39 protein-coding genes and 1 pseudogene are annotated in these 48,639 nt (G+C 63.2%); 14 read left to right on the top strand and 26 right to left on the bottom strand.

The genetic code is table 11. The features are described from left to right. Nucleotides 1-220: 220 nt before the first annotated feature. From ACFTR6_RS18160 to ACFTR6_RS18150, 3 genes are read right to left on the bottom strand one after another with little or no spacing between them, the layout of a single operon-like run. A complete protein-coding gene (locus tag ACFTR6_RS18160; protein WP_377958897.1) occupies nt 221-631 on the bottom strand; it encodes an arsenate reductase ArsC in 411 nt (136 codons plus the stop codon). After that, entirely contained in the window at nt 628-1,329 is a 702-nt protein-coding gene (locus tag ACFTR6_RS18155; protein ID WP_377958896.1) for an aquaporin, read from the bottom strand. Before ACFTR6_RS18155 ends, ACFTR6_RS18160 begins: the two co-directional genes overlap by 4 nt. Next, nucleotides 1,326-1,676, bottom strand: coding sequence for a metalloregulator ArsR/SmtB family transcription factor (locus tag ACFTR6_RS18150; protein WP_087872367.1), 351 nt, complete (start codon nt 1,674-1,676; stop codon nt 1,326-1,328). The genes ACFTR6_RS18155 and ACFTR6_RS18150 overlap by 4 nt, the downstream gene beginning before the upstream one ends. 96 nt (nt 1,677-1,772) lie before the next feature. Between ACFTR6_RS18150 and ACFTR6_RS18145 the strand changes: the two genes are divergently transcribed. Continuing rightward, a complete protein-coding gene (locus ACFTR6_RS18145; protein ID WP_377958895.1) occupies nt 1,773-2,192 on the top strand; it encodes a hypothetical protein in 420 nt (139 codons plus the stop codon). On the opposite strand, the gene ACFTR6_RS18140 is transcribed toward ACFTR6_RS18145, so the two are convergent. Together ACFTR6_RS18140 and ACFTR6_RS18135 are read right to left on the bottom strand one after the other, a co-directional pair. Continuing rightward, the gene (locus ACFTR6_RS18140; protein WP_377958894.1) at nt 2,189-2,470 is read right to left on the bottom strand and encodes a helix-turn-helix domain-containing protein; all 282 of its coding nucleotides are present in this window, start codon (nt 2,468-2,470) and stop codon (nt 2,189-2,191) included. The genes ACFTR6_RS18145 and ACFTR6_RS18140 overlap by 4 nt on opposite strands. Further along, nucleotides 2,470-2,967, bottom strand: a complete 498-nt coding sequence (locus ACFTR6_RS18135; RefSeq protein WP_377958893.1) for a DUF2975 domain-containing protein — start codon at nt 2,965-2,967, stop codon at nt 2,470-2,472. Before ACFTR6_RS18135 ends, ACFTR6_RS18140 begins: the two co-directional genes overlap by 1 nt. Nucleotides 2,968-3,123: 156 nt before the next feature. Between ACFTR6_RS18135 and rox the strand changes: the two genes are divergently transcribed. Then, on the top strand, nt 3,124-4,569 hold the full coding sequence (rox, locus tag ACFTR6_RS18130; protein ID WP_377958892.1) for a rifampin monooxygenase: 1,446 nt from the start codon (nt 3,124-3,126) through the stop codon (nt 4,567-4,569). Between the two features lie 107 nt (nt 4,570-4,676). Here rox and ACFTR6_RS18125 read toward each other — a convergent pair whose 3' ends face one another. The 3 genes from ACFTR6_RS18125 to ACFTR6_RS18115 form a co-directional block, all read right to left on the bottom strand. Beyond that, nucleotides 4,677-5,099 (bottom strand): Hsp20/alpha crystallin family protein, encoded by a 423-nt coding sequence (locus tag ACFTR6_RS18125; protein WP_076803757.1) that lies wholly within the window; start codon nt 5,097-5,099, stop codon nt 4,677-4,679. Between the two features lie 107 nt (nt 5,100-5,206). Further along, entirely contained in the window at nt 5,207-6,256 is a 1,050-nt protein-coding gene (locus tag ACFTR6_RS18120) for a zinc-binding dehydrogenase (RefSeq protein WP_377958891.1), read from the bottom strand. A gap of 78 nt (nt 6,257-6,334) precedes the next feature. After that, complete coding sequence (locus ACFTR6_RS18115; RefSeq protein ID WP_377958890.1) at nt 6,335-7,612, bottom strand: MFS transporter; 1,278 nt, start codon at nt 7,610-7,612, stop codon at nt 6,335-6,337. Between the two features lie 136 nt (nt 7,613-7,748). Here ACFTR6_RS18115 and ACFTR6_RS18110 point away from each other — a divergent pair, with 136 nt between their 5' ends. Next, entirely contained in the window at nt 7,749-8,636 is an 888-nt protein-coding gene (locus ACFTR6_RS18110) for a helix-turn-helix transcriptional regulator (protein ID WP_377958889.1), read from the top strand. 10 nt (nt 8,637-8,646) lie between these two features. Here ACFTR6_RS18110 and ACFTR6_RS18105 read toward each other — a convergent pair whose 3' ends face one another. Then, a complete protein-coding gene (locus tag ACFTR6_RS18105) occupies nt 8,647-9,288 on the bottom strand; it encodes a LysE family translocator (RefSeq protein WP_377958888.1) in 642 nt (213 codons plus the stop codon). A gap of 280 nt (nt 9,289-9,568) precedes the next feature. Between ACFTR6_RS18105 and ACFTR6_RS18100 the strand changes: the two genes are divergently transcribed. Next, a complete protein-coding gene (locus ACFTR6_RS18100) occupies nt 9,569-11,044 on the top strand; it encodes an FG-GAP repeat domain-containing protein (RefSeq protein ID WP_377958887.1) in 1,476 nt (491 codons plus the stop codon). 89 nt (nt 11,045-11,133) lie between these two features. Here the strand turns inward: ACFTR6_RS18100 and ACFTR6_RS18095 are convergent, their stop codons facing one another. After that, on the bottom strand, nt 11,134-12,399 hold the full coding sequence (locus tag ACFTR6_RS18095) for a S1C family serine protease (protein ID WP_377958886.1): 1,266 nt from the start codon (nt 12,397-12,399) through the stop codon (nt 11,134-11,136). Between the two features lie 359 nt (nt 12,400-12,758). Here ACFTR6_RS18095 and ACFTR6_RS18090 point away from each other — a divergent pair, with 359 nt between their 5' ends. Continuing rightward, nucleotides 12,759-13,460 carry a hypothetical protein gene (locus tag ACFTR6_RS18090; RefSeq protein WP_377958885.1) on the top strand — a complete coding sequence of 234 codons (702 nt, stop codon included), beginning with the start codon at nt 12,759-12,761 and terminating at the stop codon, nt 13,458-13,460. Between the two features lie 838 nt (nt 13,461-14,298). Here ACFTR6_RS18090 and ACFTR6_RS18085 read toward each other — a convergent pair. From ACFTR6_RS18085 to ACFTR6_RS18065, 5 genes are all read right to left on the bottom strand, one after another. Then, nucleotides 14,299-18,123, bottom strand: a complete 3,825-nt coding sequence (locus tag ACFTR6_RS18085; RefSeq protein WP_377958884.1) for a Pls/PosA family non-ribosomal peptide synthetase — start codon at nt 18,121-18,123, stop codon at nt 14,299-14,301. Nucleotides 18,124-18,634: 511 nt separating this feature from the next. After that, on the bottom strand, nt 18,635-19,561 hold the full coding sequence (dapA, locus tag ACFTR6_RS18080; protein ID WP_377958883.1) for a 4-hydroxy-tetrahydrodipicolinate synthase: 927 nt from the start codon (nt 19,559-19,561) through the stop codon (nt 18,635-18,637). Between the two features lie 830 nt (nt 19,562-20,391). Further along, complete coding sequence (locus tag ACFTR6_RS18075) at nt 20,392-21,861, bottom strand: NCS1 family nucleobase:cation symporter-1 (RefSeq protein WP_377958882.1); 1,470 nt, start codon at nt 21,859-21,861, stop codon at nt 20,392-20,394. 165 nt (nt 21,862-22,026) lie between these two features. Next, nucleotides 22,027-24,243, bottom strand: a complete 2,217-nt coding sequence (locus tag ACFTR6_RS18070; RefSeq protein WP_377958881.1) for a S8 family serine peptidase — start codon at nt 24,241-24,243, stop codon at nt 22,027-22,029. A 359-nt stretch (nt 24,244-24,602) separates the two neighbouring features. Further along, nucleotides 24,603-25,676, bottom strand: a complete 1,074-nt coding sequence (locus ACFTR6_RS18065; RefSeq protein ID WP_377958918.1) for an acyltransferase family protein — start codon at nt 25,674-25,676, stop codon at nt 24,603-24,605. A gap of 730 nt (nt 25,677-26,406) precedes the next feature. Here ACFTR6_RS18065 and ACFTR6_RS18060 point away from each other — a divergent pair. Further along, complete coding sequence (locus ACFTR6_RS18060; RefSeq protein WP_377958880.1) at nt 26,407-26,928, top strand: hypothetical protein; 522 nt, start codon at nt 26,407-26,409, stop codon at nt 26,926-26,928. A gap of 620 nt (nt 26,929-27,548) precedes the next feature. Here the strand turns inward: ACFTR6_RS18060 and ACFTR6_RS18055 are convergent. The 3 genes from ACFTR6_RS18055 to ACFTR6_RS18045 are packed head-to-tail and all read right to left on the bottom strand — an operon-like array spanning nt 27,549 to nt 29,548. Continuing rightward, the gene (locus ACFTR6_RS18055) at nt 27,549-28,910 is read right to left on the bottom strand and encodes a hypothetical protein (protein WP_377958879.1); all 1,362 of its coding nucleotides are present in this window, start codon (nt 28,908-28,910) and stop codon (nt 27,549-27,551) included. Continuing rightward, a complete protein-coding gene (locus ACFTR6_RS18050; protein ID WP_377958878.1) occupies nt 28,907-29,113 on the bottom strand; it encodes a hypothetical protein in 207 nt (68 codons plus the stop codon). Before ACFTR6_RS18050 ends, ACFTR6_RS18055 begins: the two co-directional genes overlap by 4 nt. Nucleotides 29,114-29,137: 24 nt before the next feature. After that, a complete protein-coding gene (locus tag ACFTR6_RS18045) occupies nt 29,138-29,548 on the bottom strand; it encodes a hypothetical protein (RefSeq protein ID WP_377958877.1) in 411 nt (136 codons plus the stop codon). Nucleotides 29,549-29,931: 383 nt separating this feature from the next. On the opposite strand from ACFTR6_RS18045, the gene ACFTR6_RS18040 reads away from it, so the two are divergent. The 3 genes from ACFTR6_RS18040 (at nt 29,932) to ACFTR6_RS18030 (ending at nt 32,110) form a co-directional block, all read left to right on the top strand. After that, on the top strand, nt 29,932-31,521 hold the full coding sequence (locus tag ACFTR6_RS18040; protein ID WP_377958876.1) for a glycosyl hydrolase family 28-related protein: 1,590 nt from the start codon (nt 29,932-29,934) through the stop codon (nt 31,519-31,521). Nucleotides 31,522-31,547: 26 nt separating this feature from the next. Then, a complete protein-coding gene (locus ACFTR6_RS18035; RefSeq protein WP_377958875.1) occupies nt 31,548-31,730 on the top strand; it encodes a hypothetical protein in 183 nt (60 codons plus the stop codon). Nucleotides 31,731-31,891: 161 nt separating this feature from the next. Then, on the top strand, nt 31,892-32,110 hold the full coding sequence (locus tag ACFTR6_RS18030; protein ID WP_377958874.1) for a hypothetical protein: 219 nt from the start codon (nt 31,892-31,894) through the stop codon (nt 32,108-32,110). 889 nt (nt 32,111-32,999) lie between these two features. Here ACFTR6_RS18030 and ACFTR6_RS18025 read toward each other — a convergent pair. The 7 genes and pseudogenes from ACFTR6_RS18025 to pdhA all read right to left on the bottom strand — a co-directional run bounded on the left by ACFTR6_RS18025 (nt 33,000) and on the right by pdhA (nt 42,345). Beyond that, on the bottom strand, nt 33,000-34,232 hold the full coding sequence (locus ACFTR6_RS18025; RefSeq protein WP_377958873.1) for a MinD/ParA family protein: 1,233 nt from the start codon (nt 34,230-34,232) through the stop codon (nt 33,000-33,002). A gap of 622 nt (nt 34,233-34,854) precedes the next feature. After that, entirely contained in the window at nt 34,855-35,082 is a 228-nt protein-coding gene (locus tag ACFTR6_RS18020; protein WP_377958921.1) for a hypothetical protein, read from the bottom strand. Between the two features lie 106 nt (nt 35,083-35,188). Beyond that, nucleotides 35,189-36,004: an MBL fold metallo-hydrolase gene (locus ACFTR6_RS18015; protein WP_377958872.1), complete on the bottom strand. Its 816-nt coding sequence runs from the start codon at nt 36,002-36,004 to the stop codon at nt 35,189-35,191. A 153-nt stretch (nt 36,005-36,157) separates the two neighbouring features. Further along, nucleotides 36,158-38,051: pseudogene (gene glmS / locus ACFTR6_RS18010) on the bottom strand (glutamine--fructose-6-phosphate transaminase (isomerizing)). A gap of 409 nt (nt 38,052-38,460) precedes the next feature. Then, nucleotides 38,461-39,972: a dihydrolipoamide acetyltransferase family protein gene (locus ACFTR6_RS18005; protein ID WP_377958871.1), complete on the bottom strand. Its 1,512-nt coding sequence runs from the start codon at nt 39,970-39,972 to the stop codon at nt 38,461-38,463. 4 nt (nt 39,973-39,976) lie between these two features. Further along, on the bottom strand, nt 39,977-41,089 hold the full coding sequence (locus ACFTR6_RS18000) for an alpha-ketoacid dehydrogenase subunit beta (RefSeq protein ID WP_377958870.1): 1,113 nt from the start codon (nt 41,087-41,089) through the stop codon (nt 39,977-39,979). Next, on the bottom strand, nt 41,086-42,345 hold the full coding sequence (pdhA, locus tag ACFTR6_RS17995) for a pyruvate dehydrogenase (acetyl-transferring) E1 component subunit alpha (protein ID WP_377958869.1): 1,260 nt from the start codon (nt 42,343-42,345) through the stop codon (nt 41,086-41,088). Before pdhA ends, ACFTR6_RS18000 begins: the two co-directional genes overlap by 4 nt. Nucleotides 42,346-42,504: 159 nt before the next feature. On the opposite strand from pdhA, the gene ACFTR6_RS17990 reads away from it, so the two are divergent. From ACFTR6_RS17990 to ACFTR6_RS17970, 5 genes are all read left to right on the top strand, one after another. Then, on the top strand, nt 42,505-42,969 hold the full coding sequence (locus tag ACFTR6_RS17990) for an Lrp/AsnC family transcriptional regulator (protein ID WP_377958868.1): 465 nt from the start codon (nt 42,505-42,507) through the stop codon (nt 42,967-42,969). Nucleotides 42,970-43,415: 446 nt separating this feature from the next. Continuing rightward, the gene (locus ACFTR6_RS17985; RefSeq protein WP_377958867.1) at nt 43,416-44,627 is read left to right on the top strand and encodes a GNAT family N-acetyltransferase; all 1,212 of its coding nucleotides are present in this window, start codon (nt 43,416-43,418) and stop codon (nt 44,625-44,627) included. Nucleotides 44,628-44,635: 8 nt separating this feature from the next. Continuing rightward, nucleotides 44,636-46,516 (top strand): sugar transferase, encoded by a 1,881-nt coding sequence (locus tag ACFTR6_RS17980; RefSeq protein WP_377958917.1) that lies wholly within the window; start codon nt 44,636-44,638, stop codon nt 46,514-46,516. Between the two features lie 92 nt (nt 46,517-46,608). Further along, a complete protein-coding gene (locus tag ACFTR6_RS17975; protein ID WP_377958866.1) occupies nt 46,609-47,283 on the top strand; it encodes a GNAT family N-acetyltransferase in 675 nt (224 codons plus the stop codon). A 5-nt stretch (nt 47,284-47,288) separates the two neighbouring features. After that, a complete protein-coding gene (locus ACFTR6_RS17970) occupies nt 47,289-48,233 on the top strand; it encodes a DegT/DnrJ/EryC1/StrS family aminotransferase (RefSeq protein ID WP_377958865.1) in 945 nt (314 codons plus the stop codon). A gap of 195 nt (nt 48,234-48,428) precedes the next feature. Here the strand turns inward: ACFTR6_RS17970 and ACFTR6_RS17965 are convergent. After that, on the bottom strand, nt 48,429-48,639 hold a 211-nt coding region (locus tag ACFTR6_RS17965; protein WP_377958864.1), incomplete at its 5' end, for a hypothetical protein.

Raw genomic sequence — 48,639 nt, 5'->3', positions numbered from 1 at the left:
TTATAACAGCCAGGGTGGGTTCTGGGGCTGGGCCCAAACTAGCTCGCAGTTGTTGTCGTTTTGAGGGCCCAAAACGACAACAACTGCGAGCTAGTTGGGCAGGGAAGCGGGAGGGCGGCTAGCAGCAGCCCTGTCCGTCCTCGCAGCAGCCGTCGTCACAGCAGTCGTCGTCACAGCAGCCGGTGTTCATTCATGTCACCCCCTCCCCTGGGAGGTTGGTCTAGGCGGTGGCCGGGGTCAGCGAGGCGATCAGGGCCTCCACCCGGGTTTTGATCTCATCGCGGATGGGCCGGACGGATTCGACGCCCTTCCCGGCCGGATCTTCCAGGACCCAGTCCTCGTAGCGTTTCCCCGGGAAGTAGGGGCATTCATCGCCGCACCCCATGGTGATCACGACGTCCGAGCTTTTCACTGCCTCGGTGGTGAGGACCTTGGGGATCTCGGCCGACATGTCGATGCCCACCTCGGCCATGGCCTCCACCGCGGCCGGGTTCACCTTCTCGGCAGGCTGGGACCCGGCGGAGCGGACCTCGATCGCGCCCCGGGACAGCGTGGTCAGGAACGCCGCGGCCATCTGGGAGCGGCCGGCGTTGTGGACGCAGACGAACAGGACGGAGGGCTTCTGGCTCATGAGAGCACCTTTCGATCATCCGCGACGGCCGCGGGATTAGTGAAGGAGGGGTAAAGGAAACGGACCAGGACATAGCCGGCGGCGCCACCGAGCAGTTGGGCCAGGATGAATGCCGGGACCGACGACGGCGCGATGCCGGCAAAGCTGTCAGTGACAGTTCTGGCTAGGGTCACCGCGGGATTGGCGAAGCTGGTGGAGCTGGTGAACCAGTACGCCGCGGCGATGTAGCCGCCGACGGCGAACGCCACCCGGTCCGCCCGGCCGGACCGGACGGTGCCGAAGACGACCAGCAGCAGCCCTACTGTGGCGATGACCTCGCCCAGCCACAGCCCCGCGCCGGTGCGTTCCTGCGTGGAGACGGTGACCGCGTCCAGGCCGAACATCAGGTTCGCGGCGATGGTGCCGGCCAGGCCGCCGGCGAACTGGGCGCCGACCAGTCCCGCTGCCGTCCTGGTGTCGAGCATGCCCAGGGCCCGCTCAACCAGCGTCACCACCGGGTTGAAGGAGGCCGAGACCGGCTGCAGGGCGACAATCAGCGCCACCAGGGCGGCGCCCGTGGCGAGGCTATTCTGCAAAAGCTGCAGCCCGACGTCGTCCGGGGACAGCCGGGTGGCCATGACGCCGGACCCGACGACGGCCATCACCAAAAAGGCCGTGCCGATGAACTCCGCGACGACGCGGCGCACGAGTACGCTCACTTGGCCTGTCCTCCGATCAGGGCCGCCAGGTTGTGCAGCGCCTCGGTCCGGGCACGGTAGTAGACCCAGACGCCGCGCTTCTCACGGTCCAGCAGACCCACCTCGTGCAGGAGCTTCAGGTGGTGGCTGATGGTCGGCTGCGACAGCTCGAAGGCGTCGTTCAGGTCGCAGACGCACGCCTCGCCGCCCTCGTGCGAGGCGACCAGGGACATCAGCCGCAGCCGGACCGGATCGGCCAGCGCCTTCAGCAGCGGGGCGATCTGTGCCGCCTCGTTCTCGGACAAAGGCTCCCGCGCGAGGGGCGAGCAGCAGGCGACCGTCTGGACCGGGGTCAGCTCGAAAGACATAGACACACGTAAATATTTACACTTGTCTATGTTTGAAGCAAGACCGTTACCGCGCGAGCTCTCGCCAGCGTCCGGTCCCGCGAGTACCTTTATGCCATGACTAGGGACTTTGACCTGGAGTCGGAAGAATCGCAGGAGATAGCTGACGATCCGCGCCGGATCGGGTACTGGTTCTTCAGGGCGCTGCACGACAGGGCAAGGAACCTGGACGACCTGCACCTGATCGTCACCCCGGAGTCGCGGCCGCTGTGGGGATCCTTCGAAATCGCCGCCGCCCTGCTGGACTCCATCGAAGACCCCGGGATGCTGCAGGAAGCCGTCTACGCCCACGGGGACCTCGACGTCTGCTACATGCGCGTCATTCGCGAAGCCCAGGCACATCTGGCCCTGACACCTCCCGCAGCGCTGGATGACCCGCTGCTGATCACACTCGTGTGGCGTCCGGACCACGGCCGGTGGATGGTGCACGGATTCGGTGACATGGTGCACCCGGACAGGGTGCCCCGCGGGTCTTAGCCCTCCCCCGGACCACCGCCCGCTGCCGAGTCACCGCCCGCTGCCGAGCCACCAGCAGCGTCGCCGGCAGGGCCGTCGTCGACCCATTCGAGCAGGTCGCCCGCCTGGCAGTTCAGGACCCGGCACATTGCATCCAGCGTGCTGAAGCGGACCGCCTTGGCCCGGCCGTTTTTCAGCACCGCCACGTTGGCGGGGGTGATCCCCACCCGCTCGGCAAACTCCCCCACGCTCATCTTGCGTTTTGCGAGTTCGACGTCGATGCGCACCACGATTGCCATCAGATCACCCCTTCCATGTCGGTCTGCAGTGACGTCGCCTGCCGCAGCAGATCGCGCAGCACCACGATCAGCAGAACCAGCACCGCACCGATCAGCGTGATGCCGATCAGCACCGCGGGCAGTCCGGGGTCGCGCAGTTCGGGGGTGAAGTAGATGTAGGCGATGAGGGATCCTGCCATGACCGCCAGCAGCAGCCACGCCGAGACGAACGCCCACATGATCAGGTCCACCCACCGCAGCGAGGCCGTGGTGAAGATCCGGCCGCGCTGGACCAGGGTCAGCAGCCGCCAGATGCACACGATCACCACCTGCAGGCACACGGCTTCCAGTTCGAAAAACAGGAGCATGGGCCAGCGCCACGGATCCATCCGCGGCCCCTCCTCGCGGGTGAAGAGAAACTCGCCGGGGAACGACATCACCTGGGCCACCAGCAGCCCGAGGAACACCATCACCAGCAGGACCCGAAGCGGGAGGACCAATCGACTAACAATAGACATAGCTCAATAATCTGGAGTTATCTATCGAAAGTCAATGTGTCGCGTGGGAGGTAGCGGACCATCCGGCGACAACCAGGGGCGCAATTTGCTTTGGATACGGGCACCCGGCGCACCAGAATGGGAGGCCGCGGCGGATTCTTTGGATTGGGGTTTCACATGTTCGACGTGATCATCATCGGCGGCGGGCCAACGGGGATGATGCTGGCCAGCGAACTCCGCCTGCATGGCGTGGACGTGCTCGTGCTGGAGAAGGACGCGGAGCCGAGCAGCGCGGTCCGCTCACTCGGCCTGCACCCGCGCAGCATCGAGATCATGGACCAGCGCGGGCTGCTGGACCGGTTCCTCGCAAACGGGCAGAAATATCCCGGCGTCGGCCGCTTCGCCGGCATCGACAAACCCCTACCGGAGAACCTGGACACCGCCCACGCCTACATCCTGGGCATCCCGCAACCTGTCACGGACCGGCTGCTGGCCGAGCGTGCCGCCGAGCTCGGCGCCGAGATCCGCCGCGGCTGCGAGGTCACAGGGCTTGAGCAGGATAACGAGGGCGTCAGCATCGTGATTGCCGACGGCACCCGGGTGCGCTCCCGGTGGCTGGTCGGCGCCGACGGCGGGCGGAGCCTCGTGCGCAGGGCGCTCGGCATCGCTTTTCACGGCGACCCCGCCACGACGGAGTGGATCCACAGCGAGCTGGAGGTGGCAGCACCGCCCGACGAGCTGGCCGCCGTCGTCGACGAGGTCCGCAAGACGCACCGCGGGTTCGGCGTCGGCCCGGCCGGGAACGGGCTGTTCCGTGCGGTGGTGCCGGCGGCCACCGTCGCCGAGGACCGCACGGTCCCGCCCACACTGGAGGAGCTCAAGACGCAGCTGCGGGCCTATGCCGGGACCGATTTCGGCATCCATTCGCCGCGCTGGCTGTCCCGCTTCACCGACGCCACCCGGCTGGCCGAGCAGTACCGCGCCGGCAGGGTGTTCCTCGCCGGCGACGCGGCGCACGTCCATCCGCCGCTGGGCGGGCAGGGCCTGAACCTGGGCATCCAGGACGCGTTCAACCTCGGCTGGAAGCTCGCCGCCGAAGTCAACGGCTGGGCGCCGCCGGGGCTCCTGGACACCTACCACGCCGAACGCCACCCCGTCGCCCAAGACGTCCTGACCATCACGCGCGCCCAGAGTGAACTCATCTCCCCCGAACCCGGCCCGCGGGCAGTGCGCCGCCTGCTGGCCGAGCTGATGGACTTCGAGGACGTCAGCCGGTTCCTGGCCGAGAGGATCAGCTCCACCGGGATCCGCTACAACTTCGGCGAAGGGCCCGGGCTGCTCGGCCGGCGGCTGCGCGACATTCCGCTGTCAGATGGCCGCCTCTACGAGTACATGCACGACGGCCGCGGGCTGCTGCTGGACCGGACCCGCAGACTCTCCGTGGCTGGATGGGCGGACCGGGTCGACCACGTTGCGGACGCCGGCGCGGACCTGGAGGCGGCCGCGGTCCTGCTCCGGCCGGACGGGCATGTCGCCTGGATCGGTGAAAACCAGGACAGCCTGCTCCGCCACCTGCCGGTTTGGTTCGGAGCAGCGTCCCCAAATGCAGAAGGGGCAGCCTGACGGAGACCATCTGCACCTGGGCGCCCGGATAAGAAGCGGGACCTGCCGCCTTTCGGCCGGCAGGTCCCGCTCGAAACGTGGAGCCCAAGCGAAGCAGTCAGCAACGCTTACTTCTCGATCTGCTGCTGCACGCCCTTGCTCTCGATTTCGATCTTGCGTGGCTTGGCCTTCTCCGTGACCGGGATCCGCAGCGTCAGCACGCCCATGTCGTAGTTTGCCTTGATGTTGTCCGTATCGAGGGTTTCACCAAGGATCACCTGGCGGCTGAAGACGCCCCGCGGACGCTCGCCCACCACCAGCTCAACGTTCGGCTGGGTCGGGTCGCGGCGCTCGGCGTGGACGGTCAGGACATTCTTCTCCACGTTCAGATCCACCGTGTCCGGCGAGACGCCGGGCAGGTCAAAGGCGACCACAAACTCCCCGTCCTCCTGCCATGCATCCATCGGCATGGCGGCCGGACGCGCCGCTGTTCCAAAGACCTGCTGCGTCAGGCGGTCCAGTTCACGGAACGGGTCCGTGCGCATCAACATCATTCCCACTCCTTCAGCTTGTAGTTTTACCGGTGATCCGCCTCCCGAATATCTATGGTGGCGGATACAGATTTTTTATAACACTGTCCACAAGCAGGCGCAAGGGGTTAAAGGGAGGGCTTGATGAGCACCTTAAGGCTGCGGCGCTCGTCCATGTCCCTGTATCCCTGGGCGACGCCGTCCATGCCGGTGGCGGCGTCGAAGACCTTGCCCGGCTCGATGGCGCCGCTGAGGATGTCCGGCATGAGCTCGTCGATGTAGGCCCGGACCGGGGCGGGACCGCCGGTGAGGGTGATGTTGCCGCCGAACAGGCTGTCGAAGCCGACCGGCGCCTCGTTGTACTGCGGCACCCCGACGCGGCTGATGACGCCACCGGGACGAATGATGCCCACGGCCTGGTCATACGCCGGCGTGTGGCCCACGGCTTCGAGGACCACGTGGGAGCCGTGGCCGCCGGTGAGCTCGCGGACCTGGGCGATGCCTTCCTCGCCGCGGGCAGCAACGACGTCGGTGGCGCCGAACTCGAGGCCGAGGTCGGTCCGGGACTTGTGCCTGCCCATGAGGATGATCTGTTCGGCGCCGAGCCGCTTTGCTGACATGACGGCCAGCAGGCCCACCGCCCCGTCGCCGATCACGGTGACGGAGGTGCGTTCGTTGACGCCGCCCTTGAGCGCGGCGTGGTAGCCGGTGCCGAAAACGTCGGCGAGGGTCAGCAGCGACGGGATCAGCTCAGAGTCGGCGGCGACGGGCAGTTTCACCAGGGTGCCGTCGGCCAGCGGGACGCGGACGGCCTCGGCCTGGCCGCCTTCGTCCGGGATGCCGTCCCAGAAGTTCGCCTCGTGGTGGGAGCAGGACGTCTGCAGGTTTTCGCGGCAGAACTCGCAGGTGTTGTCGGAGATCGCGAACGGGGAAACCACCAGGTCGCCTTTCTTCAGGGTGGTCACCGCCGAGCCGGCGTCCTCGACGACGCCGATGAACTCGTGCCCCATCCGGGCCGGGCCGTTCCCGGCGGACATGGAGTGGTACGGGTGCAGGTCGCTGCCGCAGATGCAGGACGCCGTGACGCGCACCAGCGCGTCCGTCGGGTGCTTGATGACAGAGTCGGGAACGTTCTCAACGCGGACGTCGCCGGGGCCGTACATGAGGGTTGCGCGCATTGCTTTTTCCTTCGTTATGGTTCTGATTGTCTGTTGGATTACGACGGCGGGACGCGGCATGGGTGCCGCCCGCGGGATTTAGGGGATGGCTGGGTCTACTCCGCCGCCGTCGAACTTCACGCCAGCCAGCCGGCGGCCGGCGACGGCCAGGGCAATGGCGGGGACCAGGGTCAGCGCCACGATGACGGTCCCCACGAGGGCGGGTCCGCCGGTGCCCAGGGGCGAGGCCAGGGCGGCGCCGGCGACGGCGGTACCCACGGCGGTGCCGGCGTTGAACGCCGAGACGCTGAGGGCGGAGCCCAGGGTTGCCGCCGGCCCGGCGAAGCGGACGGCGAGGTGGATCAGCACGGTGTTGGCGCTGAGTCCGAACAGGCCCAGCAGGACCACCAGTGCGCTGGTCAGCCACGGCGAGCCGGACAGCAGGCCGATCCCGAGCAGCAGGACCGTGGTCACGGCGGGCGTGATGATGGTGATCGGGCCCGGGTGGGCGTCGCCGAAGCGGCCGGCGAGGAGGGTTCCGATGACGGAGCCGATGCCGAACCCGGTGAGCACCAGCGGGACCTGGGACACGGTCACGCCGGCCTGGTCGGTGAGGATGGTGGCGATGAAGGAGTACGCGGCGAGCACGCCCCCGCAAGTGGTGGCGCAGGCAGCCAGGGCCAGCCACAACCGGCCCGAGCGCAGCCCGGCCAGTTCGGCGCGGACCGACGGCGCCTGCTGCGAGGGAGCGTCCTGCGGGACGAGGCGCGCGACGAGGACGGCAGCCATGGCGGCGGCGGCCGCGAGCGCCCAGAATGTCCCCCGCCACCCGATGAGCTGCGCAATGAACGCCCCCAGGGGAACACCGAGAACCGTCGCCAGCGCGCCGCCGGCACCCACCACCCCCACTGCCCGCGCGCCGGAGGAGGGACCGGCGGCACGGGTGGCCACCACCGCGGACACCGCCCAGAACGCTCCGGTGGCCAGTGCGCTGACGAACCGTGCCGCCATCAGCACGGTGAACGCCGTGCCAAGCGCCACCACCACATGCCCGAGGACGAACACGATGAGGGCGAGGACCAGGGTCAGCTGCTTGGACAGCCGCAGTGTCAGCATGGCCATCAGCGGAGCACCCACCACCATGCCGACCGCGAAGACCGTGATCAGGGACCCGGCCTGGGCCACGCCCACGCCGAGGTCGCCTGCGATCTGCGGCAGGATGCCGGCCACCATGAACTCGCTCGTGAGCATCAGGAACGTACCCAGCGCCAGCACGTAGACAGCCAGCGGCAGCCCGGGCCGGCGCTGGCCGGCACCGCCGGCAGTGGACTGACCGGCGGTAACGCCGTCCTCAAGAGCGACCGTTGGCCCACCCATGTGAAAGCTCCTCGTTGCAGTGGAAAATGTCTTCGTTATCCATTCCACCGGCTGATCAACGGGTGTAGAAGGCTGTGTTTATCGGGGGTACAAACTCGACCCCCTCACCGGAACGGACGGGCGTTATCGTGACTTTATGGACAACCTGCCTGACAACCGCGCCGACATCCGGGACTTCCTGGCCAGCCGCCGGGCCAAACTCCGGCCGGAAGAGGTGGGACTGCCCTCCGGAAGCCGGCGCCGGGTCCCCGGGCTGCGCCGCGAGGAAGTCGCGGTGCTCGCCGGTGTGAGCACCGAGTGGTACACGCGGCTGGAGAAAGGCAACATCAGCGGTGTGTCCGAGGATGTCCTCCATGCAGTCGCCCGGGCGCTGAACCTCGATGACGAAGAACGCGCCTACCTTTTCGAGCTCGCCCGCGCGGCAAGGCCCGCGAACCGTGTTCCGGTTCGCCGCAAGGAGGCCGACGTGGCGCCACCCGTGCGCTGGCTGCTTGATTCCATGACCATGTCCGCCGGGTTCATCCGCAACGGCCGGCTGGACATCGTGGCCGCCAATCCGCTGGGCCGGGCCCTGCATGCCCCCATGTTCGCAAGCCCCACCACCGCCGCCCATGGGCGGGCCAACTTTGCCCGCTTCCACTTTTTGGATCCTGCCGCCCGTGACTTCTTCGTCGACTGGGATGCGGGAGCGGCTGCCACGGCCGCCCTCCTCCGCACAGAAGCCGGACGGGAACCCAACGACAAGGCCCTGCGCGAGCTGATCGGCGAACTCTCCACGGTCAGCCCGGAGTTCCGCACCCTTTGGGGCTCCCACAACATCCGCTTCCGCCACGACGGCATCAAGCGGCTCCAGCATCCCGTCGTCGGATACCTCGAACTGACCTACCAGTCCCTGGCCCTGCCCACCCTTCCCCGGGCGGTGCACGAGCTCAGCGTCTACACAGCCGAGCCGGGAACCAAGCATGAAGAGCAGCTCAAGCTCCTGACCAGCTGGGCAGCCACCACTGCGGCTGAAGCAAAGTGAAGGTGGCGGGTCAGCTGCTCGCGCCGGAGGCGGCGACGCCGACGCCAAGGCCGGCGATGATGCCGCTGCTGACGCGTTCGACGCCGGTGCTCACCTTAGGGCGGCGCAGCAGCGCCATCGCCTTGTAGGCGATGAGCGCGACGACGGCCAGGTAGGCGAACGCGATGACCGCTTCCACCACACCCAGGATCATCGCGGCGGCCATTGTGTCCCCACCCTCCGGGATGAACTGCGGAACGACCGCCAGGAAGAAGAGGCCAACTTTGGGGTTGAGCAGCGTGGACAGTGCGCCGGCGCCGAGGCCGGCGAGGTTGCTGTAGCGGACCGCGCCTGCTTCCGCGCCGCCCTGCACGCCTTCCTTTGCCGCCTTCCGCGTCTTGAGGAAGCCGGAAATGCCGAGGTACAGCAGGTAGAGCCCGCCCGCGATCTTGAGCCAGCGGAACACCTCCGCTGACTGTTCCAGGATCGCCGCCAGCCCGACGCCGACGAGCGCCGCCCATGCGATCGCGGCAACCGCCGAGCCCGCCGCAGCCGCAATCCCTGCGCTGGGCCGCTTCAGCGCGATGCGCAGCACCAGGAAGGTGTCCGGTCCGGGCGTCAGGGACAGAATGAGGCACAGCCCGGCGAAGGCCGCGAGCGAAGCAAGGGTCATGCTGAGGATTATCCCTGAAGGTCGCCTGTTCCCCCAAAGGCACCGGGGCCGCTCCCGCAAGGCGCCGGGGGCCGCTCCCCCATGATGCGGCCCCCACCGATGCAGGTAGTCGGCCCAACTACTTGGCCGGACAGGACCAAAAACTTGAGTACCCGCCACGGTTGCCCGGCTCATTGCCCCGCGACTAAGTTGCCGTGTACTGGTCGTCGAGAACTGGCCACTGTCGCCGAACAGCTCTATCAGGTTGAACCACCGGTTCAATGACATTGGAGCGCGGAAAATGAAGCAACTCATCAGATTTGGTGTGGTTGGGGGTACCTCGGCGTCCCTGATTTGGGCGCTGGCGGTGGGTGCTGTCCCGGCCCAGGCGGCGACGTGCGCGCCAGAAACCCCTGCCCCGGCCAGCAGTTATCCGGGAACAACGGTGATGGCCAACAATTTCGAGTCCGGCACTCTGGACGGGTTCTCGTCCACCACCGGAGGCACCGGCACCACGGAGGTCTCATCGGACCAGTTCCACTCAGGGACCTGCTCCGCCCACGTGCACGCCACGGCCGACCTCGGCTCGGTCGCGAACCTGTCCACGCCCCTGCCGGCGGGTACCGCCACGGCTTATGCCGATGGCTGGTTCAACATCACCCAGGCCGGGGTGGTGGGCAACAATGTCCCGTATCTCCGGTTTTTCTCCGGTAGCGTCCGGGTCGCCGACATCTACCGGTTCAACGACAACGGACAGCTCTGGCTGCGCGTCACCGCCCCTGACGGAGCCTCCGTTTTTACCCGGCTGACCACCACAAGCATCACGCTCAACGCGTGGCACCACGTGGCCATGCGGACCACTGCCAACGGGGCCGCATCCACTGTGGAGGTCTGGTTTGACGGCGCCCAGGTGTACTCCAGCAACCAGGTAGTCAGCGCTGCCACCACCCTGGACAGGGTCCAGCTCGGCGCCGAACACAACCGCCAGATGGGCGACACCTACGTCGACGACCTCGTCATCAAAGCCTCCCCGCGGGCCGCCGCCACTCCGTCCATCCGCAGTGCCGCGGACGTCCTGGCGGTGGGTTCTGACGGCACACTGTGGAACTACCCGGCCACCGGCCAGGGTTCGCTCGGGGCCCGGCAGAAGATCGGCGCCGGCTGGGCCGGGCTGGCCAAAGGGTTCATAACGGACTGGAACAGCGACGGCACGCACGATGTCATCGCCCAGTGGAAGGACGGCCGGCTCAGCTTCTACGCCGGAAGACCCGAAGGCGGATTCGCGGCGGCCCGGGCCATCGGCACCGGCTGGGGCGGCTACCACATCACCGTCGGCGACTGGCGCACTGCCGACCAGTTCCCGGGAATCCTGGCGTACGACGCCTCCGGGACCCTCTGGTACTACGGCAACAGCGCCGGAGCATCGCTGTCACCGCGTATCAAGACCGGATCCGGCTGGGGCGGCCTCTACCTCACCATGACCGACTTCGACCAGGACGGGGCGCAGGACCTGCTGGCCAAGCGCAGCGACGGCAGCCTCATACTGTACCGCTCAACCGGCACCGGCGGCTTCGTCTCAGGAGCAAGGCCCACGGTGGGCACCGGCTGGAACAGCATCAGCAGCATCACGGCCGTGGCGGGATTCACCACGGGAAGCTCAGGGCTCATCACCCAGCTCTCCGACGGCCGCCTCGCCCACTACCCCTTCAGCAGGGGAACCTGGGGCGCGCGGACCATCATCGGCACCGGCTGGAGCACCTTCAACGTCCTGCGATAGAACCGGCAAGGGCCTCAACTGTACGTTCGCGCTATGGCGAACGCAGTTGGGGCCCTTGACTGTGCCTTGCTGGCTGCCGCGAAAGTGTCCTAGGACGCCGCGTCCAGGGTGATGTCCGCAGACTGCTCCTGGCCGTTCCGCTGGAAGGTGACCGTCACGGTGGACCCGGCGGCCTGCTCACGGGCGGCAGCCGTCAGCTCTGAGGCGTCGGTGACGGTCCGGCCGGCCAGGCCGGTGACCACGTCGCCGGCCTGCAGCCCGGCCTTGTCCGCCGCTGACCCGGAGGTCACCGAGGCCACCTCCGCTCCGGCGGTGAAGTCCGACGACGACCCGGACGTTTTGTCCTGAACGGACAGTCCCAGCTGGCCATGGGAGGCGGAACCCGTGGCGATGATCTCCCCGGCCACCCGCTTCGCCTGGTTGATCGGAATGGAAAAGCCGACGCCGATGTTGCCGCTCTGCGTGGACGAGGAGGTCGATCCGGCGGACGCGATGGCCACGTTGACGCCGATGATCTCACCCTGCGCGTTCACCAGGGCGCCGCCCGAGTTGCCGGGGTTGATGGCCGCGTCCGTCTGGATGACATTGATACTGATGGAATCCTGGGCCGAGGCCGAAAGGCCCTGCTGGGAACCGAACGGGTTCTGCGAAGACCCGCCCTGGGAGGATCCGTCGTCGGACGATCCGTCACCGGAGGTGGCGGAGGACTCCGTCTCGATGGTGCGGTTCACCGCGGAGACGATGCCGTCCGTGACGGTGCCGCTCAGCCCCAGCGGCGCGCCGATGGCGATGGCGGTGTCGCCCACGTTGACGGCGCCGGAGTCCCCGAGCGTTGCCGGAGTCAGCCCATCGGCGTCGATTTTGATGACGGCCAGGTCGGAGAGCGGGTCGGTGCCCACGATGGTCGCCTTGTAAACCTGCCCATCATTGAGGCGGACCTCGACGGCGGCATCCGCGGCTGCCCCGTCCAGGGTCACCACATGGGTGTTGGTGAGGATGTGGCCGTCGGTGTCCAGGATGATGCCCGAGCCGGTGCCTCCGGAGTTTCCGGAGCTGGCACTGATGGTCACCACGCTGGGCGAGGCCTTCTGGGCGGCGGCCGTGACGGCGTTAACGCTCTCGGTGTTGTTGACGATCACCGGGCTGATCGCGGCCTGGGCCGTGGTGGTCGCCCGTGCCGGGGCGTCGGGCCACAGGGCCGCCGCACCGGTGGCCGCTCCCCCGCCGAGCAGTCCGGCCGCCAGCAGGCAGGTAACGAAGACACCCGGACCTACCCGCTTTTTGTCCCGCGGCCGCGCCGTTTCTTGCACCGCAGCGGCGTGAGGGACAGGGGCGTGGCTGGTCTCCGTGTACATGGGTGGCTCCTCAGGGGTTCCGCTCCGTCGGTTCCCGGAGCTTTCCCCTCATCCTGTCCAGCCGGGCTTTGGCAGTTCTGTCCCGGTGCTGTGCGGAGCCTGTGAAGGCGGCGGACCGCCTAATGACGCTGCCATGTATAGCCGTGGATCACACAATTGGCCTGTCGCTTCGGGTCAATGTAACGTTTGTGTCACCGGTTGGCGCACACGCCCGACAGAACAGTCGGGGTCCCCGTTCGTGTGGTAAGTCCCCAGGGGGCAGCGGCCTTTGCTTTGCCTCAGACCGCGCCCAACTTTCGGGCAGGACTCGTTTCCCGGCGGCCTGCCCGTTTCGCACCCCCGAAGAGGATTTTGTTCTCATGCGCAGGAAATGTCTGCTGTCCGTTGCCATGCTCTCGGTTCTGCTTGCCACCTCGGCATGTGAGGCAGGTACCGCCGACCCGGCGTCATACCCCCAGCCTGCAGGCTCCGCGGCCGCCGGCACCGGCGGCAGCTACAGCACCGGGGCGGGTTCCACCGAGGGGCCGGAAATCGGGGTTTCCCAGTGGAATGCTGCCGAGGCCGTAAAGAGCGCTGAGGCGAAGGCGGCTGAAGACGCCCAGGCTGACGCCAAGGCAGCGGCCGCTGAGGCTGCGGCAGCGAAAGCAGCTGCTGCTGCCAAAGCAGCAGCCGCGGCCAAGGCAGCAGCAGCCGGGAAGGCCGAAGCGGCCAGGGAGGCCGCCGAAGCGGCCCAAGCTAAGAAGGCAGCCAAAGCCGCCGAAGCCAAGAAGGCTGCCGCTGCCAAAAAAGCCGCGGAAGCTAAGAAAGCAGCCGAGGACGCCGCGGCCAAGAAGGGCGCGGCCCCGGTTCCAACCAAGACACCACCGGCTGTCGACCCCGGCTTCAGGCAGGTCGATCCCGTCCCTACAGATCCCGCGACGGCTGGTGACGAGTGCGGTCACGCCGAACATCACGGAAACCACTCCTGCCGCGACGATCATGAGGCAGGCCGTGGCGACGGTAGGTCGGACGAAGCGCAGAACCGCGGCGGGAGCCCCGATCCGGACGGTACGAATGGCTGAGCCGCGCGTGTAGCCGGCGGCCACTCGCGTCCCCTTGCCAGCTATTGGAGCAGCTGTGAGTTGTCAGCAGACACTGCTCTCGACTGCGGGGATTATAAAATCGCCAGCAGGTACAACCCCGCGCAGATCACTGTCACTACGGCAAAGACAGCCACGATCCCAACGAAACCCCACTTTGTGCTCATGATTTCTCCCAATCCCAGGCGGGCACATATGCCCTAGTTACTTCCATTTGCACTTTGATACTCAAAAATGTGAATTCCATGGGAAACAGCCCTGCGTTCACCCCTATTCGCTCCGAAGGGCCCGGACGGAGAACAAGCGACCAGATTATCCAAGCGCGACGAAGGCGCAGCGGTGCGCGATTACAGCGCTCGGATGGATTTCCCATGGCCAACGGCCTAATCCGGCGTCAGCCCACCAGAGCTCTTCGCCGGCGCTGTCCAGGCGCGTCGAACAGACTGGAAAGCGACTATCCGAGCGTCATAAGTTCGGATTTTTCATTCTTTTGCTTTGATTGTGACTGCGCTTCATCGCGCAGGTAGACGTGTAAGGACAGGAAAGGGTGCAGATCCCGTACTTCTCTTATCCGCACCGAGGCTCCCCCAGCTGGCCTTGCCGCTACTTCGCCCCTGTGACTAGAGGACTTGAGATTTACCTACCCTAGGTGAAGTGCAACTAGCTCGCACCCCTATTAAGTACTCGTTTTTCGGCCTCCCCTATTACTTGGTTGCGCGGATACGCACTGACCAGCCGATATGTCCTCATGGAACTACAACTGGCCGCGAATAAGGAACCGCCCGGACAACCGGGCGGTTCCTTATGCTCTGCCGAACTTTCATGCAGGTTGATCTGTCCCCCGATCATCGGATCGAGTCCAGTGGCGAAGCGGGTTTCCGGCCCACCGGCTGTGCGCCGGAACAGTTTCGGCGCGCATTACGAGTGAAGCCCCACCTACGACCGCACCCGGGCCCAGCGAGCTCCCAGGCAGCACGATGCTGTTGGGCCCGAGGCTGGAGTGCTTCCCCAAACGGATTTCGTCCAGGCGCATGATGCGGTCATGAAAGAGATGGGTCTGGAGAACACAGCCGCGATTGACACTGGCGCCGTCCTCTAAACGGATGAGATCGAACTCGGGCAACCAGCGGGTTTCACACCAAACACGCCTGCCAACCTTCGTGCCCATACAGCGCAGCCAGAGGTTGAACAGCGGAGTGCCAATACTCATGCCGACCAGCCCTGCAACTGCCAGCGACTCAGAGAATACGTCAGCGAGTTCATTGCGCCATACGAAGGAGGTCCACAGCGGATGCTCCGAGCATTTGAACCGTCCCATCAGCATCCACTTGGCCACCAACGCCACAAGGCATGAAACCACCCCGGTGGCCAGCAGGACAGGACCGGACAGGAGCAGAAGCATTGACAGACCGGCCTGAAGGTACAGGGACGCCAGGACATAGGTGGCTGCCAGGGCCAGCCACCCGGCAATGATCGCAGGAAGAATTCGGCAGGCTTCGACGGCACCCCGGGCGGCCACAAGATGCGGCGCAGGATTGTAGGTGCGGGACGAGTCGCTGTGGTCTTGCGGGCGTGACAACGGAGCGGGTGGCAGACCGAACCACGACGACCCCTCCGGGAATTCCTCCGGGGCGGATGACAGGACGGCTATCAGGGAGTGATTTGGGACGTTCCGGTCAGGGCCAACGGTTGCGGAGTTCCCCACGAACGATTTCTCGCCGACGCTGGCATGCCCGAGATGGAGCCAGCCGCTGCGGACCCGCTTAAAAGAGACCATCGAATGATCCGCGAGAAAGCTGCGGTCATGAAGCGTCGTCAGGTGGGGCATGGTTTCCACGGTCGATATCTCAACGCGCTGTCCCACCCGTGCCCCAAGGAACCGCAGCCAGGCGGGGGTCAGCAGGCTCGCATAAAGACCGTAGGCTGAGACCCGGGATCGGGTCAGCAGGACCTCGGTCAGCCATGCTGCCCACGCTGAGGCTCCCGTAATGGGTTGGAATCCGGGCTTCAACAGTCGGCTGAGGCCCCTGACCACCCAGGCCGTCAGCATCAGATACAGTCCAAAGCCGGCGACGATGGCTACCGGGCCTCCGGCTGCCAGGATCAACGCGGCCTGGTCAAGACCGGTGCTTCCTTGTGTTGCGACCAGCAGCAAGAGCACGCCGGGCAAAGCAGACACCGCCATGACAACGCTTAGGCCAACCAGCGACAGCGGGTACAGAAGGTGGATGCCGAATGACCGCCGTCCGGACGGGCGGCGCACTGGCCACCCGTCGCCGGCCGCACCGCAGTGCTGCATCGGCGAGCCGGACCACAGCTGGTGTGCAGGGACGCGTCCGTTCACACAGGTGCCCGGATCCACTTCGGCGCCGGGTTCGATGTCGGCTCCGCACAGAAGGGTCGAACGGGCGCCAACCCTCGCGCCGCTGCCCACCTTTATTGGTCCGATGTGGAGCCGGTTGCCCTCGATCCAATGGCCGGCCATGTCAACACCGTGCTCGATGGAGGCGCCAGTTTCAATAACGGCCATTCCGGTCACCGGAGGCATTGCATCCAGGTGGACGTCCTTTCCGATCTTGCATCCCAGCGCCCGCCCATACATGGCGGCAAAGGGTGTTCCTGTGAGGGCACCGAGCGAGCAATAAGTAGCAATCCGCTCCGCGGCCCAAACTCGGAGGTGCACCAGTCCGCCTCGAGGATAGGTTCCCGGCCGTACTCGCAGCGTGAGAAGCCGTGCAGACAGGGCGGCCACCAGGAACCGGGAGGGGGCACTAAACAGGACGAACCATGCCACCAGAACCGGCAGGAGTGGCGGGTTCGGCACCCAGGGAACACCAACGAGGCGGAAGAGCAGCAGACTGATGATCGCAAGCCCCGTCACGTACTTCAGCCCCGTGATCCCATAGAACACCAACAAAAGCGGGTACTGCAGCAGCCCCGTCCACCACGGTGTGGCGGCCGCCCGGTGCTCGTTCTCGACTGTCGTTGCAAGACCATCAAGGTAACGCGCCATCGGACCCAGCGCAGAAGTGGCGTAGACATCGGCTATGGAAACCTGCGGATAATGCTTCCGCAGCATGGCCACGAGTTGCGCGGCCGCGACGCTGGCGCCCCCGAGAGCGAAGAAGTCGCTGTCCTCTGTCAAAGGCAGCGGGCCCAGCAACGACTCCCATTGTTCGGCGAGCCACTTCGCGGTGCCGCTGAGATGTTGTGGCTGGTCGGCACGGTGGTCCGGCACGGGCCACGGAAGAGCCTTCCGGTCGACTTTGCCTGAGGCTTTCAGTGGAAGCATCTCGAGGACACAGAGGTTGGGAACCAGTTGGGCAGGAAGCGAATCGAGCAACTGCAGCCTGGCGTTTCCGAGGTCAACTGTTGCGCTGGTCTCGGGCGCCAAATACCCCACAAGAACCTTGTTGCCGCTCTCGGTGGTTTGCACAGCACACGCCGCGGCCGCCACCCCCGCCAGTCGCGACAGGGCCGCGTCAACTTCACCAAGCTCCACGCGGCGCCCGGCAAGTTTTACTTGGTCATCGGCCCTGCCTTTGAAGACGAGGCCGGCGGGGTCTGCCTGTACAACATCGCCGCTTCGGTACGCGCGGTCCCACCCGAGGCTTGGCATCGGTGCGAACTTCTCGGCGTCCTTTTCGGCGTCCAGATAGCGTCCCAGCCCCACACCACCGATGATGAGCTCACCCTCTTCACCCCATTTGACGGGCCGCCCGGCATCATCCACCACAGCGAGGAGCCATCCCGGCAACGGAAGTCCAATGCGTACCGGCTGTGAACCGTCGTACCTGGCCCCGCAGGCGATCACTGTTGCCTCCGTTGGCCCATAAGTGTTCCACACTTCACGGTCCGGCCCTGCCAAGCGGCTCATCAGCTCAGAGGGACAAGCTTCGCCGCCGAAAATGAGAAGCCGAACATGCTCAAGAGTGTCGGCGGGCCATAGCGCGGCCAACGTGGGCACCGTAGAAACCGCGGTTATTTTGCGCTGTGCCAGCCAGGGGCCAAGGTCTTCGCCTGACCGGACGATGGCTCTGGGCGCCGGAACGAGGCAGGCGCCGTTGCGCCAGGCGAGCCACATCTCCTCACAGGAGGCATCAAAGGCGACGGACAGGCCAGCCAGGATCCGGTCACCAGGGGCAAGGGGCTTCGCTGAACAGAACATCCCTGCCTCGGCGTCCGCCCATGCGGCGGCCGACCGGTGCGATACGGCCACACCCTTCGGCTTGCCAGTCGACCCGGAGGTGAAGATGATCCATGCATCGTCATCAAGGCCAGGGACCCTTAGTGATCCTGTTCCCGCAGCACCCGGCCTGGATGACACTTCCAGGTGGTCCCCGATGACCGCGCAGACCCCGGCCTCCGACCACACAACGTCAGCACGGTCATCCGGGTCATCTGCGTCAACGGGAACGTAGGCCGCTCCTGAGGCCAGGGTTCCGAGAATGGCCACGTAAAGGTCCGCGCATCCGGACTGCGCCCTAACGCCTACCCGGTCACCGGCTCCGATATCCAGGCTCCGCAGCCGTTGGGCCACGGCATCGATAGCGAAGCCCAGTTCCCTATACGTCAGCGGGACTGTTCCGTCGTCGATTGCCAGTGCGTCGGCATGGGTCCGGATGGTTTCCCGGATGATGTCCATCAGGGTCCGAGGCGGATGGGCCTGGCAGGTCTGAAATACCGCCGCCTCAGATTGAGGCCGGATGCCATGGTCCAATTCATCAATGAAATGGACGCAGCCGGATTCAACAGGTTTTGCTGGACCCGCAGCGCGCAGGACTTGCTGTGGATGCGAAAGATGATTCTTTTCAACCGGTGTGGAAGTGGACCGGCCTGCCAGCCGTGCCTTGTACGGCATGGAGAGCAGCAGCTTGGAGTTGGTCGCGTTTTGTCTGTGGGTCCGATTACGGTGTGCAAATAACAAGCCTGCGCTTCGTCGCTCGGCTGTATGTTTTCCCATTCTGGATTCCGATCTACTTGCTGGTACAGCTCGCCGGGGCTGCGCTCGGGCGCACGGCTCCCTGGGAGGATGTGGCCGACCGCTTTTGGGCGCGTTGGGATGGCGCCATGGGCCTAACCTGCTTGGGCAGGCCTCTAGCCTTGGCGGGTGGTGTTCCGGCGGAATTGGCTGATTTAAAGGAGCACCGGCAGAACTAGGCCGGCAGGCTGCTCACGTGATGATGGCCGAGCTGGGCGGCGTAGGCCCTGCAGGCCATCAGATCCTCCATAAGGAGTTCGTACTCCCGGGCGCTGAGGTCTACGAGCGGTGAACGGACGGGGCCACCTGGCAACCCCAAAGACCTGAGTGCCGCCTTCGCTGATGCTGATCCAGGGCACCTGAACATGCCGGTGTAGATGGACATCAGGTCACGGTGGATGGCCAGGGCATCGGCCACTCTTCCACTCAGGTAGTGATTCATCATGGCCCGCAACTGGTCGGCCACTACATGACCTATCACGGAGACAAAGCCCGAAGCCCCCACCGAAAGGAGCGGCAGGTTCATGGCGTCATCGCCGGAGTAGTAGGCCAGACCGGTGTGCTTCAGTACCCAGGAAGTGGAGCCCAGGTCGCCCTTGGCGTCCTTCACAGCAACTATGCGCGGATGTTCGGCAAGCGCCACGAGGGTTTCGGCTTCAATGGCGATACCCGTCCGTTTAGGAATGTCGTAAAGCATTACAGGCAGTGCAGTCGCATCAGCAACGGCACGGAAATGCTGGATGAGGCCGGCTTGCGTAGGCCGGCAATAATAGGGAGCGACGACGAGCAACCCGTCCGCGCCCAGACCGGCGGCCATTTCCGCCAAGGCTATGCTGTGGCGGGTGTCGGCCGCCCCTACCCCGGCGATGATCTTGGCTCGTCCGTTGGCGACATCGACAGCTTCGCTGACGACTGCGGCTTTTTCCCGGTCCGTGGTCGCGAAGGACTCACCGGTGGTTCCGTTGACGACGACCCCATCGTTCCAGCCTTCCCTAATCAGCCACTCCACCAACTCCGGGATCCCGTCGTGGTCCAGCTTTCCCTGGCCATCGAACGGAGTCACCATTGCCGTTAGAACTGCTCCGAATTCTTCAGTCGCCATGGTGCACATCCCCGCCGCGGCGGCAATTCCCTCGTGGTGGTCTCGGGGTTGCTCCCCGCTGTACCAATTGCTTCTGCCGTCTGTGGATCATGGTCATTCACCTACCAAAATATGTACGCGATTAAACTGCTGCTGAGCAGGCCAGCAAAGGTTCCAGAGAATGAAAGTCAGCTTCTATACTGGCGTCCAAAGAAGCCGGGGCGCATTAGGAAACTTGTCCTAAGACAGAGTTCACCCCTGTAGCTGCTGTCTGCTTTTGTTTATCCAAGCGCGACGAAGGCGCAGACGCGCGATCACAGCGCCTGGATGCATTTCCCATGGCCAACGGCCTAATCCGGCGCCAGCCCACCCGAGGTTCTTAGCCGGCGCTTTCCCTGCGCTTCAAAACAGACCGGAAGGCGAGGATCCGAGCGTCGTAACTTCGGATTTTTCTTTCTTTTGCTTCGATTGTGACTGCGCTTCATCGCGCAGGTAGACGTGTAAGGACAAGAAAGGGCACAGATCCGTTTACTTCCATTATCTGCACCGAGGCTCCCCCAGCTGGCCTTGCCGCTACTTCGCCCCTGTGACTAGAGGACTTGAGGTTTACCTACCCTAGGTGAAGTGCAACTAGCTCGCATCCCCGGTGAGTACTCGTTTTTCGGCCCCACGCATTACTTGGTTGCGCGCATCCGCACTGACCAGCCGGTATGTCCTTAGGTACCTATAACGGGCCGCGTAATTAAAGGCACGTCACTTATCTATAAGAAGGCGTCAAAATGCATTGAGTCGTAATCGAGGACGGTACGAAGACTAAGTCGGCCCCCTATACAGAGTTCAACCGGCAGCCTTCAGCGGTGAGATGCCGCGTCCTCTGCGATTTCCGCCTCGGTTGCCGCCCTGACCGAGGCGGCAAGCGTCGTGTCGTTGCGCGAGATGGCGTAGTGCACCACGGCCGCAAGGGCGGCTCCGATGAACCACGAGAAGGCCGAGAGGGCGCCAAAGACGGGGACGAGAGCAATAACCACTGCGGGCACGGCGGAGACGACGAATGAAATGTCCGCCTTGCGGTTCCAGCCGCCCGTGTAGGTGTAGTAGCCCTGCTCGATGAAGAGGTCCGGCACCAGCACGTGCTGTTTGCGGAGCACGTAGTAGTCCACCATGATGATTCCGAACAGCGGGCCGAGCAGCGCACCCAGGCCGCCGAGGAACAGGTTGATCACCACGGGGCTGTTGAAGAGGTTCCAGGGCGTAATCAGGAGGGCGATCGTTGCGGCGATCAGGCCGCCCCGCTTGAAGTCGATCTTGGATGGCCAGACGTTCGCCAGGTCGTAGGCCGGCGAGACGAAGTTTGCCACGACGTTGATTCCCAGCGTCGCCACAGCGAAGGTCACGGCGCCGAGCAGCAGGGCCCAGATGCTGCCGATCCGCCCGACGATCTCCACCGGGTCGTAGATGTACTCCCCATAGAGCTGGAAGGTTCCCGCCGTGACCACCACGGAGACCACGGAGAAGGCAATGAAGTTCACGGGCAGTCCCCACAGGTTCGCCGTGCGCACCGCCTTGCGGGTCGGGGCGAAGCGGGAGAAGTCGCAGAAGTTGAGCATCAGGGTGGAGAAGTAGGTCACGGTCAGCGCGACGGCGGCAAAGAAGGCGTGCGTGGTGCCCCACTGCGCAGTTCCTCCCGGCAGGTCCAGGGACAGGTTCCAGCCTGCATTGACCAGAATGTAGATGACCAGGAGGCCCATCACCGCCCACACGGCCGGGCCGGCCCAGTCCTGGAATCTCCGGATCGTCTCCATGCCGTTCCGGAGCAGCAGAAGCTGCAGCGACCACATCAGCAGGAAGGCGAGCCAGCCGAGGGTGGATTCACCCAGGAAGTTGTTCCGGGTCAGCCCGTCCAGTTCGGGCCAAATCTTCAGCGCGATGATGATGACGGCGCGGGAGGCGAGCCACGTCTGGATGCCGTACCAGGCGATGGCGACGAGGGCACGGAGGAGGGCCGGGAGGTTGGCTCCGAACGTGCCAAACGAGATCCGGGCGAGCACCGGGTACGGGACGCCGGTCTTCTGGCCTGCGTAGCCGGAGAAATTCATCAGGAAGAAAACGAGGATGATTCCCACAACCAGCGCCAGGAAAACCTGCCAGGCCCCGAGGCCCAACGCGAAGAGGCCAGCCGCGAAGGTGTAACCGCCGAGCGAGTGGATATCGGACATCCACATCGCAAACAGCGAGTAGAAACCCCATGTGCGGTGTTCGGCCGGCGCCAGGTCTTCGTTGTACAGGCGCGTACTGGCACCCGGGGGAATTGTGTGAGCCATGGAATCCTCACTTCCCTAATTCCGCATTCTGAAATTAATACTCTGAATGCATTACAGAAGGGCATCTGCCAGTGCTAATATACTCCCTTTTCACTTTTTATGGATCGGCGGGCACGCCCGGCAAGTGCGCGAGGGCCACAAGTGTACGTTCGCGCTTGGTGGGTTTTAGTCCCAGTTGGTGCCGGCTTGCGTGGCCGCGGAGAAGCCGCCCAGGCCGTTGCCGCGGTAGAGCCAGAGCGTGCCGTTGGTGTCCACGGACAGGATGTCCGTCCGGGCGTCGCCGCTGTAGTCGCCGCGGCCGGTGATGGTGGTCATGGAGTTCCAGCCGGATCCCAGCCGGACGCTGCTGCCGAAGCCGCCGCGGCCGTTGCCGGAGTAGCGAAACAGGACGCCGTCGGCGTGGCGTGCCAGGAGGTCGGCCTTGCGGTCGCCGGTCAGGTCGCCGGGGCCCACGACGGCGGTCATCGCGTTCCAGCCCGAGCCCACCTTGCTCCGGGCCAGCCAGCCGCCCCGCCCGTTGCCGGGGTAGAGCCAGAGGACGCCTGTGGTGTCGCGGGCCAGCACGTCGGCCTTGCCGTCGCCGTTGAGGTCGCCCGCGCCCACGATGGCGGTGAACCCGTTCCAGCCGGAGCCCACCTGCTTGCGGGCCAGCCAGCCGCCTGTGCCGTTGCCCGGGTACAGCCACATCGCGCCCGAGGCGTCGCGGGCCAGAACGTCCGCGCGCCGGTCGCCGTTGAAGTCACCTGGGGCCACGAGGGACGTCAAACCGTTCCAGCCGGAGCCCACCTGCTTCCGGGCCAGCCAGCCGCCGGCACCGTTGCCCGGGTAGAGCCACAGGAAGCCGGAGTTTTCGCGGGCCAGGATATCGGCCTTGCCGTCACCGGTGAAGTCCCCTGCGGCGAGGACCGCGGTGATGTGCAGCACGGCGGTGGCGGCGTCCAGCCGGCCGGTGCCGCAGCCCTGCGGGCAGTCGTCGGGCATGGGCCGTGCGGTGCGCTTAAGGCGGGCTTCGACGGCTGCGGGGGTCGCCGTCGGGCCCATCTGGGCCATCAGCAGCGCGGCCGCGCCGGAGACGTGCGGTGCCGCGGCGGAGGTGCCTTCGGCGAAGAAGTAGGCTTCCCGCCCGGCGGTCTGGTCGCCGTCGTTCAGGGTGGAGAGAATGCCGTTGGGGACGCCACTGTCCGGGTCGATGACGCTGGTGGGCCTCATGTCGCCGCCGGGGGCGGTGATGTCGACGGCGGATCCGAAGTTGGAGTAGGGCGCCAGGGCGCCGGTGCGGCCACTGGCGGCGACGGCGATGACGTTGTCGCAGTTTGCCGGGCTGGAGGTGGAGGCGTCCGCCATCTCGTTGCCGGCGGCCGCAACCACCACCGAGCCCCGGGCGGTGGCGGCGTCGATGGCGTCCTGGAAGGTTCGCGGGCAGACGGGGTTTTCGGGGTCTGTGCTGCCGCCGAGGCTGAGGTTGATCACGCGGGCCGGGTTGGGGTTGGCCGGCACACCGTCCACCGCGCCGCCGGAAGCCCAGATGATGGCGTCGGCGATGTCGGAAAGCTGTCCGCCGCAGGGGCCCAGTACGCGGACCGGCAGGATCTTGGCCTTGGGCGCGATGCCGGCGACGCCTTCGGCGTTGTTGGCGACGGCGGCGATGACGCCGGCCACATGGGTGCCGTGCCAGGAGGATGCCATTTCGAACGAACCACTGCTGCACTGGCCTGCGGTGGACCAGTCGCCCTCGTCCGTGGCGTCGGGGTCCCGGCCGTCGCCGTCGCGGGCGTCGCTGTCATCGGCGATCATGTCGTAGCCGGGGAGCATGTTGGCGTTCAGGTCAACGTGATCAGTCTTGCCGGTGTCGATGACGGCCACCACCTGGCCGGCGCCCTGGGTGACGTCCCAGGCGCGGGTGGCCTTGATGCCGCCGGTTTCTGCGGACAGGTTCCACTGCCAGGGGAAGAACGTGTCGTTCGGGTCCGCGGCTTTGGCCTGCAGCTTCACGTCCGGTTCGGCGTAGGCGACGGCGGGATCGGCGCGGAGGGAGGCGAGCAGCTTGTCGGCGTCGTCCTGGCCAAGTTCCTTGCTGGTGCGCACCACGCGCGCGCCGTTGACGGTGGCCCGCAGGTCCTGTCCGGTGGCGCCGAGCTTGGCGGCCGCACGGTTGAACGACTGGGCGCGCAGGGCGGAGGAGGACCGGCCGGCGCTCTTGTACTTCACGATGAACTGGTCCGTGGGCGCGGTGGAGACAGACGGCCGGCGCGGGATGGACGGCAGGTGGGGATCGCCGTCGGCCGCTGACGCGGGAGGCACAACGAGGGCCGATGCCACCAGGCCGGCGATGCCGGCGGACATGATGGCAGCAGAGAAGCGTGTTCGGCGCGTAAGTGACATCGAGACCATCCTGTACGGCGCCCCAGCCGCTGGTGCCGGGGCGCAGTTATGAGTCGCGGCCCCCGCCGCGTTCAGGATCGAGTTTAGCGGCAGTGCCCTCGGGCACGGTATAGCGGGTCCTGTCGTCCCGAAATAGTTACGCAGGTGCGACGCGGCCAAGTAACTGTCAGCGTGTCAGTGCCATCCAGACAACGGCTGCGGTCGCCAAGGCCAGGAGCACGAGTCCAACGTAGGAAAGAACCTTCAGCCGGCGTTGCCGCACCTGACGCTGTTGAAAACGCTTGAGATTCGGCTTGCCCATGCTGCCCGACGCTACGCGGAAGTCCTTGGAGTTACCTTGGACAGCACTGTGGCCGATGTCAGTTGCTCACCAGAACCTTCTCGGGCTCAGGCGTGTCCGCCACGGGGCCGCCACTAGGGCGCCGGTTCCTGAGCCGGGCCTCAACGGGGCGCTCAAAGAACGTGTACAGGGCGCCGGCGAGCGGGATGGAGACGGCAATTCCGAGGACGGCATACATGGCCCGCTCGGCAAGGGTCTCCGGGCCCAGTTCCAGGGCACCCCGCAGCACGAGCTCGTGGACCAGGTACAGCGCGAAGGACCATTCGCCCAGTTTCACCATGGCCGGGGCGCTGGCGAAGGTGGGCCCGCTGCCGGTGCGGTCTCGTTCGGCATAGGCAGCGATCAGGAGGGCGAAGCCGGGAATGCAAAGGGCGCCCGACAGCGGCCCCGCAGTATGCCAGGGCGCGATGCCGTCGACCACCTCGAGCAGGAGAAAGGAGCCGATGGCCGCCGCCGCGCCGGCGCGCAGGCCGAAGCGGGGCCTCCAGCCTTTCCGCATCGCGACGGCGAGGCAGATGCCCACGGTGAACTCCGCGATCCGGAAGGCTGGGAACGTGTAGAACAGGGCGCCCCAGTCGAAGCCGGGGGCAAGGGCGAGCAGGAGGGAGATGAGGGAGGCAGCGGCGGCAAAGACCGCGGCGCCGATCCGGAGGAGCTGCCCCGGTTCGAGGCGTGACAGCCGCACCGCCAGGAAAGGGAACACTGCGTAGAAGAAGGCTTCGCAGGAGAGCGACCAGGACACCCCGTTGTAGGCGTAGACCCACTCCTGCTGGCCGAGCCAGGCCTGCACCAGCAGCAGCGAGGCAATGAGCCTGGGCAGCGACTGGTCACCCTGGGAAAAGAAGGCAAGAACGACGGCGGCCGCAGCGGTGAGTGCATGCGGCGGCCAGATCCGTGCGAACCGGCGCCAGTAGAACTGGCGCTTGGAGGTGCTTGGCTTCATGGACCAGGCCAGCACGAAGCCGGACAGCAGGAAAAAGAACGTCACGCCCGTCTGCCCCATGGACACCAGCGGGTACATCTCCGGCACCAGCGTCACTGCCGCGTGATACAGAACCACGAGCATGGCGGCAATGAACCGCAGACCTGTCAGTGAATCAAGGCGGGTGCGTGAAATGGTTTTTCCTCCAGGGGTGACGGCAATAAGCCGTCTAGTCTACCGGGCGGGTTTGAGCCATCGCTCTTCACTGCATTTACGGTGCTTCCGCTGTATCAACCAGCAGTGCGGCCGACGCGCAGGCAGCTCCCATCGACACAGCGGCATTGAACGCATACGTTCCCGTTACGGAAATGCGCGGTGTTGGGCTTAGCAGCCTTGAACCTCGAAGCCAAGGTCCCGACGTCCCAGCTTCCGGACTTTTCTACCACCTTGCAAGATTCGATGGGCCGCTTACACCTGCCCGAAGACCTTGGCAGCGCTAAACGCGACGTTTGACGCCGCCGAACTTATAAGCAGGGATCCATCGTTTTCCTCCCGACGGGCGTCTACAACGTGAGGAAATGGGTTCGCCATGCCTGGACGATCGGTGATCCTGCGGAGCGCAGGCACAGCCGACACGTCGTCCAACCCCACCGGCACAGTCTTTTATGCCAGTACGCAGACTGGACCGGATGGGTGCCGCCGACCAGCGCCTTCACGGCCAAGGTCCGACACAGCGACTTCCTGGTGCGCGGATCCGGTATGGCCGACCCGACCAAGGCGAATGCCGGGATGAAGTTCGACGCCATGTCCTCACCACCTTCGTGGACATCACCTGCGGGACACAGGTGGCCCGTGTCTCGACATCAACCCCACGCCGGGCAACGGCTTCTACCTGTGTGACATGGAGCCCCTGACTCCCACCACTGCGGGTGCGAAGGCCAATGATGTCCCGTACTTCCGCGCCATTGAAGCGAACGGGAACAGGTTCCGGGGCATCGGTCTGCCCTCCATCCTCACGACAGCGGACGTGGGCGTGTCCGGTGCGGTGGTCATCGCGGGCAGTGCTTCCTACTCGGGTCATGACAACCTGTACGACGCCTGGTGGCTCAAGAACCTGCACGTCCCGGACGGCGGCACGCTGGTGGCGCACGCCAACAACACCAACGCCATTCGTGACTTCCAGCGGTTCGACGTGTTCAAGGAGGATGACGCGGCGGGGACCAGCTACTTCCGGTTCACCGCACCGGCTGTCCCGGACACTGGCGGTAATCTCCTGACCGGCGTCACTCCTGGCAAGGGCACCAACACCAACGATCTGGACATGGGCGTTGACATGCAGCAGCCCCGCAACCGGGGCACGGCACGACGGGTTACCGCGGCACCAACGTTGTCATCGCGGCCGACGAGACGAACATCGACGTGAACCTCGTCGGCACTGTCTCCACCGCCCCGGATCCCGCTGTCTTGGACGACAGCAAACAGCCCCACCAACACCACACGGGATGCCTACCTCGGGGTGAACGCGGCGAGGGTACGAGGATCATTACCTGACGTTAATACGGCCCCGCCAACATCGCACCGTCAACGTCCGCGCTGGCGGCGGGCACGCTGCTGGCGATCCCGTTCTACGTGCCCAACGGTTTCACGGCCAACAGTATCGAGTGTGAGGTCACGACCGTAGCCGCGGGTGGCACCATCCGGATGGGCATCTACACGGACAACCGCTCTACCGACGTGCCGGATGCCCTGCTGCTGGACGCTGGCACGGTGGACCCCGCGACAACTACGGGAGTGAAGGCGATTGCGATCAGCCAGCATCTGGAACCGGGCCTGTACTGGCTCGCCCTGGTCGCGCAGGGCGGTGCCCCGGCCATTCGTTCCGTGTGCAACGTGCCACTTCCCCCGGTTGCTGCAACGACGTTCGTTGGCACGTCCGCGACGGCGGCGCTCAACTGCACCCACATGACCGGCGTAACCGGCGCGCTCGGCACGGGCAGGAGCAAACGCTTCGGCTGGCGAGCCGAAGATCATGGTGAAGGCCGTTCAGCCCTGAGAGTGCGCCAGTGCTTTGTCTTTGCGAACGAGGTACTGGCGCCCCCTCGGCGGGACCGGCAGGGGCTTAGCCTTCGGCAGGGACCACCCGAACGCAGCCCACAGGGCGGCGATGATAATCAGACGCGGCCCCACTCGGGAGGCGTATGTGAAGGTCCCGCCCCACAGCAGGTCAACGATGCTGGCCCCCAGGATCGTGACCGTAGCGAGCATTAGCAGGCCGCTGATCGTGGACACGGCAGTCGGCTGACGGTTCACCAGCAGCCCGTCGAGGCGATTCACGAACCAGCCGTAGACGGGCACCATGAGGACAAGGCCGAGGACTCCGAAGCCGTACACCCATTCGCCATAGAACAGGGCCAGCTCGGAATGCCCGGACCCGGCAAGGTCAGGCCGGAACAGGTCAGCGAGCTCCGCCCCGAATCCTACGGGCTTAGTCGGCCAGACCTCGCGGGGCACCATCGACACCAGCGACGAGAAGAATGTCTGCCCCCACGTGTATGTCAGCTCGCCTGCAGTGTTCATGTCCAGCAGTTGTGCGAAGCGGGCGGCCGGGCCGATCACGGAACCGAGGCCGGTCACGTTGTCCGCTTGGTTGGGGTTTAGGGTCGCTGTGAACTCGGCGCGGGACGCTGCAAGGTAGGCGAGGCCCGGCACGATGCCGACCAACAGCCCGGCCTTCACGGCCCGCTTGCCCCACCGGTGGGAGGCCAGCAACGCGAGGGCCAGAGCGAGGGAGCCGAGCTTGATCCTGCCGAAGCCACTGAAGATGAACTCCATGTAGGCGAGGAACGCTAAGCCGATGACGACGTAGACGAAGACAATCTTCTTCTCACGCCGCAGGGCAGACAGGGCGAACAGCACGATACCCAGATAGGCGGCCCCCTCCACGAAAGGGTTAGCGGCAAGCGAGGTCTGGGAAGCGGCGACAGCGGAGCCCAGCATCAGCAGGCCCATCCACATGCCCCACTGCGCAACCTTGGGATCGACCGGCTGGACCACTACCTCTGTCTGAGGTCGGGGCTTCCAGGCCAGATAGTACCACAGCAGGTGCGTCACGAAGGCAATGTTTAGTGCGGGGACGAGGCTCACGTCCGACAGTCCTAAGCCTTTGTCGAACAGCAGCGCACAGCCTGGGAAGAAGATGAACAGACCCGCGGTGAACAGGGCGATGCCCGGTGCGGTGATGCGCTGCTTCCCGTCTGCCCAGAAGCCGCTGGCGCAGAACAGGATGCCGAGCGCGCCTAGGGTGAATTGGACGGTCTGCCAGTCCATACCGAACCCGCTCAGCAGGTTCACCAACGCGATGAGGACCAGCCATAGCGCCAGGGCCGGGGAAACCTTGCGCCTCATATGCCGAGGAAGTACACAGCGAGCATCACCGCGACCAGCGACGCCACGGCAACAGCAGCGAGGGTTTCGCGCATCTTGGCAGTAGGCTTCAGCCCCGGATACTGCGGGTACACCTCGCGTTCCCGCTCCGCCTTCCACAGGGCGAGGAAGCCGAAGAGGCCGGAAGCGTGCTTATCAGAAGTGGATGAGTCCCCCATATGCATGGGCCAATCCTACCTTCCCACCGGCTAGCCCTGGGTGTGAACGCAACCCTCAGCGATATAGGCATCATTGATTGTTTGGTGGCGGGTGAACATTGATTTCCCGGAAGGCCAGTTCGTGTAGAAGGCTGCGGTCCCGTTCACGGAGGTAAGGTCGGGGCCGGGCTCGATCGTGGGTGAGCCAAAGACCGCGACTATCCCCCCGGAAAGGTCTGCTCCAGGCTTGAAGTTCACCGCGATCAAATACCAGCCGCTGACGTAGGGGCCTTCAGGCTTCAGCGCAACACCCATCACCGGAATGAACTCACTCGGGTCCTTCGCCCCGGACGCAACAGCCGCCAGCGCCGGCTTAGACAAGGTGATGCACCGGTCGTTAGGGACGATCGTGTTCTTCTTCGGAGGCTCTGGCGCGGACGAAGTAGGCATAGTCTCCGGCATGACTGGCTCCGTCGCATCACTGCAGGTGGCGACACGGCAGCTTAAGCCCGACGATTCCTGCGGGGCACACCCCGAAAGGGCCACCATCGCTACCGATAGAAGCCCGGTCGTCAGTGGCCCCCCACGAAAAGTCATGAGGTCGATCCTACCGGCCCCACGAGGCAGCTCAGCCTGGTACCCAAGTACTGAGAGCTACCCTGAGGTAGCATCCACGTAGGCCCCCACTGATAATCGGGTACCGGCCACGGTGGTTGATGCAGCTCCCCAACGAATACCTTCGTCACATGGACAGGGAGTCTCTAGGGAATAGTCAGCCGACATCTGGCGAGGATGCCGTCGTTAAACGTCGCGGGCTTCTCAGATTCGGGACTATGGTAACTGCCTTGACCGGCGCCACGGCGATGTCCGTCACCACCGCCAACGCCGCCACGACCGACCAAGCCATCGCGTACGTCCCCGTTGCCGAGAAAGGGGCCGCACAAGGTGTAGCCACTCTGGATGCTGCTGCGAAAATCCCGCCGGCACAGATTCCTGACCTTTCCGCCATCTATGCGCCTGAAGGCGGGGGTAGGCCCGTTGGTAAGGGCGAACTGATCGTCAACGTCCGCGACTATGGAGCCGTTTGCAATGGCATCGACGATGACAGTGCGGCGCTTCAATCCGCCATCGCCGCCGCATCCGGCGGGGTGGGTATACCTGCCGTTACGATCCTTATTCCTGGCACACTTCGGATCACCAAGACCATCCTGATCGCGCAGAAGGGCGTAACGCTGATGGGGCGCGGTATTGGTAACCCGTCAAACTTCGTGCCATCGCCTAGTGCCGCATCGGTCATCCGTTGGGATGGGCCGGCCGGCATCCCGATGTTTACCATTACCGATTCTCGTTTCGTTTCCGTGGAAAATATGCTGGTCCTTGGCAATGTCACTAACCGCCCCTCGGACGGGTTCTATTTCAACTCTGCTGGCGGCTCCATTGGCACGAACGCGGAGATCAAATTCAGCAGGGTCACGATCGGGGGATTCCCTTGGGCGACCCCAGCCACCCCCTCGGGCACGATGGCCATGGACAACGGAATCCGCTTTGGAGGCGCGAATGCGAACAACGACCAGATGAGCTTCCAGGACGTCGTTCTGTCCCAGTGCACTGTGGGGCTGGCCTTGCCCAACAGCCAGTCAATATGGGGAGAGAGCCAGAACGTCTGCTTCAATGCTTGCGGAATCGGGTTGAAGACCAGCGCACAGCACACCCTTTATAATGCCACATTCAACGCCTGCGGCATCGACGTCCAACTGGACAGCACCGCGAAAGTCGATGTGTGGGGATGGTGCAGCGAGGGTTCCAGACAGATATTCAACATCACCGGGCCTGGTGCGCTATCGGTTGACGGCGCAGTGTGGACGGTTCAGGCCGTCATGCAAGGCAAGGCGAATATTGCCATCGCCCCGATGCTGGGTACGAACCTATCCATCCGCAACGTGGCCATCAACTACCAGATCACGCCGAAGCCGCCCCTGGTTATCCGGGGCACATACGCTGTCAGCCCATACCAGATCAGCATCGTCAACTGCTCCGGCTTGGACTTGACCACAATGGACATTCAGGGTTATGCCGCAGCAGGTAAAACATACGTGGATATCAGCACGCAGGGCCTAACCCTCAACACCACGATCACTCGGAAGCCCCTAAGCACCTACATCGGGCCGGTAGTGAAGTCCGGCAACTACACCCTCATCGATGGTGAATGCGCCCCGCTGGTGACGAATGGGGCAGCTGTAACGATCACGCTGCCCGACCCAACGACGGTCACGGCCGGGCGTACCCGATTCACAGTCAAGAATATCCATACCAGCAACGCGAAAGTTGTGAGCGCTGGAACATTCAAAACTATCGACGGCGCCGCTTCCCACACCCTAATCCGGTGGGCGAAGGCAACCTACTTCAGTGACGGAAAGCAGTGGCTTTCGCTATGAGTGCCGGCGGATAGATAAGACCGGCCATGTCCTCGGCGACCTTTGTCGATATCGCCGTGCGCGATACGGGTGGCCCGTGCATTGGCATCAACCCGTCTCCAGGCAGCGGTTTTTACGTCTGCGACATGGAGCGACTGACGCTGAACATCCCGGTTGGAGCTAAGGCGAACGATGTCCCGTACTTCCGTGCCATCGAGGCGCGAGTATGAGGTCACAACCGTTGCGGCCCGCAGCACCATCCGACTTGGCATCTACACGAACAACCGCTCACTGGACACCCCCGACGCGGTACTCCTGGACGCGGGAAAGTGGATTCCGCGACGGCTGTCGGCGTCAAGGCGATCCGATCGGCAAGCGGTTGGATCCGGGCTTGTACTGGCTTGCAGCGGTCGCACAGGGCGTCACGCCGACAGTCCGCTCGGTGGGTAACGCCGGGCTGCCTCCGGTTGCGTCCACGACGTTCGTAGGCACGTCCGCTACCGCTGCGCTCAACCGTTCGTACATGACCGGCGTCACGGGCGGTCTCGGCATCTGGGTCGGGGCGAACGCCTCGGCTGGTGGACCGAAGATTATGGTGAAGGCAGCTTAAACCGGGGGTACGACAGCGGCGTGTCCTTGCAAATGAGGTACACTGCCGAGCTGTGCCCTACATTCTCCAACTCCAACCGCTTGGAGACTTACTATAACCGTGAGCATTGGCGTACAGGGTTTCAAGGTGGGCAAATCCAAATAAGACCGACGAGCAGCGGGAACTTTCGGCAGGCCGCCCACCCCGATTGGGACGGCGGCACGCCGATAGCCGCTGCCAGTTAGCCGGTGTCAAGCCAACACAGCCGCTGGAGATGATCTCCAGATGGGTGAGGAGTGCTGGACCGATCGGCACGTAGGCGCTTAGAAAGCTCTTCTGCCGACGCTTGACCAAGCAGTGCCGCCCGCTTGTGCCCGCAAGCCACCGGAGTCCGCTCAAAAACGAAAGAACCGCGAGACGGTCTCCGGCGTGCCTCACCATCTGCGTGCCCAAGTTGCGTGGGCAGATTTTACCTGTTTGGCAGCGAGGAAGCCCCGTTCACAGCGATCTCATTCAGCTTTAGCCATATGGTGCGCATGAAACCTTCACTATCAGCGCGGACAACGCAAGACCTGACGCCCCGCGCGTACCAACGCTCGACCAGTATGTCCCCTCCTGCACATCTGGTTATGAACACGTCGTGCGCGACCCACACTGCACCACCTTTGCATCCAAACAGCGCGACTGGAATCTTCACCTCGTTGCCCATATCCAAAGCTAGGCAGCCGGTGGCAGCAAGGACATCAGTAGTCAGTACCTGTATTTCATTGCCCCGAACACCCGACTACTTGCATGCTGGCAGGCCCAAAAGATCCGGTCGTGCTCCTGACCCCGCCGTACTTCGCTGACCCTGTCTCCACGGGAAGCGTTGACACGGCGGAACTTCTACTCGCTCATCAGCTGTCAAACTTTAGCGGTACCCGTCCACGATCGCGGCTGCGATCTCCTTGTACGCCCTGCGCGTCTCGGGCTTCAGATGATCGAGTGTCACAAGGTCACCGTCAGCAACTCCCCTGTCGTGTGGCACAGCGATGAGCTCGCGGCACATCCCCGCAAGGTGCTCCTCGATCGCGTCTTTGTCCACACGGTTGGACACCTCATCCTTGTCCGTGATCACCACGATCGCGTTGCAGGCGAGGTCCTCGTACCCGTGGCCGGCGAGCCACTGCAGGGTGCTGCGGGCCCGCTTGGCGCCGCTTACGGCGTACCCAGCGGCGATGATCAAGTTATCCGCCGACTGAAGAATCCCACTCATCGCATTGTGTGTCACCCCGGTGCCGCAGTCAGTCAGCGCCACGGAGTAGTAGCTGGAGATGAGCTTGCGGATCCGCAGGTACTCCTCGGCGGTGAGCGAGTCTGACACCTCAGGGTCCTGCTCACCGGCAATGAGGTGCAGTCGGCCGGAGTGATGCATGTAGCGGGAAAGCTCTGTGAGCGAGTCGACGGAATCGATGTTCCTGAGCAGGTCAGTGATCGTACGCGGGGTGGCCTTCTGGTAGATGCCCTCACCCAGGGCACGTTCCACCAAATCGCCGGAGTCCGGATTTGCATCGATGGCGCAGGGCGGGTCGCCGCGGAACTCGGCGAGCGTAAGCCCGACGCCCACGGTGGTGGAAGTCTTCCCGATCCCGCCCTTGAGGCTGAGCACGGCGGTGTTATAGCTGCCCTGTAGCTGACGGGAAATCCGGCGGGCCAGCGCTTCCTCCTCGAGTTCCAGCGCACTCGGGCCGAGGTTCCAGGCCCCGCCGGTTGCCCGGTACAGGAAGCCGCGGAAGCCCTTCTTGGGGCGGGGCTTCTGTTCACGGACAAAGGACGTCAGCAAGGCGGTGGCGTCGGCTACCTGCACCTGAGACTCCGGGAGGCGTTCCTGAACGTTCGACGGCGGCGCTCCCGCCGGCTGGCGAGCTGGCGCCGGCGGCGCAGGGGGAATTTCTGACAGCGCGTCCGCTGCGGCGGCTGCTTCCGCCCAGGATGAGCTGCGGATGGGACGAGGCGGTGCGGTGGGCTCAGGTGTCACGGCGGGAAAGGTTCCTGTCCAAGCGTCGGAGCCATCGGCATTGCGGCGGCGGAAGCGTCGTCGGAGCTTGGGCTGCTCCTCGTCAGTGTCGGCCTCGGCTAATCGGTTGTCCGCTGGTTCAGGCATGGTTCAGTCCCCCCGGGCTCGCAACGCGTCCCGCTGCGGTGGTCGATTGGCTTGGTCAAAAACCCATTCTAAGTGCTGGCGTACACCGAAATGGTCAGCACCCTTGGCAGCCCACTCGGCAGTTGCCGACTGGATGACTTCAACTTTGAGTTAGAGCGGCGACCACCACACCGACAGTGACCATCAGGAGGATGCCCAATGCCACGTAGCCCCACCACCTGGGGCGGCTGCGGTGCGGGTTGATGTCAACGTATGGCACGCCTACTTCACCAGTCCATGGACAGGTGTGGGGCTGGAACCACCCGCGCAAGGGCAGAGGCAGCGGCTCGGCGTTTCTTGAGCAGCAGCCAATACATTGCGGCGAACGGAAGAAGTAGCGTCCCCAAGAGGCCGGATAGGGCAAGAACAAAATCGGTGAAAGCCACGGTGAGACCTCCGGTAGCGGCAACACCTTCGACGTTGACAGGGCGACAGCGCTATGTCACGGCAAAGAAGCTGGAAATGGATCCCCGAACGTTTGGATCGATTGCCAGCGTACTTAGTAATTAAGGGCGCTGTCCAATCGGACACACCCTTAAACGGTCTCAGTCGGAAATATTCAATTATGTTGCTCCCGCAGGGCCTAAGCGCGGATGGCCAGCATCACCAACACGTCCGTTGTCTTGGATAGAGCGGCGAGACCAACGTAGGCGAGCAGGCGCAACTGACGGCCGCTCATCAGTTGCCCTGACGGGCGCCTGCCGCGCGGCATGTCCAGCTGGTCAAGCCATGACTGCCCGGGGAAAGGGTCATCGGCCACGATGTGCAGCTCGACGGAGCGGCGGATGGCTGCATTGATCCCAGTTCTCATGACCTCAACCTAGGGTGGCCATCGTCCAGCGCAGTCAATACCTGTATTTAGCACCGTCACCTGTATCTAGCACCGTCGGATACCCGGAGCTCGGAGGGCACTCGATTCACCGCTGCGGGCGGGTCTCCTGTAGCCGCTTGATGAACCAGCGCGACTGCTCTGGGCCGTACGGCAGCACCGGGATGGCCTTTGTGGCGTCTGCAGGGGTGTCGCGGATGGACTGCCGGGCCTGCCGGACAGCCGTTGTCATGGTGTTCGCCATGGTTTTGACGAAGCGGTCGCTGCAGGGTTCGCCGTGCCCGGGGATCAGGAACTCGTAGCGGTGGCGGAGAGCCGACAGGTGCCGTAAGGCGTCAGCCCACTCTTCCGGGTACGAGTCCTCGAACGAGGGATGGGAGCCCTGTTCCACAAGGTCGCCGGCGAAGAGAGTGGTGGTGGTTCCTACAAGGAGGTCACCGTCTGTGTGACCGCGGCCCAGATAAAACAGCGTGACGCTCTGCCCGCCGAGGTCCACAAGGACGGGCTGGTCGCGGACGATGGCGTTGGGGACAACGATCTCCACGTTCCCACCGTCGGCGGCGGCCATTTCCGGCTCGGCATCCATGACCTCGCTGCGCTGTGCGTCGCCGTTTTCACCGATCTCCTCGGCGCAGTTCTCATGTGCCCAGAATTCATCGACGCCGGCGTCGGCAAAGATTGCATTACCGAAGAAATGGTCGTAGTGGGCGTGGGTGTTCACGACAACCAAGGGCAGAGGCGTCTTCTCACGGACGGCATTCAGGATTTCCCTGCCTTGACGCGGCCCGCAACCCGTGTCTATCACCATGGCCCGTTCCGTTCCCACAATCAATCCACTGTTGAGCTTGGAACCTTCAGTTACAAGGACATAGTTATCCGGGCCGACGTCGAGCCATCGTGACATTTCTTCTCCGTAACATTCCGGGAGCTTTTCCGTTGGTCAGGCCTAGATTCTACTCATGATGCTGTACATAAGCAGGGAACAAGAGATCGGCAACGCGACCGAAAGGAAGTCGCTGTTACCGGTACTCCACACCACGTCAGCACTGTTTGCGGCTTACTCTACTGTGACGCTCTTGGCCAGGTTGCGCGGCTGGTCCACGTCGTAGCCCTTGCCGGCGGCAAGTTCACAGGCGAAGATCTGCAGCGGCACGGTGGTCAGCAGCGGCATCAGCAGGGTCGGGGTTTCCGGGACGTAGAAGACGTGTTCGGCGTAGTCACGGACCGCGTCGTCGCCTTCCTCGGCGATCACCATGGTGCGGGCACCGCGGGCGCGGATCTCCTGGATGTTGGAGACCACCTTGGAGTGCAGCGAGTCCCGGCCGCGCGGGGACGGGACCACCACGAACACCGGCTGGCCCTCCTCGATCAAAGCGATCGGGCCGTGCTTGAGCTCACCGGCGGCGAAACCCTCGGCGTGGATGTACGCGATTTCCTTCAGCTTCAGCGCACCCTCCAACGCCACCGGGTAGCCCACGTGCCGGCCCAGGAACAGCACGGACTTCTCGTCCTTCATGCTCCGTGCCAGCTCCCGCAGGTCCTCGGCCGAGTCCAGGATCTTCTGGATCTTCGCCGGGATCTTGCCCAGGTCAGCCAGCACATCCTTGATCTGCCCGGAGAAGATGTTCCCGCGCAGCCTGCGCCAGGTACAGGCCCAGCAGGTACGCCGCGGTGATCTGCGCCAGGAACGCCTTCGTGGAGGCCACTGCGATCTCCGGCCCGGCGTGCGTGTACAGCACGGCGTCGGATTCGCGCGGAATGGTCGAACCGTTGGTGTTGCAGATCGACACCGTCTTGGCGCCCTGCTCGCGGGCGTACCGGACCGCCATCAGCGTGTCCATGGTTTCACCGGACTGGCTGATGGACACCACCAGGGTGTTCTCGTCCACGATCGGGTCCCGGTACCGGAACTCGTGCGCGAGCTCCACCTCGGTGGGGATCCGGCACCAGTTCTCGATCGCGTATTTGGCCACCAGGCCCGCGTACGCGGCCGTGCCGCAGGCCAGCACGATGATCTTGTCGACCTTCTTCAACAGCTGCGGGTCAATGCGCAGCTCATCCAGGGTCAGCTTCCCGTTCGCGTCCGACCTGCCCAAAAGGGTCTGCGCCACCGCGTCGGGCTGGTCATGGATTTCCTTCTCCATGAACGACGCGAAGCCGCCCTTCTCCGCAGAGGCCGGGTCCCAGTCCACGTGGTATTCCTTGCCCTCCGCCGGGGCGCCGTAAAAGTCGGTGATCTCCACCGTGTCAGCGGTGATCGTCACGATCTGGTCCTGGCCCAGCTCCACCGCACGGCGGGTGTAGTCAATGAACCCGGACACATCCGAACCCAGGAAGTTCTCACCCTCGCCCAGACCCACCACCAGCGGCGAGTTCCGCCGCGCGGCCACCACCACGTCGGGCTGGTCGGCGTGCACGGCCAGGAGCGTGAACGCACCCTCAAGCCGCTGGCACGCCAGCTCCATCGCCCGGGTCAGGCCGCCGTCGGAGACGTCCCCGCCCAGCTTGTTCCGGAAAATATCACCCAGCAGCGCCGCGGCCACCTCGGTGTCCGTCTCCGACGCGAAGACCACACCCTTGGCCAGCAGCTCCTGCTTCAGCTCAGCAAAGTTTTCAATAATGCCGTTATGGATCACCGCAAGCTTCCCGCCATCCGACAGATGCGGGTGCGCGTTCTGATCCGTCGGACCACCATGCGTGGCCCACCGCGTGTGCCCGATACCGGTCAAAGACTCCGGCAGCGGCCGCTCCTCCAGCTCGGCCAGCAGGTTGCTCAGCTTCCCGGACTTCTTCCGCGAGGAAATCTCCCCGTCAGCCACCACTGCAACACCGGCCGAGTCGTAACCCCGGTACTCCAGACGGCGCAGACCCTCAAGAACAACATCCAACGCGCCGTGCCCGGCATCAGCCCGGCCCGACGTACGGCCAACATAACCCACGATTCCACACATGGGCCTCACACTACAGGGCCGTATTCCATTTGCCTGATTTCTTCACGATTAGAGCCATAGGTGGTCCTTATTCGTGAAGAAAGAGCAAATTCATGCGGCATCTCATTTGTCGGTATAAGACACTGCGACTTCGAATGCTACGTTCAAAACGCACTGCCACAATTCCCGCCTCACTCCCACGCGCAACTGCGCTTGGCAGGTAATGCATACCCAACAAAATGGATGGGGATAGTCCAGTGGACCATCGCCTGCTCCTGAGGCAATGATACTTTCATGGGATTTACTTATCTCGCAGAGCAGCAAGAATCATTCACATGGGATCAATGGTCATGCCGCTACTTGAACCGGACCTGGATTAGCACGGGCATTATGGCACAGTAGCGACTGGAACGTGCATGGGCGTGGAAGGTTAGAAATCGACAATCACGAGGCCGGGGTTCTCGATTGCATCCGCAACGTAGCGCAGGAAACCTGCGGCCGTTCCGCCATCACACACACGATGGTCGAACGTGAGCGTCAGCTCGGTGAGCTTGCGAACAGCGAGTTCACCGTTGACCACCCATGGCTTATCGATGATCCTGCCGACGCCTAGTATCGCTACCTCCGGATAGTTGATGATCGCCGCTGAACCGTCCACTCCGAAGACGCCGTAGTTGTTCAGGGTGAAGGTTCCGCTGCCCAATTCAGCAGGCGTCGCCTTCCCATCTCGGGCGACGGCGGTGAGCCGTTTTATCTCTGAGTCCAGTTCACGGGCCGTCAGTTTCTCGGCATTGTGGATAGACGGAACTACCAGACCGCGCTCGGTCTGTGCAGCAAATCCGAGGTTGACCCCGTCGAATGACAGGATCTCCTGGGACTCGCCCCCGGATGTATCCTCTGTGCTTGCGAAGCGCGTATTTAGCTCCGGGTACTTCTTCAGACCTGCCGTGACGAAGCGAGCGATGAATGCGAGCAGGCCAGGCGTGTTGTGCGGGTCAGTTTTCTTGAGTCCCGCCCGAAGTTGCACCAGGGAGGTCGCATCAACATCCACCCAGACCGTTGCCTCGGGAATTTCGGATCGGCTGCGGGCCATATTGGCCGCCACTGCTTTACGGACACCACGGACAGGTGTGCGATTGGTGATTCCGAGGCCGGTTCTAGAGTCGGTGGCGTGGTTGATCGTTTCGAGCCGTGCGGTTTCGAGGGCCTGGGTTTCGGCAGGCTCAACCGGCCGGGTGTGGTCAGGCACAGCCTCCGGCCGGGCAATTGCGGCTTCCACGTCCCGCCGCAGGATGAGGCCGCTCTCCCCCGACCCGTGGACGTGCCCAAGGTCCACGCCATGTTCCTTGGCCATCCGGCGGACGAGCGGGGAGATCACTGCACCGAGCTTGCCTGGGACGCGGGTCCGCAGGAGAAGGGCGTCGTCGGCCGGGGTAGTGAGCTTCGTATCGGCGTCATCCTTGGTTGCGGCTGTTGGGGCCTCGACAGGCTCGACCGGCGAAGTGGACCGACGGGCACGGCTTCTGCGGACGGTTGCAGTGCCGCCTGGTGTTCCGTAGCCGATGAGGACGTTGCCGGAGCCTGCTCGTTCTTCCGTGCGGTAGGTTTCGGCGGCTGCGGTTTCCTTGGTATCGACGGGGGTGGTTTCGACCCGTTCAACCGGCCGGGATTTGGGCTTGACAGGCTCCGTCGTTTCAACCGACGGTGCCACCGAGATCAGAGGCTTGCCGACGTCCAGGGTCTGGCCCGGCTCGCCGTGCAGCTCGGCCACCGTGCCGGCGTATGGAGACGGAACCTCTACTACCGACTTGGCGGTTTCCACCTCGGCGATGGGCTGGTCCACGCGTATCTCGTCACCGACGGCCACGAGCCAGTTCAGCAGTTCGGCTTCCGTCAGCCCTTCGCCGAGGTCGGGCAGGAGGAACACTTTGGTTTCGGTCATCTGATCAGTCTTCCCACTGGAGGTCGTCAACGGCGTCGAGTATGCGGTCAACGCCAGGCAGGTAGTAGTGCTCGAGTTTCGGTGCGGGATACGGGACGTCGAAGCCGGTGACGCGGCGGATCGGCGCTGCAAGGTAGTGGAAACACCGTTCCTGGACCCGAGCCACGATCTCCGAGGATACGGAGGCAAAGCCGTGGGCCTCCGCAATGACGACTGCACGCCCGGTCTTTCGGACGCTGGCCGAGACCGTCTCGTCGTCGAACGGCACGATGGTACGGATGTCGATGACTTCGAGCGAGCGCCCCTCCTCCGCGGCTGCGGCGGCTGCCGCCAGCGCCGTCGGAACGGATGGGCCGTATGCAATGAGCGTCGCGTCGGTGCCGGAACGGGCCACAGCGGCGCGGCCCTCGGTGGCCCGGCCGCCGTCGTTCTTCCCTTCGTACTCCTCACGGAGCAGCTCAAGGTCCACCAGGTCCTTGGACCAGTAGAGCTTCTTGGGTTCCATGAACATGATGGGATCGTTCGAATCGATCGCTTCCCGCAGCATGCGGTAGGCGTCCGCGACGGTGGCCGGCGTGTAGACCTTGAGCCCGGCCGTGTGGGCGTAGTAGGACTCGGAGGAGTCGCAGTGGTGCTCCACTCCCCCGATCCCGCCGGCGTAGGGAACCCGGATGACCATGGGCAGCTTGACGCGGCCCCTGGTCCGGTTGTGCATCTTGGCCACGTGGCTGACGATCTGCTCGAAAGCCGGGTAGGCAAAGGCATCGAACTGCATCTCGACGACTGGGCGCATGCCGTTGATGGCCATCCCCACCGCCATGCCGACGATGCCGGACTCCGCCAAAGGAGTGTCGAAGCAGCGCTGCTCGCCGAAGGTGGCCATGAGGCCGTCCGTGATGCGGAAGACGCCACCGAGTTTGCCGACATCCTCGCCGAAGACCAGGACCGAGTCGTCGGCAACCATCGCGTGCGCCATGGCGGTGTTCAGCGCTTTGGCCATGGTGACTGGCTGCGGCCCGGCGGCTGCGGCACTGGCCGCGGCCGAGGCGGCCGCACGGGCGGTGGCGGCGCTGACGTTGCCGTTCGCCTCGGAGGACGTAGTGATGGTCGGGCTCATTTGGTGGCCTCCGATTCGGAGCCGGCGCCGGCAGCGTCGCGGGCGAGCTCGTCGGCGACGAGCTCAGACTGCTCCTTGAGCTGTGGCGTCTGATTGGCGAAGACGTACCTGAACAGGTCCTGCGGATCGATGGGCATGTCTTCACCGAGGCCGGCACGGAGCTGCGCGGCAACCGATTCCGCCTTCTCCGTGATCCGGGCCTCTCCGCCGTCGTCCAGCAGTCCTCTGTCAGTTAGGTACTTCCTCATCCGGGTGAGCGGATCCCTGGCGACCCATTGGGCAACTTCGCTGTCCTGGCGGTAGCGGGTGGCGTCATCCGCGTTGGTGTGGGCCTGCATGCGGTAGGTGTGGGCTTCGACCAGAAGCGGGCCCGACCCTTCGCGGGCAAGCTTGACCGCACGGTCCAGGACGGCGAGGAGGGCGACGACGTCGTTGCCGTCCACGCGTTCGCCGGCCATCCCGTAGCCCACGGCCTTGTGGGCGAGCGACGGCGCGACGGACTGATGGGCCAGGGGCACGGAGATGGCGTACTGGTTGTTCTGCACGAAGAAAATGACCGGCAGGTGGAAGACGGCGGCGAAGTTCAGGGCTTCGTGGAAGTCGCCTTCGCTTGTGGCACCGTCACCGCACATCGCCAGGACCACTGTGTTCTCGCCGCGCAGCTTGGCCGCGTGTGCGACGCCGACGGCGTGGAGCAGCTGCGTGGTGAGCGGCGTGCACTGGATCCCGACCTTGTGTTTCAGGGGGTCATAGCCCCCGTGCCAGTCGCCGCGGAAGATGGTCATGGCTTCGATCGGATCGACGCCGCGGGCCATGACGGCGACCGCGTCCCGGTACGTCGGGAAGATCCAGTCACCTTCCGCGAGACAGAGGGCGGCGGCCACCTGGCACGCTTCCTGTCCGTGGCTGGAGGGATAGACGGCCATTCGCCCCTGCCGGACTAGCGCGGAGTTCTGGTCATTGACCCGCCGGCCGACAACGAGCTGTTCGTAGGCGGCGAGGAGTTCGTCGTCACCGGGCAGCGGGTACTCATGGCCGGGCTCGGCGCCCTGCTCCGAATGGTGCTTCAGGTTGCCGTCCTGGTCCACCATCTGGATCTGGTGGCGGGCTGGCAGCATGTAGTCCTCGGCGGTGATGCCGAACTTGCGCACGGCCTCGGCGGCGGCGCCGGCCAGATACGTGTCCTCGGCCTGCTCCGGTACAGGCTGGCCCTGTCCCGCCTTGCCCGGCGCAGTGTGGTCTGCGGAGATCGTCATTGGTCCGTCCTTCTGTAGCCACTATTCACTTTCAGTATGGTCCGGGCCGATGTTTCGTATCCAGTGCCAACGCGAATCATGGAGAAGTACGCCGAGCTCACCTATTCTGAGAGACAAATTGCAAATGTGAGCTGCATAACTGGCGGGAGTTGTAGACAAATGGCCGAGACGGACGAGGAACAGACGGCGGTGCCGCTGGACGCTGTGGACCGCAACATCATCGCCGAACTGACTCGGGACGGCCGGATGTCCGTCACCCAGGTGGCCGAGAACGTGCATATATCCAGGGCGCACGCCTACACGCGCATAGCGCGGCTGACAGGCCAGGGAGTGCTGACCAAGTTCACCGCACTGGTGGACCCCATCAAGGCAGGTCTGAAGTCCTCCGCCTACGTGACGTTGAAGGTGCAGCAGCACTCATGGAGGGAACTGCGTGAACAGTTACGGGCAATCCCAGAGGTACACCACATCGCCCTGGTAGGCGGGGACTTCGACGTCATCCTGCTGGTGCGGGCCGTGGATAACGTGCACCTGCGGCGCGTGATCTTTGACCAGTTGCAGTCGATGCCCGGGGTGGTCGATACGCAGACGTTTTTGGTTTTTGAGGATCTGGATACGCGATAAGGGGGAAGGGGACATGGATTCGTGCGTTTGTTCCGGCCCAAATGCACGTCACCCACCGGCCTCCTACCGACCTTGGCGGGGCCCTGTTTGGCTTCACCTCCAAGTCTTACTGCTGTCTATGCACCACGTCCACGGAGACTGAAACCGCACAGCAACATCCAGACGGGTATGATTGCAGGCATGCTTATGGGGGATCGCCTTTGAACAATAGGCATTGGCGTTTCCGCCACCATTCCATACGATTCATATGAATATCGCGGGACTCTCACCCTTCTGCTCGGCTAACAATGAGGAAGCGCCAGATAGCCGAACCTATTCCACCAGGGAAAGCCACGTAGCGGTCGCCTCTTCAAAACACCGTGCAGAGACACCCAACCATCGCGAGGCTGGGAGCTAGAAGCTGGAAATATGACGACTGGCAACCAAGCGGCCTATATCCATATAGAATGTGTGCGACTCAATCCAACGTCGGCACTGAACAACGGCATCTTCCGAACTGCCGTTTTAGCCAACACCATGTTGTCGGTAGTAAATGGGGCACAGTACTTTTGACACAAAGCACGTTCAATCGACCAGAAGGTTTCAGCATGCAAAGCGATTTCGTAGTTTGGGATGCCAGCGATCCTGCGGACTACCAGGCTTGGCTGGAGTTCTGGGACCTATCGCCACATCGAGAAGTAGCCTCACACCCAGACTACGCCAACCTATTTAAAGGCGAAGCTGATCGGGCACTCTGCGCAGCATACCATGGAAAAAGCGGATCAGTTCTATACTCCTTCATTCTCCGAGACATTCCCGACTCGGTGTTCGAGCGCACGTCCTTGACAGACATCACGACCCCATATGGATATGGCGGACCTCTCGCTTGGAACTCCCCGAGCATTGAAGACCTCGCCGCGCAGTTCTGGCCCCTGTTTGATGCATGGGCAAGAACTCGAGGTGTTGTCACCGAATTCATACGCTTCGGACTCTTCCCCGACATGTATTTGCCGTACCCAGGCGAAACCGTATGCAGGTCTAAGAATATCGTCCGCACACTTCAGTTGGACGAGGAATCGATGTTCATGACTTTTGAGTCCAAAGTCAGAAAGAACGTCAAGAAGGCGAGACGCAACGGTCTGTCAGTTCTAATTGATGAGACCGGTAGTCACCTTACTGAGTTTTTGAACATATATCACAGTACAATGGATCGCCGCGGAGCCAATGAAGGATATTACTTTTCACGACCATTCTTTGAGGCACTTCAGAACAAACTCCCGGGTAGTTTTATTTACGCCCATATTCTCTTCGAAGACAAGATAATCTCGAGTGAGCTGGTCCTGGTCTCGAAAGATTCAGCTTATTCGTTCCTTGGCGGCACAGATAAAGATGCCTTTGACTTGCGCCCTAATGACTATCTAAAGTATGAAATCATCCGATGGGCAAAATCACAAGGCAAGCAACACTTCGTTCTCGGCGGCGGCGCCAGCCCTGGTGACGGCATTGAGCGCTATAAGCGATCTTTTGCCCCCGATGGCTCGGTCGATTTCATCACTGGCCAGAGAATACTGCTGCCGGATGTATATAACGAGCTAAGTAGACGGTCCCAAACCGACGCAACTGAGGGCGAGTTGCCTACTGCACCTGCATTCTTCCCTGAGTATCGGAGGACGATTTGATCACGTCGATGTTTTCTCGTTCCGACCGAAAGGTGGGCCTACCGAAGCGCCGCCGCAGGATACTACTTATTACCCAATGGTTTGACCCTGAGCCGACATTTAAGGGACTACTCTTTGCGCAGGAGTTGACGAAGCAAGGACACGACGTACGAGTGCTTACCGGCTTCCCGAACTACCCCGGCGGTAAATTGTATGACGGCTACCGGATTCGCCCGTTTCAACGAGAATTAATTGACGGAATCAGTGTCTTGCGGGTCCCGCTATATCCCAGCCACAACAGTTCTGGCCTTGACCGCGCTCTAAATTACTTGTCATTTGCGTTTTCAGCCTCTGTGGCGGTGATTCTAATGCAGCGTCCCGATGTTGCCTACGTCTATCATCCTCCAGCGACAGTTGGAGTCCCAGCAATTGTCCTGAAATTGGCTAAGGGTGTTCCCTACGTGTACGACGTCCAGGATTTGTGGCCTGATACTTTGGCGGCAACGGGAATGATTCGTAACCCACGCGTGCTCCGGCTTATTGGGACAATGATGAATCGCGTCTATCGGAGCGCCAGTCGCTTGGTCGTTTTATCCGAAGGGTTCAGGAATACAATTGTTGCCCGGTCAATTCCTGCAGCAAAAGTCCATGTCGTTCCTAACTGGGCTGATGAGAAGCAAATCGACGTAACGGAACACCGGGCCACCCCAGGCCCGAGCGATGATCCCAAGTTCACAGTGACGTTCGCTGGCAATATGGGAAAGGCTCAGGCTCTTACAACTCTCCTTGAGGCCGCCGAGCTACTCAAGACAGAAGAGGGCTTACGCTTTCTACTCGTCGGCGGTGGACTGGAGCTCGACAACCTGAAGCGACTTGCAGCTGAAAGGGGTCTCAATAACGTAGTCTTTGTTCCCCGCATGCCCATTTCCGAAATCGGCCAAGTGCTCAGCCGCTCACAGGCTTTACTCGTTCATCTTCGAGAGGATGCGCTCTTCGAGATAACGATCCCCTCTAAAACCCAGGCCTATTTGATGGCCGGGAAGCCGATCCTCATGGGGGTGCGTGGTGACGCGGCAGCTATAGTCCGAGAGGCCCAGGCTGGAATTTGCTTCGAGCCCGAGAACCCATCGGATTTGGCCGACGCCGTTCGGGCAATCATGAGGCTATCTGAGCACGAGCGGCAGGAGATGGGCGCCTCGGGGCAACGCTACTATCGCGAGAAGATGTCCCTAGGGGTAGGTGCACGAGAATTTGCTCAAATTCTGGAGATGGCAGCTCAAGAGAAGCCGGCCGTTCAACTTCGGAAGCGGATTATCGATGTCATCGGCGCTGGGGCTGGCCTTCTCGTGACCGGTATTCCCATGGGCATAGTTGCCCTTCTGGTAAAGAGGAAGTTGGGTTCGCCCGTCCTGTTCAAGCAAATTCGGCCGGGCAAGCACGGAGAACCCTTCGAGATGCTGAAGTTCCGAACGATGACAGACGGAGTCGATGAATCGGGGCAAATCTTGCCCGACGGCGCGCGGTTAACTGACTTCGGACGCCTGCTGAGGTCCAGCAGTCTAGATGAACTGCCAGGCTTGTGGAACGTCTTACGAGGGGACATGTCGCTTGTGGGACCACGACCATTGCTGACCCGCTACACTCCGTACTTCACCCGTGAAGAGAGGGCCCGGCTAAACGTCAAACCTGGAATCACTGGGTGGGCTCAAGTCAATGGGAGAAACACAACTTCATGGGACAAGCGCCTCGCTCTAGATGTTTGGTACGTAAACCGCCTGTCCACTTTCTTGGACCTGAAGATCATTGGACTCACAGTGTTAAGGGTTTTCAAGCGTAGTGGAGTAATTGTGGATCCTGAGTCTGTAATGCGCAATTTGGATGATGAGCGGAAAGAACGAGCAGCCTCATGATCCCAGTACTCTCGGAGCGGGTGGGGCTCGGTCAAATTCCCCAGGTAGTCCGATTAGTACGAGAATCTTTCCCAGGGCGTCTCCGGCCCTACATGATTTACGCGCAGCATGGAATCGAACGATTCCTCACGGTCCCGTTCCATTATCCGAATTGCAATACAGACAAGGTCCTTCTTGCGAAAAGCTGGAATCACGAGATTCTGGGGTTCGCAGACTTCCGCCTGCATGAGGACAATAGTGCATTCCTGTCCTACATCTGTGTTGCTGAAGAGGCGCGCGGCCGGGGCATTGCTACCGGACTCATCAGTTCATTCCTTGAGGAGAACCCACATGTCACTCATCTCGGGTTGGACGTCTTCGACGACAATACTGCGGCGAAGGCACTCTACGAAAAACTCGGATTTGAGACCCAGTCCGCCTCCGCTTGGATAACGAGACCGATCCCCGAACCGCATGGCGCTGTCAGCATCGCATCGCTTCCGGCAGCAGTTTCAGCTTTCGAAGCTCACGGATTCTGCGAGCTTGACGTTCGGCGCGGCATTGAACGCCTAAACATGGGCCGTATTGGCGAGGAGGTCCTGCGATGTCCATCAGCTGCTTCGTTTGACGATGACGGATTGCTATCAGCCGTGAGAAGCGCATTCCCAGAGCTGAAAGAGGCGTTTGCGATAATTCCAGTTTCTGAAGTACCTGCCGTAACAAGCAAGCATGAGATTGCCACGGTCAGCAACCGCATGCGCCTAATAATTGATTTGAACGGAAACTAAAATTAATGAGCTCCATGATAGCCACTAAGACGGCTTCACAACCGAATACTCTTCTTCAGCCTTCATTTTTTTATAAGTCAGCGCGACAAGGAATGCGCGATCTTCTAGCCAATACGCTCACCTCACCGAAGGAGGGCGTTCTTCTCCCAGCGTTCATTGGTTGGTCTCAGCGGGAAGGAAGCGGGGTATTCGATCCTGTTTTAGACTCGAAAGCTATGTCGGGCTTTTACAATCTCCACCCTGATTTAAGCGCCGACGTTACTGACATCGAGCGTCAGCTTGAGTCAGGGCAATACCGAGTAGCTGTGGTCATTCACTATTTTGGACGCACCGACCCCAACATTGCCAGTGTTCGCGCCTTGGCTGACCGCCACAATGTTATTCTCGTCGAGGATCTTGCTCACGGGTTTTTCTCATCACTTGAAAAGGGACCAGCGGGTAATTTCGGACACGTCAGTCTTTTCTCTCTGCATAAAATGTTTCCCTTGTCCGAGGGAGGGATGATCCGATATGCGGATAGGCGACTCATTGTTAGTCAGGCTTCCACGAGGCCTGACCTAGCTGAGCAAGTGATGAGCTATGATTGGACCGCAATTAGTCAGGCGCGTCGTAGCAACTTTATCGCCTTGTCGCGCCTTCTCGCAGCCATGCCGGAGTGCGGCTCGAGGTTCGAGATGCTCTGGCCGGCCTTGGAGGATCATGATGTTCCGCAAAGCTTGCCAGTGCGCATCATGAGCGGAAACCGCGATGGAGTCTACGACGGCATGAATCGGGACGGATTCGGCATGGTGAGTCTTTATCACACGCTGATCGAACCCGTGCGCGATGACTTTCTGTACTTGAACCAGCTGTCTGGTGAGATCACCAATTTTCCGGTCCACCAGGATGTCCCGGAAGCCTCTATTCCGGCAATGGTCGCCTCGTTTCGGCACCATCTCAACAGCGTCTAGGTCAAGCGGGGGAACCTTGGCACCTCGCTAGCACAGGATGTGGATTCACCGCCAATAGGCGGGTAGTCCAGATGGAGGCCTGCGAGTTGAGTGGTAGACGCCCAATTATCCTCGGGGGGAGATCCGTCAGTTACTCCCAGTCCTCTCTCGAAGACGACCTGCCTTTCGGTGCTGTTGTCGCGTCGATTCTGTGTCTTACCCTGTTGATGTTGATCGTCGCTGATCGCGGCGGCCGGTTTGTATGATGACATTGCCGGTCGCCAGCATGGTGCTGTCCGAATGACCTAAAAGACTGCAAGCGGGAAACACGATCGCTGATATGAGTTGAGTTAGTCCTTCCCAAAACACTCCGGAGATGTCAGGACGGGATGCATCAGATTCTTTTGGGGATCTGGCGTTCTCTCGC

The sequence above is a fragment of the Arthrobacter sp. NPDC057009 genome (assembly GCF_042673905.1).
Classification (GTDB): domain Bacteria; phylum Actinomycetota; class Actinomycetes; order Actinomycetales; family Micrococcaceae; genus Arthrobacter.
Note: the sequence above shows the minus strand (reverse complement) of the source record. Positions and strands in the feature narration are given on the sequence as shown.

What these genes read in the sequence shown, in the direction of transcription:
- ACFTR6_RS18055 (WP_377958879.1), bottom strand. Translation starts at nt 28,910, where the DNA reads ATGAGGCGCAAGGTTTCCCCGGCCCTGGCGCTATGGCTGGTCCTCATC.
- ACFTR6_RS18125 (WP_076803757.1), bottom strand. Translation starts at nt 5,099, where the DNA reads ATGTTGATGCGCACGGACCCGTTCCGTGAACTGGACCGCCTGACGCAG.
- ACFTR6_RS18160 (WP_377958897.1), bottom strand. Translation starts at nt 631, where the DNA reads ATGAGCCAGAAGCCCTCCGTCCTGTTCGTCTGCGTCCACAACGCCGGC.
- dapA (WP_377958883.1), bottom strand. Translation starts at nt 19,561, where the DNA reads ATGGCGACTGAAGAATTCGGAGCAGTTCTAACGGCAATGGTGACTCCG.
- ACFTR6_RS18150 (WP_087872367.1), bottom strand. Translation starts at nt 1,676, where the DNA reads ATGTCTTTCGAGCTGACCCCGGTCCAGACGGTCGCCTGCTGCTCGCCC.
- ACFTR6_RS17990 (WP_377958868.1), top strand. Translation starts at nt 42,505, where the DNA reads ATGGCCGAGACGGACGAGGAACAGACGGCGGTGCCGCTGGACGCTGTG.
- ACFTR6_RS17980 (WP_377958917.1), top strand. Translation starts at nt 44,636, where the DNA reads ATGTTTTCTCGTTCCGACCGAAAGGTGGGCCTACCGAAGCGCCGCCGC.
- ACFTR6_RS18135 (WP_377958893.1), bottom strand. Translation starts at nt 2,967, where the DNA reads ATGTCTATTGTTAGTCGATTGGTCCTCCCGCTTCGGGTCCTGCTGGTG.
- ACFTR6_RS18025 (WP_377958873.1), bottom strand. Translation starts at nt 34,232, where the DNA reads ATGCCTGAACCAGCGGACAACCGATTAGCCGAGGCCGACACTGACGAG.
- ACFTR6_RS18000 (WP_377958870.1), bottom strand. Translation starts at nt 41,089, where the DNA reads ATGAGCCCGACCATCACTACGTCCTCCGAGGCGAACGGCAACGTCAGC.
- pdhA (WP_377958869.1), bottom strand. Translation starts at nt 42,345, where the DNA reads ATGACGATCTCCGCAGACCACACTGCGCCGGGCAAGGCGGGACAGGGC.
- ACFTR6_RS18020 (WP_377958921.1), bottom strand. Translation starts at nt 35,082, where the DNA reads ATGAGAACTGGGATCAATGCAGCCATCCGCCGCTCCGTCGAGCTGCAC.
- ACFTR6_RS18005 (WP_377958871.1), bottom strand. Translation starts at nt 39,972, where the DNA reads ATGACCGAAACCAAAGTGTTCCTCCTGCCCGACCTCGGCGAAGGGCTG.
- ACFTR6_RS18070 (WP_377958881.1), bottom strand. Translation starts at nt 24,243, where the DNA reads ATGTCACTTACGCGCCGAACACGCTTCTCTGCTGCCATCATGTCCGCC.
- ACFTR6_RS18050 (WP_377958878.1), bottom strand. Translation starts at nt 29,113, where the DNA reads ATGCATATGGGGGACTCATCCACTTCTGATAAGCACGCTTCCGGCCTC.
- ACFTR6_RS18140 (WP_377958894.1), bottom strand. Translation starts at nt 2,470, where the DNA reads ATGGCAATCGTGGTGCGCATCGACGTCGAACTCGCAAAACGCAAGATG.
- ACFTR6_RS17985 (WP_377958867.1), top strand. Translation starts at nt 43,416, where the DNA reads ATGTGTGCGACTCAATCCAACGTCGGCACTGAACAACGGCATCTTCCG.
- ACFTR6_RS18110 (WP_377958889.1), top strand. Translation starts at nt 7,749, where the DNA reads ATGGACAACCTGCCTGACAACCGCGCCGACATCCGGGACTTCCTGGCC.
- ACFTR6_RS17970 (WP_377958865.1), top strand. Translation starts at nt 47,289, where the DNA reads ATGAGCTCCATGATAGCCACTAAGACGGCTTCACAACCGAATACTCTT.
- ACFTR6_RS18115 (WP_377958890.1), bottom strand. Translation starts at nt 7,612, where the DNA reads ATGGGTGGGCCAACGGTCGCTCTTGAGGACGGCGTTACCGCCGGTCAG.
- ACFTR6_RS18090 (WP_377958885.1), top strand. Translation starts at nt 12,759, where the DNA reads ATGCGCAGGAAATGTCTGCTGTCCGTTGCCATGCTCTCGGTTCTGCTT.
- ACFTR6_RS18045 (WP_377958877.1), bottom strand. Translation starts at nt 29,548, where the DNA reads ATGCCGGAGACTATGCCTACTTCGTCCGCGCCAGAGCCTCCGAAGAAG.
- ACFTR6_RS18060 (WP_377958880.1), top strand. Translation starts at nt 26,407, where the DNA reads ATGGAGCCCCTGACTCCCACCACTGCGGGTGCGAAGGCCAATGATGTC.
- ACFTR6_RS18100 (WP_377958887.1), top strand. Translation starts at nt 9,569, where the DNA reads ATGAAGCAACTCATCAGATTTGGTGTGGTTGGGGGTACCTCGGCGTCC.
- ACFTR6_RS18035 (WP_377958875.1), top strand. Translation starts at nt 31,548, where the DNA reads ATGTCCTCGGCGACCTTTGTCGATATCGCCGTGCGCGATACGGGTGGC.
- ACFTR6_RS18120 (WP_377958891.1), bottom strand. Translation starts at nt 6,256, where the DNA reads ATGCGCGCAACCCTCATGTACGGCCCCGGCGACGTCCGCGTTGAGAAC.
- ACFTR6_RS17975 (WP_377958866.1), top strand. Translation starts at nt 46,609, where the DNA reads ATGATTTACGCGCAGCATGGAATCGAACGATTCCTCACGGTCCCGTTC.
- ACFTR6_RS18145 (WP_377958895.1), top strand. Translation starts at nt 1,773, where the DNA reads ATGACTAGGGACTTTGACCTGGAGTCGGAAGAATCGCAGGAGATAGCT.
- ACFTR6_RS18015 (WP_377958872.1), bottom strand. Translation starts at nt 36,004, where the DNA reads ATGTCACGATGGCTCGACGTCGGCCCGGATAACTATGTCCTTGTAACT.
- ACFTR6_RS18085 (WP_377958884.1), bottom strand. Translation starts at nt 18,123, where the DNA reads ATGGACATCATCCGGGAAACCATCCGGACCCATGCCGACGCACTGGCA.
- ACFTR6_RS18105 (WP_377958888.1), bottom strand. Translation starts at nt 9,288, where the DNA reads ATGACCCTTGCTTCGCTCGCGGCCTTCGCCGGGCTGTGCCTCATTCTG.
- rox (WP_377958892.1), top strand. Translation starts at nt 3,124, where the DNA reads ATGTTCGACGTGATCATCATCGGCGGCGGGCCAACGGGGATGATGCTG.
- ACFTR6_RS18075 (WP_377958882.1), bottom strand. Translation starts at nt 21,861, where the DNA reads ATGGCTCACACAATTCCCCCGGGTGCCAGTACGCGCCTGTACAACGAA.
- ACFTR6_RS18095 (WP_377958886.1), bottom strand. Translation starts at nt 12,399, where the DNA reads ATGTACACGGAGACCAGCCACGCCCCTGTCCCTCACGCCGCTGCGGTG.